Source organism: Tahibacter harae, from assembly GCF_024437735.1.
Taxonomy (GTDB): domain Bacteria; phylum Pseudomonadota; class Gammaproteobacteria; order Xanthomonadales; family Rhodanobacteraceae; genus Tahibacter; species Tahibacter harae.
Map to the genome: position 1 here is coordinate 115,344 of NZ_JANFQO010000002.1, position 57,671 is coordinate 173,014.

Below are 57,671 nucleotides of genomic sequence, written 5' to 3' on the forward strand. Positions count from 1 at the left end.
GCGCTCCTGCACGGCGTCCTGCGCGTGGTCCGCCGCGTAGGTCGCCAGGCTGTCGCGCGCCGCTTGGAGATGCCGCGCGGGTATGCCCATCTCGGCCTGGGCGGCGCGCGCAAACCAGCGGATGAAGCCGCGCCGGCCCGCGGCCTGGCCCAGGTCGAAGGCCTGCTGCAGGTCGGCGCGCAGCTTCCACACGGCGTACATCAGGCGCGTCACCGGTGCATCGGCGCGCGCGGGCAGTTCTTCGCAGGGAAGGTCGTACAGGCGCCGGTCCATCGCGAACGGATCGCGCTGCGGCTGCGCCCTGCCCTTGTCGAAATAGCGCCGGTACACCGCGCGCACCGGCGCGCAGATCGGCTCGCCGTCGGCAAAGCGGCCGTAGGCATAGGGTTTTCCGCAGTGTTCGGCGTGGCCGTTTGCGGCCAGGCGGCGCAGATACTCCGCGTACAGGGGCTTGAGTTTTCCTATCGTCGCCCGCGTATGGCGGTTCTGGTGCTTGGAGAACTGCGCCGGATGCTGCAGATCCACGCCGCTGAAGTGGACAAAGGCCAGGCGCTGCTGTCCCGCATACCAATGCGGCCCGCGCCGCGATACCGGGCGCTGCGACAGATTCCAGTACGCCAGGTTGTAGCCTTTGTCGCGCAGCACCTGCACCGCGGGAAACAGGCCAGGCACCAGGTCGATCCACTTCTGGTCGGTGAACAGGCCTGCAGCAATATCGCTGAAGGCGCCGAATTCCAGGCGCTCCGCCCACCAGGCGATCAGGCGATCGGCCTGTTCATGCGCGCCTATCGCGACGAAGCCGCAGTTGTAGGTGCCGCTGAGCAGAATATCGCGCTCGCCCGGCTGCAGGCCGTCGTCCACCGGGTCGACGAGGTGCGGCGTCAGCACCGCCAGCGCACCGCCGGCGAAAGCGGCTTCGACTTCGGCCAGCGGCGCGACCACCAGAATATCGGGATCGAGATAGACGATACCCGCATCCGGATGCAGGCGGCGCAGATGGGCGAACGCATACGGCTTGATCGCCGTATTGAACTCCATGATGGTGTAGCGGAACGCGAACGCGGCAAAATCCGGCAGCGCCAGCGCTTCGGCGGCGATGGTGGTGAACGGCGCGGCATCCAGCGCGGCGTCGCCTTCGTCGCGGTCGGCGAGGATCAGATAGCGCGGCGCCGCGGGATAGTGCTCCGCCACCGACTGCATCAAGGTGATGGCATAGGCCAGGTAGTTGCGCGAGGCGATGGTGAAGAATACGGGCAGGCCGCCGCGCTCCCGCAGCTGCGCAAGCGCTTGTGCCGCCGCTTCGTCGCGCGCCTGTTCCAGCGCCTGGGCATACTTGAGCGCTTCGTCGCGGCTCTCTTTCAGCAGGCGCGCGTATTCGACCGCACGGTCGCGGTCGCGCGCCAGCGATACGGCATAGGCGGAGGCGTTGCCGTGCTCGCGCTGCAGCAGCGCCACGGTATCGTCCTGGCGCCGCGCCTCGGCCGCCGCCTCGGCCAGCTGCGCGTCGCGCAGGTGGATTTCGGCGGCGAGGCGGGCCTGCAGCGCCGCGTGCTCGCGCTCGCGTTGCGCTGCGTTTTCGGCGGCGCGGTCGCGATCCTGTTCCAGCGACTGGGCGTAGGCGCGGGATGTGTCGCGCTCCCGCTCCAGCGCCTGGGCATAGCCCACGGATTTGTCGCGCTCCTGCTCCAGCGCCTGGGCATAGCCTACGGATATGTCGCGCTCGCGCTCCAGCGACCTGGCGTAATCGAGCGCGGCGCTGCGTTCCTGCTCCCGTGTGGCGAGGGTCTGCTGCAGCATTGCGGCATGCGCGCCTGCTTCGGCAATCCGTGCATCGCGCAGGCCGATCTCGACGGCGAACTGGCGATGCATGTCGGCGCGTTCGCTGTCGTGCTGCTGCGCAGCGGCATCGGCGCGGCGGCGCAGATCGTCGAATACGCGCTCCCGCGCGACGATGCTGGGACCGAGCAGCGCCTCGGCCGCGGCCAGCGACTGCGCGGCGCTGTCGAAGACCGCGAATTCCGACTGCGGCGCCTGCACCGCGCGGAGCAGGCCGGCGTGGACGTCGTGCCAGATTCCGGCGGCGTCATGAGCGGTTTCTTCTGTTGCGCGACTGCCGGCACCGCGGTCGAGGAAATCGTCGATCGCCGCCTCGGCCCGCGGCCAGTCCGGCCAGTCGATAGCAAGCTGCTGCCCCAGGCGCGCGAATTCCGCGCGCCAGTCGGCGAGCAGGGCATCGAACGCGACGAAGCTGCGCAGCTCGCCGCGGGTGAATTTTTCCGCCGCCAGCACGTAGCGCAGCCATACCGCCATGCCCTGCGCCGGCGGCAGCGCGTCGCCGCTGGCCAGCCGGCGCTCGCGCGCCTCCAGCGAAGCCGCGACGGCCGCAGGATGGCGGAACGGCAGCACGAAGCGCGGCACGATGTGCGCCTGGCGCAGCGCCTGCGACCACAGCGGAAGGAACAGCGCGATGCGCGGATCCTTCAGCACGAACAGGTTCGACGCCGGGTATTCGCCGGCGACCAGATCGCGGATATGCGCCGTCCATTGCTGCGCTTCCGCGCTGTCGAACCAGGCGGCCGGGAAGTTGACCGGCGAATACAGGTCCGAACCCAGTGCCGCGAGCAGGCGGTTGTGCAGTGCCTGCACCGCGCGCGATTCCCAGTGGCCGCGCTCGTTGCCGATGTCGGCGGGAATCAGCTCGCGCGCCAGCTGCGCGCCGAGCAGGTTGATGATGCGCGTCGTCGCCGACGTGCCGCTGCGATGCATGCCGGCGACAATGATCGCCGTGCGCTGCGCTCCCGTTGTCGGCGGCGGCTGGCTCATGCCTGCAGCAACGCACGGAAATAGGCGATGGTTTCCTTCAGCCCGTCGTCCAGCCCGATCCTGGGCCGCCAGTCCAGGGCCTGCGCGGCCAGCGCGATATCCGGCCGGCGCAGCCTGGGATCATCCGGCGGCAGCGGCTGCTGCACGATGCGCGAGGTGCTGCCGCTGAGCCGCCGCACGCGCTCGGCGAGTTCGCGCATGCTCAGTTCGGCGGGATTGCCCAGATTGACCGGGCCGGTGAATCCGGCCGGTGCGTCCATCGCGGCCAGCAGGCCTTCGACCAGGTCGTCGACATAGCAGAATGCGCGCGTCTGGCTGCCGTCGCCGTGCAGCGTGATGTCCTCGCCGCGCAGCGCCTGGACGATGAAATTGCTGACGACGCGGCCATCGTCGACGCCCATGCGCGGACCGTAGGTGTTGAAGATCCGCACCACCTTGATTTCCAGCGCATGCTGCCGGTGGTAGTCGAAGAACAGCGTCTCGGCGCAGCGCTTGCCTTCGGTATAGCAGCTGCGCAGGCTGATCGGATTGACCCGGCCCCAGTAGCTTTCGGGCTGCGGATGGACTTCCGGATCGCCGTAGACCTCGCTGGTCGAGGCCTGCAAGATGCGCGCGCGCCGGCGCTGGGCCAGGGCGAGCATGTTCATCGCGCCCTGCACGCAGGTCAGCGTGGTGCGCACGGGATCGCGCTGGTAATGCGCCGGCGACGCGGGACAGGCAAGATTGAAGATGCGCTCGACGTCCACGTCCAGCGGCACGGTGACGTCGTGCTGCAGCAGCGTGAAACGCGGGTGCCCCAGCAGCGCCGCGATATTGCCGCGCGTGCCAGTGTGGAAATTGTCCACGCAAAGGACGTCGTCGCCGCGCCGTATCAGGGCATCGCACACATGGGATCCGAGAAAACCGGCGCCGCCCGTCACCAGCGTTCTCTGCCCGCCAGCCCGCATCTAGAGTCTGTTCCTGGTTCTTGCCGAAGCGGCCAACATAGCAAGGCCACGGAACCCTGTCGATCCGCTAAGCTTGCGCGCCATGCGATCCCACCTTCCATGAACGCCGCCGTGCTTCAGCCGCGCCGCCCGCGCCTGCGCGCCCTGCTCGCGCCGCTGCTGCTGGCCCTGGCCTGCTTCCTGGTCTACAACGCCAACCTGCGCCAGATCGGCGCCGGCGACAGCATGCCCGCGCGCTACCTGCCGCTGCTGCTCTGGCACCAGGGCACCCTCGTCCCCGAAACCCAGGCACGTCTGTTCGCACACGGCCATCCCCTGGCGCTGCCGCGCTACCGGCCGGCGAACGACGACGGCAAGGCGGTCTATTTCGAGCCCACGGCCTATTGGCTGATCCGCACGCGCGAGCACGAGCTGGCGTCGTTCTATCCGGTGGTGACGCCGCTGCTGGTGGCGCCGCTGTACCTGCCCGCGGCGCTGTGGCTCGATGAGCACGGCTGGGAGCAGCCGCAGCTCGACCGCGTGGCGGAATGGATGGAAAAGCTGGCGGCATCGCTCCTGGCCACGCTCGCCAGCGTGCTCGTATTCCTGCTGCTGCGGCGCGAGGGCAACCGCTGGTGCCTGCCGCTGGCCCTCGCCTTTGCCTTCGGCACCAACACCTGGATGATTTCCAGCCAGGCGCTGTGGCAGCACGGCACGGGCGAGCTGCTGGTCGCCCTGGCCCTGCTGCTGGTGCGCGCCCCGGCCGGCGGCGCGCGCACCGTATTGCTCGGCGCCGTCTGCGTGCTGATGGCGGCCAACCGTCCACCGGACGCCCTGCTGGCCGCGGCCTTCGGCGGCTTCGCGCTGTGGCGCGACTGGCGCAGTCTGGCCTGGCTGGCCGCCGGCGCCGCGCTGCCGCTGGCGGCGCTGCTGTACTACAACCTGGGCTTCATGGGCGAACTCGCCGGCGGCTACGGCGTGGTGAAGCCGCCGGTGAATTTCTTCCAGAGCGACTGGTCGGGGCTGGCCGGATTGCTGGTCAGCCCGGGGCGCGGCCTGCTGGTGTTTTCGCCCTTCCTCGCCTTCGTCGTCGTGGGACTGATCCAGCGCCTGCGCACGAACGAAACGCGCGCACTGGCTGTGCTGCTGACTCTGGCCGTGGTCGGCCAGCTGCTGCTCTACGCCCAGGGCGACTGGCGCGCCGGCACAGCCTGGGGCCCGCGCTGGCTGACCGACATCCTGCCGGTGCTGGTATGGATGCTCGCCCCCGCGCCGCTGGTGCTGCGTCCTGTCGCGCGCGGCGTCCTCGCCGTGGCAATCGCGTTCTCGACGGGCGTGCAGGCGGTCGGCGCGTTCTGGTACACCCGGACCAGCGACGAACTCATCTACGCCGGCGACCCCGCTTCCATGGCCGGCGCCTGGAATCCGCACAACATTCCCTACCTCGTCGAACTGCGCCATCCGCCGGCGCCGGGCGAGTTGCTGTGCGATGCGCGCGGCACGCTGGACAAGGTCGGCCAGACGCGCCTGCCCACGGCCGATGGCCAGCTGCCCGAACTGCATCCCGGCGCAGTGCTTGAAGGCTGGGCGCTGGCCTGCCAGCGTTCGCCGGCGCAGCTGTTGCTGCTGGTCGACGGCGCCGTCGTAGGCACGACCACGCAGTTCCTGCTGCGCCCGGACGTGGACGCCGTGATGGGCACGCGCGCACCGGCAGGCTGGCAGATCAGCGCCAACCTCTGGGGCGTGGCGCCGGGCGAACAGGTGCTGCAACTGGCCGTGCGGGTGGAGCCGCGCAGCGATTTCCGCATCGTGCGCGAGCAGCGCGTAGTCGTGCGGCCGCAGCCGCCGCCGGCGGCGGCACAGGCGCAGCCGCTCCCGGCGCAAACGCTGGATACGCTGGCCGCCCGCGCCGCGGCACTGCTGCGCGAACACCAGACCGGTTACGGCGCCTGGCTCACCGCGCATACCAAGGGCCTGCGCTACGAAGCAGCGCAGCCGGAACTGAACACCTTCCTCACCGCGACGCTGGTCGACCTGCTCGCGCCGCTGGCGCCGCAGCAGGATCTGACGGTGCCGCTGCAGCGCGCCCGCGCCCACCTCGCCGCGCAGATCGAAGGCAACGGCCTGGTGCGCTACCACGGCCTGCCGGACGGCCCGGCCATAGGCACGCTGGGCTGCGCCATCACGCCGGATGCGGACGACACCGCCCTGGCCTGGCGCATCGCCGGCCCCGCTGCGGCCGATCCGCGGCTGCGGCCCATGCTCGACCTGCTCGCCGGCTATCGCGATGGGCGCGGGCTCTACCGCACCTGGCTGGCGCCGCGCAGACAGTATCGCTGCCTGGATCCCGGCAGTGATCCGAACCCGACCGATATCGCGATACAGCTGCACGTCTATCTCATGCTGCGCGAACGCGATCCGCCGGCGGCGCAGGCGCTGTGCGTCAGCCTGCAGCGTTCGTTCCGCGACGAAGATATCTGGGTCTACTACGCCAAGTCGGCGCTGCTGCCGTATCTGCGCGTGGCCGAACTGCAGCAGCGCGGCTGCGCGCTGCCGCTGCCGGCGGAGCGGCTGGCGCTTCCCGTCGCCGGACAGGCGATCTGGAGCGAGGCAGTCCACGCCCTGGTCGAAATCACCGCCGCGCCCGGGAACGCGGAGGCGAAACAGGCCGCGCAGCGCGTGCTGGCGCAACTGGGCGCCGACGATTTCGCCCTGCTGCGGAGCGCGCCGCCGCTGCTGTATCACAACGATCTCAGCGCGACGGTACGGCGCTACTACTGGTCCGAGGACGTGGGCTATGCGCTGTGGCTGCGGCTGCATCAGGCGGCCGGCGGCGAAGCCGAAGCAACGCCGCACGCTGCGCCATGAGCATGCAGAAGCTTGGCCACTGCGGGCGCATCGCCCGGCACTTCGCATCCACCCGGGCGCTGGAAGTACTGGCGCTGCAGGCTTCGCCGGTCATCGGCATCTTCCTCGGCGGCTATGTCTTCGGCCGCGACAGCGCGGCCGCGCCCGGCCTGCTGGTGCTGGGCAGCTGTGCGCTGACGGCGCATATCTTCATCTTCAACGACTGGGCCGGCCATGCCAGCGACCTGCGCGACCCGCTGCGCGCGCCGCAGGTCTTCAGTCGCCAGGGCATCAGCCGGCGCGAGGTCGCGGCCGTCGCGGCCGCCCTGCTCGCGCTGGCCCTGATCGCCTTCGCCGCTGTCGGTTCCACCGCGCTGCTTTTCGGCGCGGCAATCGCCGTGCTCGGCCTGCTCTACTCGGGCTCGCCGGTGCTGGGCAAGAGCACGCCCGTCGCGGCCTCGCTGAATCACCTGGCCGGCGGCACGCTGCATTTCCTGCTCGGCTATACGTTGTTCCATACGCTGGACGCCAGCGGCATCTGGACAGGCCTGTTCTTCGGCCTGGTATTCGCCGCCGGCCATCTCAACCAGGAAGTGCGCGACTACGACGGCGACCGCGCCAACGGCATACGCACCAACGCCGTGGCATTCGGCCGCCGCCGCACCTTCGTCGCCAGCCTGCTCACGTTCACGGCGGCCTATGCATTGCTCACGGGGCTTGCCGCCTGCGCTGTCCTGCCGCGGCTGTTGCTGTGGAGCCCGGCCGCCTGGCTGCTGCACCTGGCCTGGTCCCTGCGCGCGCTGCGGCGCGGGCTGGATTTCGAGACGGCGCGGTGGATGCAGCGGCGCTATCGCTGGCTGTTCGCGCTGATCGGCCTGGTGATGCTGGCCGGATGAACACCGCCGCCGCGCACGAAGCCGGAGCAACGATGCGGCCGAAACTGTCCGTGGTGATCCCCTGCTACAACGAGGAACGCACCATCCGCGCCCTCGTCGACGCGGTGCGCAGCGCGCCGTACGCGCCCAAGGAAATCATCATCGTCGACGACTGCTCGCAGGATGGCACGCGGCAGATCCTGCAAACGCAGATCGCGCCGCTGGTGCAGCAGATCCACTACCACGCGATCAACCAGGGCAAGGGCGCGGCGCTGCGCACCGGCATCCAGGCCGCGACCGGCGACATCGTCATCGTCCAGGATGCCGACCTGGAATACGACCCGAACGACTACCCGCGGCTGCTGGAACCGCTGCTGGCCGGCCGCGCCGACGTCGTATTCGGCTCGCGCTTCAAGGCGGCGCGGCCGCCGCGCATGCTGCGGCGGCAATGGCTGGGCAACAAGGTGCTGACCTGGTGCTCCAATCGCTTCACCGGCCTGCGGCTGACGGATATGGAAACCTGCTACAAGGTATTCCGGCGCGAGATCATCCAGGCCATACGCATCGAAGAAGACCGCTTCGGTTTCGAGCCGGAGGTCACCGCCAAGGTCGCGGCAAGCGGATGCCGCATCCATGAAGTCGGCATCTCGTATCACGGCCGCAGCTATGCGGAAGGCAAGAAGATCGGCTGGAAGGACGCTCTGCGCGCGCTGTGGTGTATTGCGAAATACAGTCCGCCGCTCAGCGAGCGCTTGCGCGGGCGCTGGAGCGCCAGGCGATAACCGCAGCGCTCGCGGGACAGCGGCAGACAGGCCATTCACGGCCGTAGCACGCTCTGCCGCGCGCATTCGCCTGCGCCATTGCACCAGCCTGCTGGCGCGCCTCCTTCACTCGCGCCACTGCACCACGCCCAGTGCGGGCGGCATCAGCGCCTGCACTTCGCTGTTCTGTTCCGCCGCTGCCCAGGCGGTGGTGCCGATTTGCGCCGCATCGGCGTAGCCGCCCAGCAGGCGGTAGCGGTCGAAGGTGTAGGCCACGCCTTCGCTGGCCATTTCGTCCGGTCCGTCGGTCAACGCGAAATGCAATTGCGGATCCGACGCGCTGCCGCTGAAACCCACCTCGGCAATCACGTCGCCGGCCTTCACGCGCGTGCCCGCGGCCACCTTGGCGCTGCCCGGACGCAGATGGCCGTAGTGCGCATGGCGTCCGTCGTCCAGCGCCAGCGACAGGCTGTTGCCCTCGCGCAGCGTGAGCGTGTCCGACCGGCGCGCGCGCTCCGGCACATCGTCGCGCACGCGGCTGACTACGCCATCGGCCACCGCGAGCACCGCCTGGCCATGGCTGTAGGCGCGCGCCGCCAGTTCCTCGCCGGGAGGTGCCTTGCGCCCGGCCGCATCCAGCTTCACCCAGTCGACCGCGTAGCGTCCCGGCGTGCGCAGGCGTCCGTCCACGGCGTAGCCCACGCGGCGGTGGCCGCGCTCCCAGCGCGCATCGTAGACGGCCGCCCAGGGACCGCCGCGCAGCGGCGGCGAAAGCACCGGCGTCCGGCCGGCGACGACGGCCGTGCTGCCGCCTTCGACAGGCTTCGCCTCGCCGGCCGCATCCACGGCGCGGTAGTGGACGCGATGACGCAGCGCCGCAGGCGGTGCGCCGGCCAGCACCAGCTCGACGAAGACCACGCCGCGGCGGCCGGAGGCAATCGCCTTGTAGGTATCGCCCTTCCACTGCACGCCGGACCGGTCCAGGCGCTGCTCCAGCGCGGCGCCCTGATACGACGCGAGCACGCGCCCGTCTGCCGCATCCAGCACCTCCACCTGCACCGGCTGCAGATCGCGCCGGGCGAAGTTGTCCAGATGCAGCTCATAGATCAGCTCGGCGCCGCCGCCGACCGCGCGCACCATCGGCGCGGCCGGCACGCGCAGATCGAAAGATTCCTCCGGCGCAGCCTGCGCAAGCGGCGCGGCCCAGAGGAAAACCAGGGACAGGAGGGTGCTGCGAACCGACATCGACAGGCTCCGAATGAAGGGATTCGTGCAGGAATCCGGACAGTTTCCGGCATCAACCGCAACGTGATTTTCGTGCGGGCAAAAACAGGTATAGCATGCGCCGGCTCGCTGCCGGCAGGCCAGCAACGCTGTTTGAAAAAGCGCAATCTCGCCTGGCAGGAGAATCGACGGAGCAGTCATGCGTGATCCGGCGCGACAGTTCCTGTTTGCATACCCAAGAACAACCGTCGGATTTCCGGAAAAAATCGCTGCCGTCGCAACACTGATCGTCGTCGCGCAGGCAGTGGCCGCTTTTGCGGCCGTGGCGGTTCTGTCCAGCGGATTCGCCTGGGTCTTCGTCATCGCAGGGCTGATCTCCTTTTTTGGCAGCCTGTGCCTGGCGATCTGGCGAAAGTCCCTGCGCTGGACGCTGGCGTTCGCCGCTTCGCTGCTCTGTTGGCTGGCAGCGTTCGCCGTGGCTCACGGCATGGCGATTTCACGGATGCATTGAGGCGGTATTGTCGTTGCGCCTTTGGCTGAGATACGGCCGGCGCGCCTCTCGCGATGGGCACAACGCCGCGCAGAAGCCGGCCTCTACCCTTTCTGCGCCTTGGTGGCGAAGACCACGTAGCCCGCCGCCGTCAGCAGCAGGAACCATCCCAGCGCCAGCCCGTGCATGCCGGAACTCACCACGGCCCGGCGCGCTTCCGGATTGTCCCGGAGGAAATCCAGCATGGTGTAGGCATACGGCACCAGGTTGGCGTGCTCCCAGGACAGGGCCGACAGCGCGGCCACCCAGGCCAGAAAGCCCATGCCGATCGGAGCCACGAAGTGGTTGAAGCGCAGGCTCAGCAGGTATTGCGCCGCGACGATGGGCAGGCAGTCGAGGTAGTACAGCGCCGTATCGGCGAAGAACTGGCGCAGCGGCGGCGCCGGCGGCACTGCCACGCCGCCGGGCAGCAGCGCCGGCAGCACGGCCGACAGCCATACGCCGAACACGAACAGCAGCAGGAACTGCGCCAGCATCAGCAGGATCACCGCGAACTTGGCGAAGAAAATCGTCGCCGTGTGCAGCGGCAGCGCATGCACTTGTTTCCAGGCGTTGTTCCGCGTTTCGATCTGCACGACCAGGCTGGTGGCCAGGATGGCCGCCATCGGCATGAAGAAGATCGCCATGGACTCCCAGGCGTTGCGCCAGTGCAGGGTCCAGAACTGCGGATCCGCATAGAGCTGCGGCAATCCCGCACGGCGCACCAGCCGCACCAGGACGATGATGGCCGGCGTAAAGAAGGCGCCGGCGATCACCAGCCAGGCCCCCAGGCTGCGGCGGCGCTTGAGCCACTCGCAACGCAATGCAGCGAGGAATACGCGGTTCATGCGGCGCGGCTCCCGATCAGGTTCATGAAGATGGATTCCAGGTCGCCGCCCTCGGCACCGATGGCATAGACCTCCACGCCCTGCTCGACCAGACGCCGGTTGAGCGCGGCGATATGCGGCGGCGGCATGGGCGGCAGCAACAACCCGTGTTCGCTGCCATGCGCGGCGATGCCGGCGTCGGCAAGCACGCGCAGGGCGTGGCTGTCGTCGGCGGTATGCAGGGCGACGCGCGCGGCGCCGTGGCGCTCGCGCCGCAGCGCCTCCAGCGTGCCCTGAAACAGCAGCCGCCCGCGGTGCACGATGCCGACATGGCTGGCCAGGCGCTCGACCTCGGCCAGCAGATGGCTGGAGACCAGGATGGTCGTGCCCTCCTCGCGGTTCAGCGCGGTCAGCAGCGCGCGGATCTCGATGATGCCGTTCGGATCCAGGCCGTTGGTGGGCTCGTCCAGGATCAGCAGCGCCGGCCGGTGCAGCAGGGCCGCGGCAATGCCCAGGCGCTGCTTCATGCCCAGCGAGAACGCCCCGGCGCGCTTGTCGCGCGCGCCTCCCAGCCCTACCCGCTCCAGCACCTCGGCGATGCGCGCCGCCGGCACGCGGTGGATGCGCTGCAGCAGGGCGAGGTTCTCCGCGGCGGTCAGGTGCTCGTACAGCGAGGGGCTTTCGATCAGCGAGCCGACCTGGCGCAGGATCTCGACCCGGTGCGTATCCAGATTGCGCCCGAAAATCGAGATCGAACCGCGTTGCTTGCGCATCAGCCCGAGCAGCAGCCGCAGCGTAGTGGTCTTGCCGGCGCCGTTGGGGCCGAGAAAGCCGTAGATGCTGGCCTGGGGCACGGCCAGGGCGATGTCGTGCAGCACGGCTTCGGCCGCCGAATAGCGGTGACACAGGTTGCTCGTTTCCAGGCACAGCATGGGGGCGATCCGTACTGGGGACGAAAGGGACACCAAAAATTGGTGTTAGACTTACATTATCACGGCAAAAATTTAAGTTAAAGATAAATTCCTGACAATTCCATGACAGACGTCCAGATCGCCCATATCCGTGCCCGCAGCGCCGCCCTGCTGCGCTTCGTCAGCCTGCTCGCTGCCGCGCTGTGGTTGACTTTCCTGCTGGAGCGTTTCGGCGCGGTCAGCCTGCGTCTGGTGGCGCAGGCCGGCGACGCCGCGGCCTGGCGCGCCTTCGCCGTGCAAGGCGTGCTGGCCATTCCCGAGCTGTTCTATCTGCTGGCCCTGGGCGGCGTGCGCCGCGCCCTGGCCGAGTTCGCCCGCGGCCAGCTCTATGTGCCCGCGGTCACGCGCATGCTCCACCGCATCGGCGTGCTGCTGGCGGCCGGCGCCTGCATCGGTGTATTCGTCGTGCCCGGACTGCAGCGCGCCCTCGGCGCTGCGCCCGGCTACTGGATTGCCTTCGACGTGTCGGCGCTGGTGCTGGGCGCGCTGGGGCTTTCGCTGACGGTCATCGCCCATGTCTTCGGCCGCGCCGCGGCGCTCGAAGCCGAACTCGACGAGATTTTCTGATGCCGATCCGGATCCGCCTCGACGAAGTACTCGCGGCCCGACAGCTCAAGGCGAAACAGATCGCCGCCCAGATCGGCGTCAGCGAGACCCACCTGTCCCTGTTCCGCTCCGGCAAGGTGCGCGGCGTGCGCTTCTCCACCCTGGCCAAGCTGTGCGCCGCACTGGACTGCCAGCCGGGCGATCTGATCGTCTACGAGTACAGCGAGGCGGATCTGGCCGAGGGCGGCGAGGAAGGCGAATAGTCCCCGGCTGCTGCCGTCGGGTCCGCGTCCGCTTCCGCAGCTCGTTGTCAATAAGCGCTCATTAGATACTTTAAGAAAAATTGCACATGCCACGCGCTGCACTCGGCCGGCCGCTGAGCCGCGTACGTGCAGCAGGCGGCATTACGCCGGTTTTCCCCGCCGCGCTGCCTGTGCTGCCCGCCGCCGGCGACCCATGCCGGCGGCATTGTGCGGCGGCGGTGCCATCGTCCACACGACGGACCACGCGGCTGCTTGATGCAGGTCAAGACCGCCGGACAGGACAGGCACTAGCGTGGGCACACCCCTCGGAGCCCCGCCATGAACGACGTGCTTGCCTATGCCAACGGCCATGACGACTGGGAGGCCGGCTTCGGCTTCGCCGCCCGCCTGGCCGCCCGGCTGGACGGCTGCCTCACAGGCCTGAACATCTTCCCCTCGCCCGCGGTGCCGGGCGGTTTCTACGGCGCCACGGAGACGTTCGCCGCGATCCTGGAAAGCGTGCGCAAGGCGGAGACCGCGGCTTATGCCGCCGGCGCCGGTTTCATCGCCTGGGCCGGCCGCCACGGCGTGCGCGCCGCTGCCTGGCAGGTGGCCGAGGGCAATGAGAGCAACGTATTGCAGCGCCTGGGCAACCGGCATGACCTGCTGGTGATGGCCCGCGACGCCCATGCGGCGGACGAGCATGTGCGGCTGGGCCAGATCCTGCTGCACAGCGGGCTGCCGCTGGTGCTGCTGCCGCCGGCCTGGACGCGGCCGCCCCGCTTCGATTGCATCGCCCTGGCGTGGAACGGCTCGGCGGAAGCCCTGCGCGCCATCCATGCCGCGCGGCCGCTGCTGCGGCGCGCACGCCGCATCGTGGTGCTGCGCGGCGAGTTGCGCGATGCGTACGCGGAGATCGGCTGGCTGCCGCCCTTCGATCTGGTGGACTACCTCGCCTGCCATGGCCTCGAAGCCGAGTTGCAGGGCATCGCCGAATCCGGCGATGCGGCCGGCCCGGCCCTGCTGGAGGCCGCGCACCTGCAGCGCGCCGACCTGCTCGTGATGGGCGGCTACGGACGCAGCCGTTTCAGCGAATGGATCCTGGGCGGCGCCACCCGTCATCTGCTCGGACATGCCAGCCTTCCGCTGTTCCTGCGCCATTGAACGCACCGGGACGCTGCGCCATCGGACGCGGCGCGACGACACATCAGGAAAGTTCCGCATGAGTGCACGCAAATCCCGGCCCGGGCGCAGCCAGTTCCGGCTCACGTTTCTCGGCGCCACCGGCACGGTGACCGGATCGCGCTACCTGGTCGAGGCCGGCGGCCGGCGCATCCTGGTCGATTGCGGCCTGTTCCAGGGCTACAAGCCGCTGCGGCTGCGCAACTGGGCGGAGTTTCCGGTGGACCCGGCCAGCATCGAGGCCGTCGTGCTCACCCATGCCCATCTGGATCATTCCGGCTACCTGCCGCGCCTGGCGGCGCAGGGCTTCACCGGGAAAATCTGGGCTACCCGCGCCACGCGCTCCCTGTGCGGCATCCTGCTGCCGGATTCCGCACGTCTGCTCGAAGAAGACGCCGGCCACGCCAACCGCAAGGGCTACAGCAAGCATCATCCGGCCGAACCGCTCTACGACGAGGCACAGGCGCAGCAGGCGCTGCGCCTGTTCCAGCCCGCCGCCTGGGAGCGCAGCTTCGAACCCGTGCCCGGCCTGCGCGCGCGGCTGCATCCGCAAGGCCATATCCTCGGCGCCGCGGCGGTCACGCTGGAACACGCCGGCGCGCGCATCACCTTCAGCGGCGACATCGGCCGCAACCATGATCCGGTGATGCGGCCGCCCGCGCCGCCGGCGCCGTCGGACTGGATCGTGGTCGAGTCGACCTACGGTAACCGCAGCCACGGCGGCGACCATCTGGAACAGGAACTGCTCAGCGTGTGCCGCCGCGTGCTGGCCCGCGGCGGCGCCATCGTGCTGCCGGCGTTCGCGGTCGGCCGCGCACAGCTGCTGTTGCTGCTCATCGCGCGCCTGCAGCAGCGCGGCGCGCTGCCGCGCGCGCCGTTGTATCTCAACAGCCCCATGGCCGCCGATGTCACCGCCCTGTACGAACGCTTCGCCGGCGAACACGCGCTGGGCCCCGAGGACTTCGCCCTGCTGCGCGAGCGCGTGCAGATCATCGGCACGGCCGACGAATCGCGCGCGCTCAACGCCCGCAGCGGCCCGCTGATCGTGGTGTCGGCCAGCGGCATGCTGACCGGCGGGCGCGTACTGCACCATGTGCGCGCCTTCGGCCCGGACCCGCGCAATGCAATCGTGCTGGCCGGCTTCCAGGCCGGCGGCACCCGCGGCGCGGCGCTGGCCGGCGGCGCGCGCAGCCTGCGCATCCACGGCGAGCAGGTCGCGATCAATGCGGAAGTGGTCGCGCTGCAGGCGGCCTCCGCCCACGCCGATTCGGACGAACTGCTGGCCTGGCTGCGCAGCGCGCCGGAACGCCCGCGCGGTGTCTTCGTCACCCACGGCGAGCCGGATGCGGCCGATGCCCTGCGTTTGCGCATCGAACACGAACTGGGCTGGCCGGCGCAGGTTCCCGAATACCGCGACAGCGTCGATCTGCTTGGCTGAGCCGGGCCGGCGTCTGCCGGTGCGCTTCCCGCCGCGAATTCTCCGGAGTTTCCGATGTCCGCCACCCATCCGCATTACCTGGATTCGGCCTCGCGCTGGTTCGGCCGGCGCTTCGCCGATCTCGACCACAGCACGCGGCGCGCCTTGAGCCACGCCGCGGAACGCCGCGCCATCGCCACCGCTCCGGCGACACAGCAGGACGTCGCCAGCTTCGGCGAGCGCATGGCCGACCGCGTCGCGCGCTTCGGCGGCTCGTGGGCCTTCATCGGCCTGTTCGCCCTGTTCCTGGCCGGCTGGAGCCTGCTCAACACCCAGCTGCCGCGCGCGCTGGCGTTCGATCCCTACCCCTACATCTTCCTCAACCTGATCCTGTCCATGCTGGCGGCGCTGCAGGCGCCGATCATCATGATGAGCCAGAACCGGCAGGCGGCCAAAGACCGCCAGATGGCCATCTACGATTACGAGGTCAACGTAAAGGCCGAGGTCGAGATCATGGCCCTGCACGACAAGCTGGACGCCCTGCGCAGCGAGCACCTGCTGGTGCTGTTGCAGCAGCAACAGGCGCAGATCGAACTGCTGACGCGCCTGGTGGCGGCACAGCCGCCGGCGCCCGCCGCGGACTGAACGCGGCGCCGGCGCGCGGTCGTTGGCGGCGGATTGATCCGCGTCAAGTCGCGCCGCGCGGTCAGGCGCATGCTGGCAGCACCTGACCTGCAACGGAGTCTCCCATGAACATCACCCGCAACAACGCCGGCGACGTGTCCGCGCAGAGCCTGACGGCCGCACCGATGAGCAGCACCTCGCCGCAGTGGACGCATACCCTGCGCAACGGCGTGCCAGTCGTGATCCGCCCGCTGGGCAAGGCGGATGCCGCACTGGAGCGCGCGTTCATCGCCGCGCTGTCGGCGCAGTCGCGCCGGTTCCGTTTCCTGGGCCAGATCGGCTGTCCCGGCGATGCGCTGATCCGCCGCCTCACCGACATCGACTATGTACACGATGTCGCTTTTGTCGCCCTTGCGGACAGCGCTGGTGCGCAGCAGGAAATCGGCGTCGCGCGCTACAGCGTCTCCGCCGATGGCAAGTCCTGCGAATGCGCGGTCGTCATCGCCGATGCGTTCCAGGGCCAGGGCCTGGGTACCCTGCTGATGAACCACCTGATCGCAATTGCGCGCAGCCGCGGCATCGGCGAGATGATCTCGCTGGATGCGGCGGAGAACTTCGCCATGCGCGACCTGGCCCAGGCACTGGGCTTCCGGCGCGAACCGGACCCCGAGGACGGCAGCCAGGTCATACACCGCCTGACGCTGTAGGCACCGCCACGCCGCGCGTCGATGAGGTTTCCGTCGCTCCGCCCGCATCCCGTCCCGCGGCGATGGTTGTACCGGACTGCCCGCACGGCGGCTTGTTGCGCATTGTGCCGGCGTGTGCGTGGCCGAAGTCCGCGGACCCGTGCAGCCGGGCGCCGTTTCCGCGGCCTCGGACATGCCTAAACCCAGCCTGTGCGCGTCTGCGCTCCCAGTCAGGATCCCCCCGCTGCTGGTTTATCTCCGTGCAGCGGCGGCCGCCGGACCGACCGGCTCACGCCGCGCGCGCGACAGCGCGACCAGCACGGTCGGCAGGGCCAATGCCGCCAGGGTCCACGCTGGCGGCGGCGGGGCGAAGCGGAAAAACGCGGCGAGCGCGGGAAGGTACAGGCCGAGGCCAAGCATCGTCAGTGCCGCCGCAGCAATAATCCAGAATGCCGCATTGTCCGCCCGCAGGGCGCCGCGCAGACCCGACTCGTTGCGGTTGAACGCCAGCAGGGCGAGATTGCCGGCGACGATGGCGGTGAAAGCCAGCGCCGCGACCGTCGCTGCATCGGCGCCGCGGCTCCAGGCCCACAGATAAACCAGGGCGGCGCCCAGCGTGGCCGCGGCGCCTTCCAGCAGGCTGGCGACCAGCAGGCGCCGCCCGATCAGGCGCTGGCCGGCCGGCCGCGGCGGCAGCGCCAGCGGATCGGAACGCGCGGGCTGGCGCTCAAACACCAGTGTGCAGGCGGGATCGATTACCAGTTCAAGGAATACGATGTGCACCGGGGACAACACCAGCGGCCCGCCCAGCAGCAGCGGCAGCACGGCCATCGCCACTACGGGCACATGCACGGCGAGGATGTAGCGCAGGGCGCGGCGGATATTGGCGTAGATCTGCCGGCCGAGGCGGATGCCGTTGACCACCGAGACGAAATTGTCGTCCAGCAGCACGATCTGCGCGGCTTCGCGCGCAACGTCGGTGCCGCGCCGGCCCATGGCAATGCCCACATGTGCCGCCTTCAGCGCCGGCCCGTCGTTCACGCCGTCGCCGGTCATCGCCACCACATGGCTCTGGCTGCGCAGGGCGCGTACCAGGCGCAGCTTCTGATCGGCGGCGATGCGCGCAAACACCTGGCAGCGGCGCAGGCAGGCCGCCAGCTGGTCGTCGTCGAAAGTGGCCAGCTGTGCGCCGGTGGTGACCTCCGCCGCCGGCAGTCCGGCGGCAGCGGCGATGCTGGCGGCCGTGGCCGGATGATCGCCGGTGATCATGACGATGCGTATGCCCGCCGCCGTCGCCGCGGCGATCGCCGCCGTCACGCCGGTGCGCAACGGGTCGACGAAGCCCAGCCAGCCGCAGAACGCGAATCGCAGCTCGCGCGGCGATTCGGGCAGCATCGCCGCTGGCGCGATCTCGGCGCGGGCGACGGCCAGCAGCCGCAGGCCCTGTGCCGCCGCGGCGGCAACCTCGGCAAACAGTGTTTCCCGCGCCGCGGCGGACAGCCGGCACAGTTCCGCGACGGCTTCCGGCGCGCCCTTGCTGGCGATGAAACGGCTGCCGTCCGGCCGCAGCCAGGCGTGACTGGCGGCGAGCAGGCTCCGATCCAGCGGATAGGCGCGCAGGTGCCGCAGCGCCTCGGCCACCGCTGCCCCCCGGGCCTCGGCAATGGCGGTCTCCATGGGGTCGACCGGCGTTTCCTCGCTGGCCCAGGCGGCGTAGCGCAGCAGATCGCCGAACAGCGCCGGCGGGCGCTGGTCCGGTCCGGCCGCGCGCCAGGCCTGCGTGGGCGTGGCGAGGGCGGCGATGCGCATGCGGTTTTGCGTCAGCGTTCCGGTCTTGTCCACGCACAGCACGCTGATGGCGCCCAGCGTCTCTATGGCCGGCGGCCGGCGCACCAGCACCTGCACCGCGGCCAGGCGCCAGGCGCCCAGAGCCAGGAACAGCGTGAGCACGACAGGAAATTCTTCCGGAATGTTGGCGATGGCCAGGGTGAGGCCGGCGAGCAGCGCGTCCAGCCAGCCGCCGCGGCCGGACCCGACATAGGCGAGCGTGACCAGGGTGCAGAAAGCCAGTCCCAGCGCCGCGAACAGGACCACCGCACGGTCAATCTCGCGCTGCATTGGCGTGCGTTCCGGCGCGATGTCGCGCAGCGCCGCACCGATACGCCCCACGCTGGTGGCGGCGCCGGTTGCGTCCACCCGCGCCAGGGCCTGGCCCGCAACGACCAGCGTGCCCGCAAACACCCGCGCTGCAGACAGCGTGCCGGCGTCCGCCGCCGCATTCGTGGTTTCCGCACTGTGTTTTTCCGCTGCTACGGATTCTCCGCTGAGCAGGGATTCATCGACCCGCAGCCCGGCACTCTCGATCAGCACGGCATCGGCGGGTACCCGGTCGCCCGGCCCGAGCAGGATCACATCCTCGGGCACCAGCTCGCGCGCATCGCAGACAGTGGCGCGGCCGTCGCGCAAAACGCGCGCCTGCGGGCTGGACAGCTCGCGCAGGGCGGCCAGGGCCCTCTGGGTCTTGCCGGCCTGATACACGGTATTGGCCACGACCAGCGCGACCGAGCCGCCCAGCACGGCCGCTTCGGCGGCGTCGCCCAGCAGCCAGTAGAGGCCCGCGGCGGTGGCCAGCAGGGCGAGCATGGGCTCGCGCAGGGCATCCACCAGCAAGGCCAGCGGCGAATGCGGCCGGTCCTGCGGCAGCACATTGGGACCGCAGCTGCGCAGGCGGCGCCGGGCCTCGGCCGTGCCGAGGCCGACAGGAGGCTGAGGCGGAATGTTCATGCGGCCACGCTAGCGGTTCGGCCTGCGGCTCGGCTTGATCTGGGTCAATGCCCGCGGCCGGGTTGACGCCGGTCAAGGCGCCGCCCGGCCGGCGGTCTATGCTGCCGTCATCCTGTACAGCGCGAGGATGATCCCATGGCCCGATCCACGATCGCAGCGACGACGCCGGCCGGCGCATTGGCGCCGCGCACGGAAATTCCCTGCTCCCCGTTTGCCGCCTTGTTTCCCGCCTGGCTGCAGCCGGCCGCGCAATGCCAGCGCGAATGGCTGCAGTTCGCCATGCGGCGCTGGCGCAAGGACATGGACACCCTGGTCCAGCTTGCCTGCTGCGGCAGCGCCGCGGAACTGGTCTGCGTGCAGTACGAAGCGGCCGCCGATGCCGCCGCGGACTACCTCGGCGATTTGCACCGGCAGCTGGCCAATCTGGAGCAGGCCGTACGGCCGCGGGCATACAGCGTCGCGGCCGTGCACGGCGGCTGAAATCCACCGGCTGAGCCGGTGCCGCCGTCACGCGGCGGCGCCGGCTCAGGTCAGGTCCAGCACCACGCGCCCATCCACGCGGCCCTGCCGCAGCCGCTCGAACACCGGGTTGATGTCCGCCAGCGGCGCGCAATGGTAATGCGCACGCACTTTCCCCTGTGCCGCCAGCGCAAGCGCCTCGGCCAGATCGTTGCGCGTGCCGACGATGGAGCCGCGCAGCGTGATGCGCTTGAGGACCACGTCGAACACGGGCGTGGCGAATTCCCCCGGCGGCAAGCCAACCAGGCTCACCGTGCCGCGCCGGCGTGCCAGTTGCAGCGCCTGGCGGAACGCCGGCAGCGACACTGCGGTGACCAGCACGCCGTGAGCGCCGCCGCCGGTGGCCTTGAGCACCTGCGCCACAGCGTCGGGGGCGGCGGCATCGACGGTCAGATCGGCTCCCAGAGCCCGCGCCAGGGCGAGTTTGTCCTCGCCGAGGTCCAGCGCGGCCACCAGCAGGCCCATGGCCTTGGCGTATTGCACCGCGATATGGCCCAGTCCTCCGATGCCGGAAATGGCGAGCCATTCGCCCGGCCGGGCCTCGGTTTCGCGGATGCCTTTGTAGGTGGTGACACCCGCGCACAGGATGGGCGCCAGCGCGTGGAAATCCGGCTGTGGCGGCAGCCGCGCGACGTAGTCCGCCGCGCCGATCGCATACTGTGCGAAGGTGCCGTTCACGCTATAGCCGCTGTTGTGCTGCGCCTCGCACAGCGTTTCCCAGCCGCCCACGCAATGCTCGCAGCGGCCGCAGGCGTCATGCAGCCAGGCCACGCCGACGGCATCGCCTTCGCGCAGGTTCTTCACGCCCTGGCCCAGCGCCGCCACTACGCCGGTGCCTTCGTGGCCGGGGATGAAGGGCAGCACCGGCCTGACCGGCCAGTCGCCGTCGGCGGCATGCAGGTCGGTATGACAGACGCCGCTGGCGCGCAGCCGTATCAGCACCTCGCCAGGTCCCGGTACCGGCACCTTCAGCGACTCGATCTGCAGCGGCTGGCCGAACTGGCGCACGACGGCGGCTTGCATCGTTGTGGACATGATCTCGCTCCGCAATGATCCGACAGGGCCACCGTAGCCAAATGCCGGCGGCGGCGCTTGATCGAAATCAATACCGGCAATCGCGCAGGGCGGATGCTGGCCGCAGCACCGCCGGCGCTGGCGCCGTCTGCACGCCGCCGGCGGCAAGGCGGTGCACAAGTCCGCACAGAGCGGAGGCTTACAGGAGGCTCATGAACGCATCGATCCGGCAAATCCCGTCGCGCTATCCGCTGTTGCTGCTGGGCGTGTTCGTCGCCGTCTGGATCGCGCTCGGCATCGCTCCCCGATACCGCCAGGACTGGCTGCTGGAAAACGTGCTGGTGCTGATCGCGGTGCCGCTGCTGATCCTGGGCCATCGGCGCCTGCGTTTTTCCGACGCCACCTGTACCTGCCTGTTCGTCTTTCTGCTGCTGCACGAGATCGGCGCGCATTACACGTATTCCGAGGTGCCCTTGCCGGCCTGGCTGGACGGCGCGCTGCAGCAGGTCATGCTCACGCCGTCGCGCAACCATTTCGACCGCCTGGTGCATTTCCTCTACGGCGTGCTGATCACGCCCCTGGCGGTGGAGCTGCTCGACGCCCGCGCGCCGCAACAGGGCATTTGGCGCTGGCTGCTGCCCTGGCTGTTCGTCGTCTCCCACGCGACCCTGTTCGAGATCGTCGAGGCCGCCGCGGCTGGCGCGTTCGGCGGCGATCTGGGCCAAGCCTACCTGGGTATGCAGGGCGATATCTGGGACTCGCAGAAAGACTCGGCCCTGGCCGCCGCCGGCGCCGCACTCAGCGTCGTTTTCCTGCGCCGGCGCGCATAGCGTCCGGCGCGTCCCCGCGACGCTCGATCACGTACGCAAGCTGGCGGCGGCGCATCCGCGCTATGCCGGGTTCGCCGACTACGGCGATGCAGGCTTGGCAACGACACCGCGGGACTGCGGCGCAAGCAGTGCAAATAGCCTTGCGCTGCCGCCGGTTGTGCCCGATGCGACGGTACGCCGTCCGGAGCCGATCGGACCGCGCAGCCGCGCCGGTCTGTCAATGCTGCAGGAACAACGGCAGCGGACAGTGCTGCAGCAGGTACCGCGTCGCGCCGCCCAGCATCCATTCGCTGAAGCGGTTGTGGCCGTAGGCGCCCATCACCAGCAGGTCCGCGCCCGCCGCTGCCGCGGCCTGGGCCAGGGACGCACCCGCATCGTCGGGATCGATGCGCTGGCGCGAAACGGCCAGCGGCACGCCCTTGCCGCGCAGATAGCCGGCGATGCCGCCGGGCGGTTCGACGCTGCCGCGGCGGCGGCCGGGTGCCGCATCGCCGAGCAGGACCACTTCATCGGCGCGCAGCAGCAGTCCCAGCGCCGAGCGGAGAGCGCGGATGCATTCGGCCGAGGCGTTCCAGGCCACGGCGATACGCCGCGGCGGCGCGAATACGGCGTCGCTGCGTACGATCAGGCAGGGGCGCCGGCTGGTCAGCACGATCTGGCCCAGCGCAGCCACGTCCATGCATTCATTGCTCTCGTCGGCCTCCAGCACGACAAGGTCGTGCCAGTCGGCGGCGGCGGCAATGGTCGCCGCGAACGGCGCCTCCGCCGATTGCCAGCGGAAGCCGTCCAGTCCGCGCGACCGGGCCCATTCGGCGAAGGCCGTGCCGCCCTCGCCCGCCGCGCGGCGCTGCTGCAGCAGATAGTCGATGGCATCGGCGATGGCGGCCGGCGAATCGAAGGCCGGGCCGCCGAGGAAAGGCTGAACCAGGTACAGGGCGGTGAGCGGCGCATCGAACTGCGCACTCAGCCAGGCGGCGTATTCAAAACTGGCGGGCCGCGCGTGGCAGCGCGTGAAGGGAAGCAGCAGGTCGCGCATGGACATCTCCATCGGAGGGATACGGTGCGTGGTCGGCACGGCGATACCGCGTCGGGCTGCCGCTGCTGCCATGCCGCGCACCCGCCGGGATCGCAGGTGCCTCGCTGCAGCGCGGCGGGCCGCGGGCCAGAAAGCGGGTACGCAGCAGCCCGGCTACCCGCGGGAACAGCATCGCCGCCGTGGTCACAGGCTAACGCCGCGCGGCGGCGCCGCGACGACGCGCCGGCAACCGTCGGTAACGGTCGGTAACAGGGCGCGATATCCGGCATGGCAACGGCAGGCCGGGCGCGCTTATGATGGCAAGGGATCCACCACCGCCGCCGCCGATGGATGCAACTATTCCACATGTCCTGTGTGTGGACGACGAGGAAGAAATCCGCACCCTGCTCGAACGCTATCTGAGCCGCCAGGGACTGCGCGTGAGCCTGGCCGCCAACGGCGCCGACATGCGCAGCGTCATCGCCCAGGGCGGCGTGGACGTGGTGCTGCTCGATCTGGGCCTGCCCGGCGATGACGGCCTCGGCCTGGTGCGCCATCTGCGCGAGCACTGGGACGGCGCGGTAATCATCGTCAGCGGCCGCGCCGATGCAGTCGACCGCATCGTCGGGCTGGAGCTGGGCGCCGACGACTACGTGACCAAGCCCTTCGACCTGCGCGAACTGCTGGCGCGCGTGCGCAGCGTGCTGCGGCGCCTGGCGGCGGCGCGCACGCCGGCTCCGGCGGCCGCAGCGTCCCGCCCGGTCGCCCGCTTCGCCGGCTTCCAGCTGGATCTCGCCGCGCGCACGCTGCACGGCCGCGACGGCGCCAGCGTGGAGCTGACCAGCGGCGAGTTCGAACTGCTGCGCGCCTTCGTCCAGCGGCCCAACGAAGTGCTGTCGCGCGACACCCTGATGAACAGCCTCTACGGCCGCGACGCCGGCCCTTACGACCGCGCCATCGACATGCAGATCGGCCGCCTGCGGCGCAAGATCGAGGCCGAACCCGAGCGTCCGGCGCTGATCAAGTCGGTGCGCGGCGCCGGCTATCTGTTCGTGCCGGCCGTGGAGCACGGTTCATGAGCCTGAGCCCCGACAGCGGCGCCGCACTCTACCGCGCCTTGTTCGAGACCGCGCCCGATGCCATGGTCGTGGTCGCCCGCGACGGGCGCATCGTGCTGGCCAATCCGCAGGCCGCGCGCCTGTTCGGCTATGCGCTGGATGAACTCATCGGGCAGCCGATGGAGCTGCTCATGCCCGAACACGTGCGCGAGCGCCATCATTCGCATCGCGCCGGCTACATGGAACGGCCGCGCGTGCGCCCCATGGGCGCGGGGCAGGAACTGGTCGGGCAGCGGCGCAACGGCGACCAGTTTGCCGTGGAGATCGCGCTCAGCCCGGTCGACAGCGGCAGGGAAATCCTGTTTGCCGCCTCGATACGGGATATTTCCGAAACCCAGCGCCAGCGCCAGGCGCTGGCGCGCGCGCGCTTTGACGCCTATACCGCCCAGATCGGCCAGGCCGCGCTGCAGACCGGCAACTTCGACAAGCTCGGCGAACGCACCGCGGCGCTGCTGCGCGAGGCGCTGGGCGCCTGCGCCGTGGGCATAGTCCTGTTCCAGTCGCCGCACGGACGCCTGCTGAGCAGCGCCACGGAAGCCGCGCAGGACGATATCGTGGAACGCGCCTGCGCCTTGTTGAACCTGGGGCCGGAGAACTGTCCGCGCGAACCCGCCGACTGGCTGCAACGCCTCGGCGCCCACGCCGACTGGCCGCGGACGGATATCGGCGGCGCGCGCATCCAGCCCATACTCGATCACGAACTTCCCCTGGGCGCGCTGATCGTGCTGAGCGCTTCGCCCTGGCGCGCCGACCGCGATATCGAACACTTCCTCGGCATCGTGGCCAACATGCTGGCCACGGCGGCGCTGCGCCATCACGCGCAGGAGCAGCTCGCCCATTCCCAGCGCCTGGAAGCCGTGGGCCAGCTGACCGGCGGCATCGCCCACGACTTCAACAATCTGCTGACGGTGATCTCCGGCAACCTGCAATTGCTGGAAGACCTGGTCGCGCAGGATCCGCTTGCCGGCGACGCGGTCACCCGCGCGCTGCGCGCCGTCGGGCGCGGCGCCGAACTCACACGCAAGCTGCTGGCTTTCGCCCGCCGCCAGCGCCTCAGCCCCGATGCGGTGGCGCCGGCCGAACTGCTGCGCGAACTGGGCCGCATGCTGGAACGCACGCTGGGCGAAACCATCCAGGTACGCATCGACTGCGCGCCGGGCCTGCCGGCGGTATTCGCCGATCCTTCCCAACTGGAAGGCGCGCTGCTGAACCTCGCCCTGAACGCCCGCGACGCCATGCCCCGCGGCGGCGTGCTCTCGATCGGCGCCGCCGAGCATGTCGTCGCCCCTGGCAGCGACGGCACCGAGCTGGCGCCCGGCCGCTATATCTGCTTCACCATCGCCGATACCGGCCTGGGCATGCCGCCGGAGGTGCTGGCGCGCGCCTTCGAGCCGTTTTTCACCACCAAGGAATCCGGCAAGGGCAGCGGCCTGGGTCTGAGCATGGCCTACGGCTTCGTCAAGCAATCCGGCGGCCATCTGATGGCGCAGAGCCAGCTCGGCTACGGCACGCAGATGGAATTGTTCCTGCCGCTGGCGCCGTCGGCCGCCGCGAATGCGTCGCCGCTGCCGGCGGCTTCGGACATGAGCGGCCACGAGACCGTGCTGGTGGTCGAGGACGAGCCCGAAGTGCGCGGCATCGCCGTGGCCTTCCTGCGCGCGCTGGGCTATCGCGTGCACGAGGCCGCCGACGCCGCCGGCGCCCTGCAGCACCTGCAAGAGGACGCGGCCATCGCCCTGCTCTTCAGCGATGTGGTGCTGGGCGGCGGTGCCAACGGCATCGAGCTGGCGCAGATGGCGCGTGCGCTGCGCCCGGCGCTGCCGGTGCTGCTGACCTCGGGCTACGAACTGGGCAGCAGCGACATGCCGCACGAGTTCCCGCTGCTGCGCAAACCCTACCGCAAGGAAGAACTGGCCGGCGCCGCGCGCGCGGCGCTGCTGCGCCAGCGCCCGCCGGACTGATCAGGCGGCCTGCTGCACCAGCTCCGCGCCGTTGGCGCAGACGGCCAGGCGCTCGGTGCAGACGATGCGGATTTCCCGGCGCTCCACCGTGATGACACCGGCGGCGGCCAGTTGCGACAGGGCGCGGGTCACGGTCTCGTGCTTGAGGGCGAGGAAACTGGCGATGTCGCTGCGGCTCATGCGCAGCACGAAATGGCTGGCGGAGAAACCCAGCGCGCGATGGCTGGCCGCCACTTCCTGCAGAAAGGCCGCGACACGCTGGTTGGCGCTCAGCGTGGCCACGGCCAGGCGCCAGTACTGGTCGCGGCGCAGTTCCTGCGCCAGGGCCTGGGTCAGCGCGGCCTGCAGCACCGGCAACGCTGCGCAGGCCTGCAGCACGGCCGGATAGGCCAGCTCGACCACTTCGCAATCTTCCAGGGCGATCACGTCGGCGGTGTAGTGGGCGCTGCCTATCGATTCCACGCCGAGCAGTTCGCCGCGCATGGGAAAGCCTGTCACCAGCTCGCGGCCGTCGGCGGCGGCGACGCTGCGGCGCAGGAAGCCGGCGTGGACGAAGAACAGGGCGCGGAACGGCTGGCCGCTGCGATAGACCGGCTTGCCGGCGCGGATGCGCCGGCGCTGCACCGTCATGTGCGCGGACAGGGCCTCGATATCCAGGGCATCCGGCACCAGGCGCAGCGCCGGTGTGCAGGGCGGAACGAAGGCGGCGGTGTTCATGGCGGCTCCTGTCGGCAGTCGGGCATCGGCGTTGGGACAAAGCCTAGCGAGCGGCCTGCGTGCCCTGAGCACACCCCGGCAACGGCGGGTAACAGTGTGTAACGACGCGGGGAATTGACCTGGCTCAACACCGCCGCCCCGGCATCGCCCGCATAGTGCGTCCATGGACTATGGGTTTCGCTATCGCAGCGGCGTGCATGCAACGCCGACCACGTTCGTCGATCCGGTCGCAGTCGAAGCCTGGGACGCCTGGTTCCGCTGGCGCGAAGGCAATGCGCTGCGCGACCTGACCATAGACGCCACCTGGTCGCGCGTCACCGGCGCGCTGTGCGCGCTGACGGCGGGCCAGCCGGCGCGGCACGAACAGCAGATCGGCGACGCCATCAGCAGCTGGCGGCTGCTGCCGGACGAACGCATTCTCGCCGGCGCCGGCACGCGCGGATTCGCCTGGCCCGCACGCGGCCTCAACGCCACCATCAACCTGGCGCGCTTCGTGTCCCTGCCGTTTACCGAACGCGCCAGCCTCCACACCGATTCGCTCGCGGCGACCGTGCTGCTGGCGCTGCGCCTGCTCGACGATATCCGCCATGCCGCCGGCTGTCCCGAGGCGCAGCCACGGCTGGGCATTATCGGCCTGGCCGACGCCCTGGCCATGCTGGGAACCGACTACACCGCCGCCAGCGGCTGCGCCGCGGCCGCCGAAACCGTGCGCCTGTTCGCCACGGCGACACTGCTCGCCAGTGCCCAGCTCGCCCAGGAACGCGGCGCCGCCAACGGTGCTGCGCAGACGGCCGCGGCCCAGCCGCGCTTGGACGGATACCTGTGCAGCACCGACGCCAACGCGATCCGCACCTCCGGACTGCGCTTCGGCCCGCTCACCGCCGCCGATTCCCAGCCGCGCCTGGCCTTGCTCGCCAACAACGTCGCCGATGCGCTGAGCCCGCTGCGCGGCGAGCGGCAGACCTACGACATCAAGGGACCGCAGGGCGAACGCCAGGTCACAGGCTCGGGTTTCGCCCTCACCCTGTGGCGCCAGCTGGGCGCGCGTTCCGGTGCGCGGGCCTTTCCCTATCCGACCGCCGCGGCCACGACGGAGGCAGACAGGGCACGCATTGCCGCCGCGGTACAGCCCTGGCTGGACTTTCCGGTGGCGGCGCAGGCGGTTGCCTCACCCTGTACTGCCGCCTGATGCGCGGCGCAGCTGCAAGGAAGATCAGGACATCCGCGCGCGCATTGCACCGGCGGGCGCCGCGATCTGCGCCGCTGCGCTGACCCGACCCGCCGCCATCGCCGCGTCCGCCCGATCCCGCCGCCACCGGATCCGCTGTTGACGCCGGCCACCGTGCATGCCCTGATACGCGGTTCCTGTCGCCGGGCGCGCCTGCGCAGTCCCGGCATTGTTTCCGATCTCCCGCGATGACCTCATGACCACAGCCCCCCTGCGCACCTTCGTACTGAGAGCCCGCGCCGCGCCCACCGACAGCCGCAAGCTGCTGGCTGGGGTCGGCCAGGAGGCGCATACCGAGATCCTGGCGCATACGCTGATGAACGCGATCTTCGTGGCGCAGTCGCACCGCGAGGACGTGGTGGTCTACCTGGTGCTGGAGAGCACGGCGGATTTCTCCCGCACCCTCCGTTTCGACGCCAATGCGATGCAGGACATCGGCGGCTTCCACGAACAGGCGCTGCTGGGCAAGGTCGCCAGGGCGCTGGACGTGTCCGTGGGCATGGGCAAGGAAGAGACGCGGCCGGTCGAGGCCGGCCTCAGCGTGCGCACCGTGAGCTTCGAGCATCTGGTGGCGGAACTGGCGCAGACGCATGCGCTGTATGTGATGGACAGGAAAGGCACGCCGATGCGCGAGCAGGCGTTCGAGGCCGCCCCCTGCTTCCTGCTGACCGATCATATCCCCATGCCGAAAAAGACCTTTCACAGCCTCGAACGCCTGGGCGCGAAGAAGATCTCGCTCGGTTCGAGAATGTTGTTCGCATCGCAATGCGTGGTGCTGATCCATCATGAACTGGACCAGCGCTAGCGCTTTCCTGCGTACCGCTTGCGGGCGGTTTCGCCGCCGGCGCGGCCGCTGCACTGAAGCGGCCGCGCCGGCGCCTGGCATCGGCTGCGACAAGCGCGCCGCGCCCCGAGGCGCGCGCTGAACCCGCAGGCGTACGCAACCGGACGCAAGCGCCCGGCACGCAAGGCTCCCGGCCACGGCCGCCGGCCCGCCGCCCCCGACGACCGGCACATTTTTATCGAAGTGGACAAGGCCATCCTGCGGCATCCGCCCCGCTGCCGAGGTGCCCATGTTCCCCGCCGCCCGCCGCTGTCGTTGGTTGCCGTATTCCGCGCTCTATGCCGTCCTTGCCTGCGCCGCGCTGTCCGTGCCGGACGGCCTCGCCGCCGCGGGTGACCCGCCCCCCGCTCCGGCGCTGCCGCTGACTCCCTGCACCCTGCCCAAGGTCGCCGCGCCGGCGCGCTGCGGCACGCTGGAGGTGGCGGAGAATCCAGCCAGGCCCGAAGGGCGCCGGCTGGCGCTGAAAATCGTCGTCATCCCGGCGCGCAGCGGCAAGAGCCTGCCGGATCCCGTGGTCTTCCTCAGCGGCGGGCCGGGCCAGGCGGCGACGCAGGACGCGGACTTCGTGAGCGAGATCCTGGCCGCTATCAACGAACACCGCGACCTGCTGCTGGTCGACCAGCGCGGCACCGGCGCTTCCGCGCCGCTGGCCTGTCCGCTGCTGGATACGGCCGACCCGGCGGCGAATCTGCGCGATATCTTTCCGCCGGCGGCGGTCCGGCGCTGCCTGCGCACGCTCACGGCCAAGGCCGATCTCGCGCAGTACTCGCTGCGCCATTTCGCCCGGGATCTGGAAGCGGTCCGTGTCGCGCTGGGTTATTCCTCGCTCAATCTGTTCGGCTTTTCCTACGGCACGCGCTCGGCGCAGATCTACCTGCGCGAATATCCCAGGTCCGCGCGCACGGCCTTCCTGGTCAGCATGGCGCCAATCGACGCGAATGTGCTGATGGAATTTTCCAGCGCGGCGGAAGCCGCATTGCAGGCCACCTTCGACGCCTGCGCCGCCGACGCAGCCTGCCACGCGGCGTTTCCGGCACTGCGCGAGGAGTTCGCTGCCTTGCTGGAGCGGCTGGACAGCGGCAGCGTCGTGGTGACGGCGCCGGGCTCCACGGAGAAAGTCACACTGAGCCGCGGGCGCTTCGCCGAGCGCCTGCGCGGGCTGCTGTATTCGACCGAGAACGCTGCCACGGTGCCCTGGGTGTTGCATCAGGCGCATGCGGGAAACTGGCAGCCGTTTGTCGACGGCCTCTTTGATTTCACGCGCATGATGGATGAGCAACTGAGCATGGGCCTGTTCTTCACCATCACCTGCAGCGAAGACGTGGCCTTCCTGCGCGAGGCCGAGATCCGCGCCCGCGTCACGCCCACCCCGTTCGGCGACGGCCGCGTGCGCAGCCAGCAGGCGGCCTGTGCGCAATGGCCGCGCTATCGCGTGCCGGCCGGCTATCACCAGCCCCTGCGCACGCCGGTGCCTACCCTGCTGGTCTCCGGCGACTTCGATCCCGCCACGCCGGCCAGACTGGCTGCGCAGGCCGCACCGGGCTATGCCAACCATGTAGAGCTGCGGCTGCGCGGCCAGGGCCACAGCGGCTGGAGCGACTGCATCGGCGAGCGCTATGGCCAGCTGCTGCGCCAGGGCTCGGTGCAGGGCATCGCCGACGACTGCCCGGCGACGCCGCGGCCAGCGTTCAAACTCCAGGCCGAAGCGGCCGCGGGCACGCCGGCGGGCTGATCTACGCGCGGCAGTCACGGACGCGCCCGCCGGCCGACCGCGGCAGACGGACGGCTTGCGGCAGCCGAGCCGGCGGATTCGCAGCATCAGGCCGAGGTTTCGCGCAGTCACGCTTCACCGGCGCAGCCGGGCCATGCGATCCGCCTGACGCGTCTGCATAGCAACACGCCGCACATTCGCGCCGGCCACGCGGCGCGCTTCTGCCGATCCGCGCGCGCCGGCGGGTGCTGTGCTCCCGTCCGCCTTGTCAGTTGTGTCCGAAGACCGAGTGCGGTGTGATACCGGCCCAGTTTGCGGAGCGCGTCATGGACGACATCTCAGCTATCGGGTTCGACCAGAGGGCGGCGCAGGCCTTGCGCGGGCCGGTTGCCGGCGCGCAGACAGGTCCTGCGCCCGGTCCCCGGGCCCCGCGCCAGGTCCGCGCGCAACCGTCATTGAACACTCCCCGCCGCGCGCGCCGCGGCCTTTGCGGCGGGCTCGTCGCTTTCGCGGCGGTGCTCTGCCTTGGTACCGCCCTGCCCGCCGCCGCGGCGCCGGACAAACCCACCGCAACGCCCGATGCCGTCGCCGCCACGGTGGCCGCACAAGCCTGCAAGGCCATGAAAAGCCGGGTCGACGCGGTTCCAGGCAGCGCGCCCTTGCTGCTGCGCAGCTACGACGAGGTCGGCGGCGCCGCGGAGATCGATCTGCCGGCCCTGCGCACGGCCGCATTCACCTACGACAACGCGCTGGCCGTCATCGCCCTGCTCGCCTGCGGGCACCGCGACCAGGCACTGCGCCTGGGCACCGCGCTGGAGCGCGCGGCGCTGCTGGATACGCGGCTGCGCAATACCTATCGCGCCGGCGCCGTGGGCGACAAAGTGCTGCCCAACGGCTGGTGGGACGCAGCGCAGAACCGCTGGGTCGAAGATGCCTACCAGTCCGGCACGGCTACGGGCAATGCCGCCTGGAGCGCACTCGCCCTGCTTGCCCTGCACGACGCAACCCGCGACGCACGCTGGCGCGACGCCGCCGGCAAGCTCGCCAGCTGGATCGTGGCCAATACCCGCGACCCGGACGCCGGCGGCGGTTTCAGCGGCGGCGTGGACGGCTTCGATGCCGCGCCGGTGAAGCTGGGCTGGAAATCCAGCGAACACGCCATCGACCTGGTCGCCGTGTTCAGCTGGCTCGCCGATGCCAGGCTGGCCGGCGACTGGCAGGGACACGCCGCGCACGCGCGCCGCTTTCTCGACCGTCAGTGGGACGAAGCCGGCGGCCGTTTCCTGATCGGCACCCAGCCCGACGGCCGCACGCCGAACTACGTCACCTCCGCGCTGGACGTGCAATGGTGGGCGCAGATGCTGCCCGGCGCGCCGAAAAACTGGCGCCGCGCCCTGCGCTACGCCGAACGGGTGCATGCGGTCGGCGCCGGCTTCGATTTCAACGACGACCGCGACGGCGAATGGCTGGAAGGCACGGCCCAGGCCGCCCTGGCCTACCGCATCGCCGGCGAACCCGCCGCGGCACAGCGCTGCCTCAGCGAAGTCGCCAGGCAGTTCAGTCCCGGCGGTTACGTCTACGCCACGCGCGAACCGCGCATCACGACCGGGCTGGCCATAGGTCCCGCCAGCACCTCGGCCGACGCCTACTACTATCGCCGGCCGCACCTGGGCGCCACCGCCTGGGCGGCGCTGGCGGCCTTGCAGCGCAATCCGTTCCGCGCGCCGCGGTGATCTTGCCCGCGCAGGCGTGAGGCCAGCCGGCCGCTCCGGCGCCCGCCCGGGCCAGGATGTTCAGCCCGGGCGGGCGCCGCGACCACCGGGTGCTGGCGCCGTCAGTCAATCTCGAACCGCTGCAATTGCACCGGCGTTGTCGTGGTCGCAGTGCTCGTGTTGTTGTTCGGCGTCGGATCGCCGGTGCCGTTGGGCGGCGCGACGCTCGCGGTATTCGCCAGCATCTGGGTGGGACCGGCCGGCGCATTGCCGTCGATCGTCACAGTGACTGTGCCGCCCGGCGGCAGCACGCTCACCGTGCCGTCGACGACGTAGCCGGCGATGTCCGAGCCCGTCACCGCCGGCGCCGTGCAGCTCGCGCCGCCGGTCGGGCTGCCGCAGGTTGCCGTCACGCCGGTGATGCCGGCCGGCAAGGCGTCGTGATACGCCGCGCCGTCCGCCGCGCTGGGCCCGGTGTTCGTGATGAGCAGCGTGTAGCTCATCGGCGCGCCGCCCGCGATGGTCGGCGGACCGGTCTTGACGATGGACAGATCGGCGAGCGCGCCGCGCGTGTCGCTGTCGCTGCCGTTCGCGCCGCCGGCCGCATCCGGATCGCTCGCGGTGGCCGTGTTGACGAGCGGATCGGCGGTCAAATCCGGCGCGAACTGCACCGGCACGCTGAACTGCAGCTGGTTCCCCGCGCCGGCGGCGATGCTCGCGCTGCTCGCGCTGAAACTGCCTCCGCCGACCGTACTCGTCACGGTGCCGCAATTGGCGCTGCCGGACGGCGTGCAGCTCACCAGCCCGGTCAGCACGACGCCGGCCGGCAAGGTGTCGGCGACGCTGACATCGGCCGCGTTGCCGCTGCCCGCATTGGTGACGGTGATGACGTAGGTCGCGGTGCCGCCCGGCGTGTAGGCCGCGCTGCCGTCGGTCTTGGTCACCTGCAACACCACGCTGCCGCCGGCGCGCACGTTGCTGTCGCTGCCGACGGCGGGGGTGGGATCCGACGGATCGGTCGCGATCGCCGTGTTCACGAGCGGATCGGCGGTCAGTCCTGCCGAGTACGCGACCGGCAGGCTGTAGGTCAGCCCGTTCGGCGGCCCGGCCGGCAGGGTTGCGCCGGCCACGCTGAAGGCGCCGCCGCCTGCGCTGCCCGTGATCGTGCCGCAGGTCGCCGTGCCGACCGGCAGACAGGCCGGCACGCCAGTCAGCGTGACGCCGGCCGGCAGGTTGTCGGTCAGGCTGACGGCGTTCGCATTGGACGGGCCCGCGTTGGTCAGCGTCAGCACATACGTCGCCGTGCCGCCCGGCACATAAGTCGCGGCACCGTCGTCCTTGGTCAGGGTGAGGCCCGCGCTCGCGAGCAGCACGTCGCTGTCGCTCGCAGCGGCGCCGTCGGCGTCGCCGGGATCGCTCGCGGCTGCCGTGTTCACCAGCGGATCGGTCGTGAGGCCAGGCGCAAAGCTGACCGGCAGGGTGATCGTCAGCGTATTGCCGGCACCGGCCGGCACGCGCGCGCCGACCGCCGAGAACGCCGAACCGCCGGCGCTGCCGCTCACCGTACCGCAGTTCGCCGCGCCGGCCGCGACGCAGCCCGGCGCGCCGCTCAAGGTCACGCCCGGCGGCAGGTTGTCGCTCACGCGGGTGTCCAGCGCGTCGCTGGGACCGTCGTTGGACACGACGACGGTATAGGTCGCACCGCCGCCCGGCGTGTAGCTGAGGCTGCCGTCGGTCTTGCTCACGCCCAGTGCGACCTGCGCGGCGCGCACGTTGCTGTCCGTCGCCGTGGCGGGTGTCGGGTCGGTCGGATCGCTGACCGTCACCGCGTTCGCCAGCGGGTCGGCGAGGAGATCCGGCGCGAACGCGACGGGCACGCTGTAGCGCAGTTCATTGCCGGGCCCCGCGGCCAGGCTCGCGCCGCTGACGCCGAAGCTCGTACCACCGGCGCCGCCGGTGATCGCGCCGCAGGCCGCGCTGCCGACCGCGATGCAGGTCGGTGTCGCCGTGAGCGTGACGCCGGCGGGCAGCGGATCGGCAAGCGTCAGCGCGTTCGCGTTCGACGGCCCGGCGTTCCTGACCACGACGAGATAGGTCGCCGTGCCGCCCGGTACGTAGCTCGCCGCGCCGTCATCCTTGGTGAGGCTGAGGCCGGACAGGGCCGCCAGCGCATCGCTGTCCTGCGCCTGGGCGCCGTCCGGATCGGCACTGTCGTCCGCCGTCGCCGTGTTGATGAGCGGATTCACGCTGAGATCCGCAGCGAAGCTCACCGGCAGCGACAGCACGAGACTGTCGCCTGCCTGCGCACCGAGTGTCGCGCCGGCAAGGCCGGCACTGCTGCCGCCGGCCGTGCCGCTGACGCTGCCGCAGGCCGCATTGCCGTTGGCCGTGCAGCTCGGCGGCGCCGACAGCGTGACGCCGGCCGGCAGGGTGTCGGCAATCGCGACGGCCGTCGCGTCGCTCGGTCCATTGTTGGTCAGCGTCAGCACGTAGGTGGCCGTCGTGCCCGGTGTGTAGTTCGCGCTGCCGTCGGTCTTGGCCAGTACGAGATCGGTCAGCGCGCTGCGCGTATCGCTGTCGCTGGCGGTGCTCGGCGACGGCGCAGCCGGATCGTTCGCCGTTGCCGTGTTCACGAGCGGGCTCGTCAGCAGATCCGCCGCGAACTGCACCGGCAGCGAGTACGTCAGGCGGTTGCCCGCGCCGGCGGCCAGCGTCGCGCCGCTGACGCTGACGGTCGAACCGCCCGCGCTGCCGCTCAGGCTGCCGCAGAAGGCGGTGCCGGCGGCCGTGCACGATGGCGAACCCGCGAGCGTGACGCCCGCCGGCAAGGTATCGGTGACGGTGACCGCGTTCGCATCCGACGGCCCGGCGTTATCGAGCACGAGCGTGTAGACCGCGCTGCCGCCCGGCGTATAGGTCGGACTGCCGTCGGTCTTGGCCAGCGTGAGGCCGGTCACGCCAAGCAGGGTGTCGCTGTCGCTCGCGCTCACCGGCGCCGCCAGATCGGGACCATTCACGCTCGCGCTGTTCACGAGCGGATTCGTGGTCATGCCCGAGGCGAACTGCACCGGCAGCGAATAGACGAGGCTGTTGCCCGCGCCGGCGGCGAGACTCGCGCCGCTGACCGAGAAGGCCGAACCGCCGGCTGCTCCCGTGACCGATCCGCAGCTCGCGCCGCCGGTCGCGGTACAGCCCGGCGCGGCAGTCAACGTGACGCCGGCCGGCAAGGTGTCGGCAAGGCTCACGCCGGTGGCGTCGCCAGGACCTGAGTTGCCGACCGTCAGCAGATACGTCGCCGTACCGCCCGGCGTGTAGATGGCCTGGCCGTCGTCCTTGCTCAGGGTCAGCGCGGTCTGCGCGAGGCGCGCGTTACTGTCGGTGGCCGCATGCGGGCTGTCCGGATCGGCGGAATCCGACGTTTCCGCGCTATTCACGAGCGGATCCGCGGCCAGGTTCGCCGCGAACGCCACCGGCAGCAGATAGCTCAGCGAATGGCCCGCGCCCGGCGCGAGGGTCGCGCCGCTCGCGCTGAAGCTGCCCGTCCCCACCGCGCCGCTGACCGTGCCGCAGCTGGCCGTGCCGGTCACGATGCAGGTCGGCGTGCCCGACAGGGTGACGCCGGCCGGCAAGGTGTCGGTGACGTTCACCGCGGCCGCGGTCGACGGGCCGGCATTGGTGACGACCAGCGCATAGGTCGCCGTGCCGCCCGGCGTATAAGTCGTCGAACCGTCGCTCTTGCTGATGGCCAGGCTCGTCGCGCGGAGAACGGGCGTGGTCGGCGGGGTTGGATCGGCGCAGGGCGTGGCGACCGTGCAGGCCGGATCGCCGCCGCCGCGGAGGCTTGCCGGATTGGTCACGCTGGACGGCGCGTCCGCAGCGACCGCGACGCTGAAACCGAACACGCTGCTGCCCGCCGCGCCGATCGCGACGCTGCTGGTGCAGGTGATCGTGTTGGACGCGGCCGTGCACGACCAGTCCGCCGCATTCGCGCCGGTCGGCGCAACCGGCCCGTTGGCAACGCTCAGGCCCGCGGGCAGCACGTCGGTCACGGTGATCGTGCCGCTGCTCGCGACGGCGCCGGTATTGGCGACGGTCAGCGTGTAGCCGCCGCTGCCCCCGGCAGTGAAATTGGCGGCATTGGCAACTTTGTCGACCGCGAGCAGCGGCGCCGCCAGCACGGTAACCGCGTTCGGCGGGCACGCATTGTTGGCGTCGCTGATCTCCGGCAGCACGTTGCCGGAATCCACACTGCAGGCGCCGCCGCTGCGCGGATTCGCCAGCGGGCCGGGCGCTGTCGCCGTCGTCGCGATCGCGAGCGAGAAACCGCCGCCCGGCGGCAGCACGACGGCGCCGGCCGCCGTGCAGGTGACGGTGCCGGCCGCGAGCGCGCAGTTGATCGTGCCGCTGGTGCCGCCCGTGGTTGTCGCCGTCGGCGCCGCCGCATAGCTCGCGCCGGCGATCGGCAGGTCGTCGACAAGCAGTACCTGGCCGCTCGAAAACGCGGCGCTGCCGGCGCTGGCGGCATTGGTCGCGGCGAGCGTCCAGTTGAACGTACCGCCAAGCGCGACTGCGCCGCCGACATCGTTGCTCTTGGCCACGCTGAGGTCGGGCGCGAGCGGCACGCTGACGCTTGCCGGCGGCGAGGCCGCGCCGCCGGCAGCGGCGGAGGCCGTGTTGGTGACGACGCGCGCAGTCACGTCGGCCGCGACCACGCTGTAGCTCGCGCTGCAGACGATGACTTCGCCCGGATCGAAGAACGCATCGAGATCGCCCACCGTCGTGAGTGCCGGACAGGTGACCGGCGTGCGGTCGTCGGCGACGGTCACCGGGCCGCTGAGCACCGCCGCGCCGGTGTTGGTCACGGTATAGCTGTAGTCGAGCGTATCGCCGGCCGCGCGGAAGAAGGCCTGCGCCGCCGTCTTGACGATGCTCAGGCCCGTAGTGCCGTAGACCGCGTTCGAATCGGGCGACGTGTACGGGGTCGCCGCATAGCTGCCGCTGGCGCGCGCGACGTTGGTGTGCTCGCCGGTGGTCGCCGCAACGGGGCCGACCACGCAGGTGACGATATGGTTGTCGTTTGCGGCGACCGCTACCGGCAGGGTCAGGCCGGTAAACGCCGTATTGCAGGCCGACACATTCAGCCTGCCGTCGGCCAGGCTGACCGGCGTCAGCGGCACATCGCCGGTGTTCTCGACCGTGAACCGGTAGTACACCGGCGCGCCCGTCGTGACGGCGATGTAGTCCGCCCACGGCCCGGCCGCGGCCGGGCCGATCTGCTTGAGCAGACCGATCGACGGATGCGGCGGGGTGACGCCGAGCGTCGCCGACGCGGTGTTGCCGTTGACCGTCTGTGCGTTGATGAGATGCGAGACGTTGCCGCTGACGTTGGCGTAGTTGCCGGGCGTGTTCGAGGTCACGGCCACGCTGACGGTGCAGCTCGCACCGCCGGCCAGGGTTCCGCCGCTCAGACTGAAGCCGCTGCCTCCGGCCGCGGCAGTGAACGAACCGCCGCAGCCGTTGACCACGCCGGGCGTCGCCGCGTTGACGAGATTCGCCGGATAGGTGTCGCTGAACGCAATACCTGCGAGCGCGGCGTTCTGGTTCGGATTCGTGATCGTGAACGTCAGGATCGCACTGCCGCCGGCGAGAATCGGATTCGGCGCGAACTGTTTCGCGATCGCCGGCGGCAGTACGCCGGTGACCGAGGCAACCGGCACGCTGCCGGTGTTCGTGCCGCCCTCGGTCGTCGAGAGGAAGCCGCCGACATTGGTCTTGGGGCCGGCCGTGGTCACGGCCGTATTGACGCTGACCGTGCACGAGCTGCCGGCCGGAATGACGCCGCCGCTGAAGTTCAGCGTGGTCGCGCCCGCGGCCGGAGCCCAGGTGCCGCCGCAGGTCGTCGCGGCCGCCGGAACCGCCGCGACCTGCACGCCGGCCGGCAGCGTATCGGCGAATGCCGCGCCGCTGAGCGCAGCCGCGTTCGTGTTCGCAAGCGTGAAGGTCAGCGTGGAGACGCCGTTGACCGCAACCGCCGCCGGCACGAACGCCTTGGCCAGGGTCGGCTGCACCGGACTGCCGCAGCCCGTGAACAGCACGTTGTCGAGGTTGATGTCGGAGCCGCTGTTGGTATTGCCGGAGTTGAAGCCGTAGATGCGGAAATAGGTGTTGCCGCCAGCGTTGAGCCCGGATGTAAAGGCGATGCTGTTGCCCGCGCCGAACGCGCTCCAGACATTCTGCGTCGACAGCGCGGTCGCATTGTTGAAGACGGAGGTGCCGGTTTCAGGGCGCGTATTCGTCGTGCCGTAGTAGACAGCCAGGCCGCGCGGGCCGTTCGGCGTCTTGAACAGCGCGTCGAACCGCAGGTAGACGGCGGAAATGCCGGTCGTATTCAGCGCGAACTCGAAGTAATCGTTGTTCGTCGTCGCCAGCGGGGTTCCTACCGCCACCGCGCCATTGGACCCCCAGGACCCGGTTCCCGCCGGCGTGATCGTGTTGTCGCCGCTGCTGAAGACCGGCACCACGCCGGCGCCGGCCGCAGCCGCGGCGGTTACATTGGAGACCGTCGGCAGCGGCGCTGTAGTGCTCATGCCGGTCGGAAAATTCCAGCTCGCCAGGGTCAGACCGCACAGCCCGGTACCCGGTGGCGGAGCGCTGTTGACGGTGAGTGTCGCCGTCGCGGTCTTGCCGGTGTCGACGCCGCCGACGAACAGCGGATTCGTCGTGTTGACGAGCGTGCCCGTCGTCGTCGGCGTGACGTCGACCTTGATCACGCAGCTGCTGTTCGCGGCGACCGCTGCATCGGCGATGGTGATGGTCGAGCCGCCGGGCGGCGCGGTGACGGTCGGCGCACCGCAGCCCGCGGTCGTGACGCCGCTGGGCGAACGCACGACCAGCCCGACCGGCAGGTTGTCCACGACGCTGTAGCCGCCGACCGGCGCTGCATTCGGGTTGCCCAGGGTAAAGCTCAGCGCCGCCACGCCGTTCAGGCTGCTCGGATTGGGGCTGAAGCTCTTGGCGATCGTGGCCGCGCCGGGATCAATGATGTTGGCGATGCGCGCGCCGACGGCGTAGTCGGCGTTGTAGTGGAAACTCGACCCGGAGAAATCGTAGAGCAGCGTGTTGAGCGTCTGCGCCGTGCCGCCGCCGCCGAGGATCCGTACCGTGTAGGTCGTGACGACGTTCGCGCCGCCGGTCTTCCCCGTCACGCCGGCGCAGGACCGGTAGTTCGGGCTGTTCGGATCGTTCTGCCAGAGGCACGCATCGGCGTAGAGCTTGTCGCTGGGCGACGTCACGTAAATCGACGTGTTCGCGGAATAGGTCGTGCTGACCGACAGGATCTGGAAGATCGTGTTGGAGAAATTGATGAAGGCTTCGAACTGTTCGTAGCCCTGGGTCGCCGTGCCGCCGGAAAGTTCGATCGTATAAGTATTGCCGACCACCAGATTGAGCGCGCCGCCCGCGGGAACGGCGGTCAGGCTGGCCGGCGTCGGGCCGTAGCGGACATTGGTGATGGCATTGCGGTTCTGCGAGATCAGGCGTTCGACGAACAGCTCGCGCGGCAGCGGCGTCGAGGCGGTACCGCTGCCGTCGGTCGCGGTGATGTGGTAGCGGCGGGTAGTGCCGTAGGCGGCAGCGGTCTGGGTTACCTCGGCTTCAAAATAGGCGTCCTGGCAGGTGCCGGCAGCGATGGAAGGTATCACCAGGCTTGATTGCGAACCCGGCCGCAGGTTGATGTTCGCGTTTGCGGAATCCCATACGAAGGCCACGGCGACGTTCGTTGTAGCCACGTTGCTGCAGATGTGCGCCCCGACGGGAAAATTCCGCGGCCCCGCCGCCGGACTGTTGCTGTCGAGTCCGATAATGTTCCACGTGATCGGCGTAGCCGTGAGCGCGGCCTGCGCCCCCGGGCAAACCCCCATCGCGAGGCCGATGGTCACGGCGACGTACTTGACGAGTGCTTTCCAACTGTCCATGAGCATTCCTCGAGACAGTGATCCTGAAGGCCGGGCACGATCAAAGGCAAGAATGCGATAAATGTACCTCGATTCCATAACGCCGTCGCGCGAACAGCGCGTTGCTTCAGGAGCCAAGGAATACGCGCGGGATACCGATGTGTCGAAAGCGGCGCCCGGTAGCGGCGGTCGCGCAGGTTTCGCCATCGACCGAAAAGACGAACCGTTCCAGTGCGGTGAATGCACTGTGCATGACTGAGCGCGCGGTCATTCCCGCTGACGCGGCAGCCTGCAACATCGCCGCAACGAAGCCGACAGGGTGGTCTTCAACGTCATACCGAGAAACTGCCTCATGGCTGACTTCCAACGCAGACGTTTGCGATCGCAGCGCGTCCGTGAAATCCGCCCCGGGACGGACCCCGTTTTTGTGCGTACGGACAGTGAGGACGGTATCGGGATTTTGCGGTACTGACAACGAGTTTCCGCGGCCGGCACTGCCCCGGCGGCAGTGCGACGGCGATGGCAGCGCGCCACCCGGCCCCGGGCTTTCCGGAATGGCAAACTCAGCCAGCGTCGCAGCCGTGCTGCCGCGGATTTCACGGATCCGCAGGCGGCCGATTCGCGCGGGTTGCGCGATGCCGCCTGGGTGCAAGTCCGGCATCGGTATGCCGGCAACGCCCGGCCGGGCCGCACAGCCGGCATTCCATGCCAGCCGCCGGCGCCTCGCCGGCTTCCCGCCCGGCCCGTCCCGGACTTCCGCCGCCAAATCGCATTGCGGCGAAAGTGGACAAATCCCCAGGCCGCCGCCGCCAGCGCAGCGGCGGCCGTCACGCGCTCCGCTCAGCCTTCCAGGCCGGTCACATCGTCCAGTTCCAGGTGCACCTGCTTGCCGTACCAGTGGCCCTCGACCAGCACCAGGTCATGCTCGGCCCAGACCGGCGCACCGAAGACGGTGACGGTGGTGCGCACGCGGGCGGTGGTCTGGCCGCGTTCCAGCACATCGACGCGGAGCGAATCGGCCACGGCGTCCAGGTCCAGGCCGTAGTTGCGCGCGGCGTCCTTGGCCGCGGCCAGCAGCGGGCCGGTGCGTTCCAGCACACCTTCCAGCGGCAGGGCCTTGAGCTGGTCGATATCGGTGATGCCGGTACGGCGCACGGCGTCGGTCAGCGTGGTCAGCGCGCGGCGCGCGGTCGCGGCGCTGAGGAAGTCGGTGGTCGCGGCCCACTGCTGCACTGCCGGCATAGCGCTGCGCAGGGACTGGCGCTGGGCCTCGGTGAGTTCGGTTTCCGGCGAATTGATCGCCACCTGCAGCGCGCCGAAGCCCATCAGCAGCATGCCGGGCAGCTGCGGGCGGGCCTTGGCCATCTCCGGCTCCAGCTTGGCCATGATCTGGTCGACCGCATCAGGTGCGGTCAGGCGCTGCATTTTCTCGGCGAAGCGGGCGCGGTCCTCGGCGCTGGTCGGCTTGTGGCGCTGGGTCTCGAAGGCGGCCCGGGCCGCCTCCCAGCGCGAGCGCGGCGTCAGCGCCTGGGCCAGACCGGATACGTCGCCCGCACGGAAAAGCTGTGCCAACTGCTTGATTTCGATGGCAGGATCCGGCGCGCTTTGGCTGGCGGCGACGGTGGCCGCGGCCGTAGCCGGCGCTGCGAGCACGGCCCCAGGCCCCGTCAGGGCGGCGGCAAGCAGGGTCAGGGAAAGCAGCCTCGTCTTCATGCGGTACTCCTCTCGTTGGGAGCTTTAGTGTGCTAGTGACCTACAACACCAATAAGTGACAAAAGTCATTGCAGCGCGCCGCGGCGTTCCAGTGCCGGGATTGCCGGAATCCGCCGGGCGCCGGACCCGGACCGGATTGCCGCCAGCGGCCGCCAGGCACGAGATATACAAATCAATAAATGCCACGGACATCGCCGCCACCGCGCCACGGCCGCCGCGGCAACGCCGCCCCCGCCGCATGGCCACATTGCTAGACTGGCCTCCCCAGGCCCGGAGCCCATGCCATGGCCAGCGCCGTCCGCTCGCTGCTGTTGCCGGCCCTGGCCCTGCTGATCGCCCTGCTCGCCCTGGGCCATTCCGCCCTGCTCTACGACGAAAGCCGTCAGGTCGAGCAGCGCGGATTGCCCGCGCCGGTGCAGGCGGTGGAGAACGGCAAGAAGATCAAGCGCAGCGGCGACCACGTCACCTTCCGCGCCGACATCACCTACGCCGCACCGGACGGCCGCATCATCACGGCCAAGGCGCCGATCTCGGCTACGGCGCTGGACGCCTTCCACGCCGGCCGGCCGCTGCAGGTGCGCTATCTGCCGGACGCGCCGGCCGTGATCCGCATTGCCGGCGAAGAGTACGAAGGCGGCAGCTGGCTGCTGGTGACACTCGGCGCGATGGCGCTGGGCTACGCGGCCTTCGGCCTGCTGCGCCTGCTCCGGCGCTGAAGTGCAAGCCGCGCGGCGGAATGCGCCGCCGCGGGCGCGCGGGCGGCATCGCCGCCGGCGCCGCGGCGGACACGGATTCCGCGTCAGGCCGCCGCGTCCTTGGCCCGGGTCAGCGCCTCGTCCGCGCGCAGGAAGACCTGCTCTATGCGTTCCGTCGCGCCGGCTGCCTCGGCACTGCCGCTCCGCACCTCGATCCCGCTGCGCGCGGTAAATTCCCCGACAATGCCACGCAAGGCCTGTTCCGTGGCCGGCGCGGCGGCACCGTGCAGCACGGCGATGAAGTCGGGACTCAGGCTGGTACGGTTGATGCTGTCGCCGCTGTGCGGTGCCAGCGCGGCCTGCAGCTGGCGCTCCAGTTCCTGCAGCTGCCGTTCCAGCGTGCGCTCGCCCAGGCGCAGCGCATGGCCGGCCAGGTCCTGTATCTGCAGGATCACGACCGAATACCGGCCGCCGGCGGCCGGAGCGGCGCCGGTTTCCGCTTTCGCCGCTTCCGCGAACAGCACGGCGCGCTCCAGCTGCTGTTCGTGCTGGCGCGCTTCGATCAGCGTCATGGTCAGCCGCGCCAGGGCCTCCAGGCCGGCGCGCTGGCGCGCGTCCAGCTCCCGCGGCTGCTTGTCCAGCACGCAGACCGTGCCTATCGCCGCGCCGCCTTCGGCCACCAGCGGCATGCCGGCATAGAAGCGCAGCGACAGGTCGCCGGTCACCAGGGGATTAGCCTGGAAGCGGCTGTCGCGGCGCGCATCCGGTACTTCCATCAGCTGCGCCGGCGCCTCGATGGCGTGATTGCAGAAGGCCTCGTCGCGGCGCGTGCCGGTGGTTTCCAGGCCGCGGCTGGCCTTGAACCATTGGCGGTCGCGGTCGACCAGGGAAACCAGGGCGATCGGCGTGTCGCACAAGGTCGAGGCCAATTCCACAATGTCGCGGTAAGCGGCTTCGGGCAGGCTGTCGACGATGCGGTAAGTGTCGAGCACGCGCTGGCGGGTAGCTTCGTCCATCGGTTCAGCCATGGGATGTCCTTGTCAGGGGAGGAGACGGCCAAAAAAACCGGCGCTATCCTCCCGCAGGCTGTGTCAACCGACTGCGATGAAACCCTGCGCCGCAGGCCCCGGGGCCGCTCCGGCCCGGCCGCGGCTCCGGCGGCGCGGCCGCTGCCCTTCCCGTGATCGGCGATCGCAAGGCCGCCGCCGCGGCTTCATTGCGCATCCGGCTGCGGAAACGACACCAGCAGCTCGCCCACCGACAGTAGCCTGCCCTGGCGCGGATAGCGCTTGTCGTCGCTGCGGAATTCGCCGTCGCCCAGCGGAATGGCGCCGTCATCGACTGCATCGCCATGGGTCAGCGTGACGGCGCGGAACACCGTGTCGCCTTCACGCGGCGCGAGCCGGCCCTGGTGCCAGTCGCGGATGCCGCCGCCGTAGTCCCAGTCCAGCCCGCTGAAGCTGACCGGCTTGCCGTTGGCCGCGACCAGCTCGGCCAGACTCATGCCCAGGTGCACGCCGTTGTCCAGGCGCCAGCGCGACTGGCTGCCGCGCACGCGGACGGTCGCGATGCCGCGCAGCGTGGTTTCGTCCTGCACGAAGATCTCGGCCCGGCGCGCCGGGTCGGTGCCGAACAGTACGATGCCGCGGGAGGTCTCGCCTTCCGCGCCGTCCAGCGTTTCCGCGCTGACATTGGCCTTGCCGAAGCGCTGGCGCAGTTCTTCCAGCGAACTGTCCGCCCGCAGCAATCCCGGCAGACGATAGGTGGCCTCGGCAGCGGGATCGGCCGGCGGCGCGTCCTGGTCGTGGATGACACCGGCCAGCGAGGCCGAGCCGGCGGCATCGGCCGCTTCCGGCGCCCGCGGCGCATCCTGTGCGGGTTTCTGCGGCGCCGCGGACACGGCTGTGCCGACCAGCAGAGCCAGCGCAATGCCGCGGCGCAGCAGGCCTGCGGCATTGCCGCGTGCGCCGCCGGCGCGGTGGGGTACGGAGTTCGGTGTCATGCGCCAGGCCCGAAAAAGAAAGCCGCATCCTCGACGCTGCCGCGCCCGCGCGCAAGACGCCGGCCGCGTCGATAGGCGCGGCAGGAAATGCTAGGGTCGCCGCATGGGCATACTCGACATCGAACGCCGCGGCGAGATCGCCGTAGTGCGGCTGAACCGGCCGGAAAAGCGCAATGCGGTCAGCTTCCAGCTGCTGCGCGAACTGCATGCCGCGGCGAAGGCGCTGCGGCGCGAACGCCGCCTGCGTGCGGTGGTGCTGTGCGGTGCGGGCGAATCGTTCTGCTCCGGCATCGATCTGGCCGACCTGGCCGATCCGCGCCAGCGTCTCTGGGCCGCCTGGCAATTGCTCAAGCCTGGCCGCAGCCTGTTCCAGCAGGCATTCCTGATCTGGCAGGAGCTGCCCGTGCCGGTGCTCGCCGCGCTGCACGGCCACTGCTTCGGCGCCGGCCTGCAGCTCGCGCTGGCCGCGGATATCCGCTACGCCACGCCGGACTGCCAGCTGTCGGTGATGGAAGCACGCTGGGGCCTGGTGCCCGACATGGGCCTGAGCCGCAGCCTGCGCGGCCTGCTGCGCGCGGACGCGGCCAAGGAACTGACCTTCACCGCACGCCTCCTGCGCGGCGAGGAAGCCCAGCCGCTGGGCCTGGTCACCCACCTCGCCGACGATCCGCTCGCCGCCGCGCTGATCCTGGCCGAGGAAATCACTGCACGCTCTCCCGATGCCGTGCTGGCCGCCAAGCGCGTGCTCGACGCCATGCAGCACAACCCGCAGCACGCCCTGCGCCTGGAAAAAACTTGGCAATTGCGCCTGCTGCGCGGACGCAACGCCGCCATCGCCCGCCAGCGCGCCAAGGCGCCGGACACGCCGTTTCTGCCGCGCGAGTTTGATTGAGCCGGGATTCGATATGCGGGATCTGAGATCCGGGAGCGAGATGCGGGAACGGAAAACTCCGCCCGCCGCGGTCGCATCCCCGATCCCGGCCTTTAAACGCTGCGCAAGCCAGCCGCATCCACATGGCCTTCTTCCCCGGCGACAAGGAAAACGGCATGAATCGGCGCTACGCGGTAGTTGGACTTTCCCTGGCACTGTGCGCTTTGAGCGCGCAGGCGCAGCAGCCGCTGCCGGTGCTGGACAAGCAACTGGCCGGGCCGCGCACCCAGGTGCTGGTGCTGGGTTCCACACACCTCTCGCAGATCAAGCAGCCTATTGCGCCCAGGCAGCTGGAACCCGTGCTCGACCGGCTCGCGGCGTTCAAGCCCGACATCATCACCGTCGAAAGCCTGGGCGGCGAGCAATGCGACCTGATGGCGCGCCATCCCACGGTGTATGCGCCGGCCGACGTGGAGCAATACTGCGTCGATACCGCGCCGGCGAAAGCCGCGACGGGTCTGGACGTGCCGACGGCCATCGCCGCGTTCCACAAGACCCTGCGCGAATGGCCGGCCAGGCCCACGCCGGCGCAGCGCCGGCAGCTGGCGGCGCAGTTCCTGGCCGCGGGCGAGCATCCCTCGGCCCTGGTGCAATGGCTGCAGCTTGCCGACGGCGAACGCCGCACCGGCGACGGCCTGGATACGGCACTGGTGGCGCGGCTGGAAAAGCTCGGCGCCAGCAACAACGAAAGCTACAGCGTGGGCGCACGGCTGGCGGCGCGTCTTGGCCTGCAGCGCGTCTACAACGTTGACGACCACACGGGCGACAACATCGCCATCGACGACATCAAAGCCTTCGGCGCCGCCGTCCAGGGCGCCTGGGATGCCGCCGCCGGCAAGGCAAGGGAAGTCCGCGCCCGCCAGGAAGAACTGACCAGGTCCGGCGACCTGCTCGCGCTGTACCGCTACATCAACCGGCCCGAAGTGCAGCGCATCGCCATCGAAAGCGACTTCGGCGCCGCGGTGAGCGAAGCGTCGCCGCAGCGCTACGGCCGCCTCTACGTCTCCGGCTGGGAGGCACGCAATCTGCGCATGGTGGCGAATATCCGCGTGGCTTTCGGCAACAAGCCCGGCGGCCGCGTGCTGTCGATCGTCGGCAGCTCGCACAAGCCCTGGTTCGACGGCCTGCTCGGCCAGATGCAGGGCGTGGATGTGGTCGATGCGGTGGAAACGCTGAAATGATGCGCGCCGCGGCGTGCATCCCCGCCGCCCCATCGCGCCGCCCGTGGCCCTGCCTCAGGGCAAGGCCCTACGGCGACCCGCGGCGGACGCATGCTGCCGGTTTCGCCGCCCGCCCGCGGCGGCGCATCAATGCAAGGGCTGCCGCTGTGCGGCCAGCGCTTCTGCCGGCGCCGGCGCCAGTCCGCGCAGCAGCCGCTGCGCCTTGTATTCGTCCTCGGGCGCCAGCGGTTCCAGCAACACCGGCTCGCCAGCGATCAGCGCGGCCACCGGCAGTCCGTCGCGGTAAAGCACGCGCTGGCCGGGAATGCGCGCAACCTTGTCGCCGGGCAGCACACTCCCGAGCAGGTTGGCCGGATCGGTCGCGGCCACGGCGATCCACTGGTCTTCCCTGCCCTCGCGGCGTACGCGGCGCAGCGCGGCGATGGCGTCGGGCAGGGCGAACTGTTCGCCGGGAATGCCGGTGATGAAACGGCCGCCGCGGATCTCGCCGCGCGCTTCCAGGCGCTGGTAGACGCGCACCAGCTCGCGCCAGGGCGGCAGCCAGGCGGCTTCGCGTTCGAGCAGGCGCCAGCAGACGACGCCATAGCGGCGCAGCAGCACGCGCGCAACGTGTTCGCGTTCTTCCGCCTGCGTCGCGTCGGCGGGCGGCGGTGTGCGCAGCGGCGCCCAGCGGCCGGCGTCCTGGATGCCGAACAGCGCCGGCTTGCGCCGGCGCTGGCGCGAACCGGTGCCATCGCGCTTGGAGGCCGGCACCAGCAGTGCGCGCAGTCCGCCGAAGCTGTCGCAGTGGGCGCGGCCGCGTACCACCAGTTCGGCCAGGGCGTCTTCCAGCTCGGTACGCAGCAGGCGCGCGCCGTCGCTGATCTCGTCGAAGAACGAGGCACCGTGGGCCGCGAGATAGTCGGCCACGCGCTGCGCGCGCGAACTCAGCTCCGGCGCATCCTCGCTGCGCGGCGCCAGGCGCGCCCACAGCGCCACATTGCGCCGCGGCAGCAGCAGTATGGGCGTGGCGCGCAGCGACGGATTGCCGCGCCCGCCTCCGTCGCCGGCGCTGGGCCGCAGCCGTGTCCACAGGGTGCGGCCGGCGGTGCAGAGTTCGTCCAGCCAGGTGATGGAATAGTCGCGCACGCGCGCCGGCAGCAGTTCCGCTTCCCAGGCCGCAGCCGGCGCCTCGAAGCCTTCGAGCTGGCCGAGCACGCTGGCCAGGGCTTCCGGGCCGCGCGCGCGTTCGCCTTCGCTCAGGCGCTGCCAGTCGAACAGGAAGCGCTGGAAATCGCGCGGCGAAACCGGTTCGATCTCGCGCCGCAGCTGCTGGATGGTGTAGCGGTGGATGCGCGCCAGCAGATGGCGTTCGCACCATTCCAGTCCGGCTGCGCCAGGGCTGAAACGGCCCTGCAGCACATAGCCCTCGTTCTGCAGGGCGAGCAGGGCCACTTCGATTTCCGCCGCCGGCAAGCCCAGCGATTGCGCCAGCGCGTCCGCCGGCGTCGGTCCCAGGCAGGTCAGGCGCGCGCGCAGCAGCTCGCGCAGCGCGGTCTCGCGCGACCATTCGGCCTGGGCGTATTCCTCCGGCACCTCGACTTCGGGCGCGCAGGCCGCGTCCGGATACAGCGTGCGCAGCAGCGGCAGCTGTTCGGTGGCGAGCCAGAACTGCGGTGCAGCCTTCGGCTCCGCCGCACCCAGCCGCGTCGCACGGCCGTCCGCGGCCAGCGCACGCAGCCATTCGTCCCAGCCGGGGTTGGCCTGTGCTTCAACGACAGTGACCAGGCCGGTGCAGACCAGGGCCTCGTGCATCTCGTCCGGATTGCGCGGCTGCGGCCAGGCTTCCGCGCGCACCAGGGCGATCGCAGCCGCATCGAGCTGGCCCAGTTCATCGGCGGATTCGGCTTCGCGGTACAGACGGCTCTGCACCGCCTGGGTGCGGCGTTCCTCCAGCGGCGCATCGTCGAGGAAGGCATAAGGCCGCGCGTTGATTACCTCGGCCGCCAGCGGCGACGGCAGCGGCAGATCGCGCGCGATCACGTCGACGGCGCCCTGCTCCAGCCGGCGCAGCAGGGCCAGCCAGCCTTCGGTGTCCATGGCTTCGTGCAGGCAGTCGTCCAGGGTCTGGGCGACCAGCGGATGATCGGGAATCTCGCGCTCGCCGACGATGTTCTCCAGGCAGGCCACCTGGTCCGGGAACACCGTGGCCAGCAGGTCCTCGGACTTCATGCGCTGCAATTGCGGCGGCACCTTGCGGCCGCCGACGAAGCGCGGCAACGCGAGCGCGGTGGTCGCGTTCCAGCGCCAGCGCACGCCGAACAGCGGCGCATCCAGCAAGGCCTGTATCAGCACATCGCGCGCGGTGGCCGAATGCAGATAGTGCGACACCTCGATCAGCGGAAAGCTGTGGCTGGTCGAGAGCGAAAGAATGATCGCGTCCTCGGTCGCGGCCGCCTGCAGCTCGAAATTGAACTGGCGGCAGAAGCGCTTGCGCAGGGCCAGGCCCCAGGCGCGGTTGAGGCGGCTGCCGTAGGGCGAATGGATCACCAGCTGGGTGCCGCCGGATTCATCGAAGAAGCGTTCCAGCACGATGCGCGACTGGGTCGGCAGCGCGCCCAGCGCGGCCACGGCCTTGCCCAGGTAATCGACGATCTGGCGCGCGGCTTCCTCGTCCAGGCCGGCTTCCTGCGTCAGCCAGCGCAGCGCGGCATCGCTGCCGCCTTCGGCCAGGGCCGCGGCCACGTCTTCGCGCAGGCGCGCCACGCCCAGGGAAAGTTCGTCGCTGCGGCCCGGCGCCTCGCCCAGCCAGAACGGGATATTCGGCGGCGCGCCTTTGGCGTCTTCCACGCGCACCCGGCCCGGTTCCACCCGCAGGATGCGGTAACTCGCGTTGCCGAGCTGGAACACATCGCCGGACAGGCTCTCGATGGCGAAGTCTTCGTTGACCGTGCCTATGGTGTGGGCTTCGGGTTCCAGGATCACGGCGTAGTCGCCGGTATCGGGAATGGTGCCGCCGGACATCAGCGCCGTCATGCGCGCGCCCTTGCGCTCGCGCAGGCGGCGGTGCACGGCATCGCGGTGCACATAGCCGGCGCGGGCGCCGCGGCGGGTGCTGTAGCCCTCGGCCAGCATGCGCACCACGGCGTTGTAGTCGGCGCGGCTGAGCTGCGCATACGGCGCGGCGCGGCGCACCAGCGCGTAGAGTTCGTCCTCGTCCCAGTCGCGGCTGGCGGTCTCGGCCACCAGCTGCTGCGCGAGCACATCCAGCGGTGCGACGGGGATGCGCAGCGCATCCAGTTCGCCGCGGCGCACGCAGTCGAGCAAGGCGGCGCATTCGACCAGTTCATCGCGCGATTGCGGGAACAGGCGCGCCTTGGGCACACCGCCGACGGCGTGCCCGGAGCGGCCCGCGCGCTGCAGGAAGGCGGCGATGGAACGCGGCGTGCCGAGCTGGCAGACCAGGTTCACATCGCCGATGTCCAGGCCCAGCTCCAGCGAGGCCGTGGCGACCAGCACGCGCAACTCGCCGCGCTTGAGGCGCTGCTCCGCCTCCAGGCGCGCCTCGCGCGCGAGGCTGCCATGGTGTGCGGCGACGGCGTCCTTGCCCAGGCGCTCGCCGAGATGACGCGCGGCGCGCTCGGCCATGCGCCGGGTGTTGACGAACACCAGGGTGGTCGCATGCGCGCGAACCAGTTCGGCGACACGGTCGTAGACCTGCTCCCACTGATCGTTGGACATCACCGCGCCCAGCGGCGTGGGCGGCAGTTCCAGCGCGAGGTCGCGCTGCTTGCCGTAGCCTATGTCGACGACGGCGCAATCGGCCGGTACGGTCGACGCATCGCCGCTGCCGCCGACCAGGAAGCGCGCCACCGCGGCGATGGGTTTCTGCGTGGCGGAAAGGCCGATGCGCACCAGCGGCTGCGCGCACAGCGCCTGCAGCCGCTCCAGCGACAGCGCCAGATGACTGCCGCGCTTGCTCGCGGCCACGGCGTGGATCTCGTCCACGATCACGCTGCGCACGCCGGACAGCAGACTGCGGCCGGATTCCGAACCCAGCAGCACGTACAGCGATTCCGGCGTGGTGACGAGGATATGCGGCGGCTTGCGGAAAACTTTCTGCCGCTCGGCGCCGGGCGTGTCGCCGGTGCGCACGGCGCTGCGGATTTCCACGTCGGGCAGGCCCAGCGCGGCCAGTTCCTCGCGGATGCCGGCCAGCGGCGCTTCCAGGTTGAGGCGTATGTCGTTGGACAGAGCCTTGAGCGGCGAGACATAGACCACCGCAGTCTCGTCCGGCAGCCCGCCCTGCGCCAGGCCGCGCCGCACCAGGTCGTCCAGCGCGGCGAGAAACGCGGTCAGGGTCTTGCCGGAACCGGTGGGCGCGGCGACCAGGGTATGGCGGCCGGCGCGGATCTGCGGCCAGGCCGCAATCTGCGCCGGCGTGGGGCCGGGAAACGTGCGCTCGAACCAGCGGGCGACGGCAGGATGGAAATGCGCCAGGGGCATGGAATCGACGGGCGGCACGGCGGCCGCGGCAAGGTATGGACGATGGCATATGGGGCTGCGCCGGTGGATTTCCATGCGCCGCGCAGCTGCTGTGCGCGGCATTCTGCCACCCGCGCGGCGGACAGGGAAAAGCCGCGCAGCGCGCCGGAACGTGTTCGGCGACGGCGGCCGCGGCGGCAGGTCTGGTGGACCGCCGCACGGACGCATGCCGGCCTGCGGCAACCGTGGCGCAAACGCCGCGCGACGCGAACGACCGTAGCTGAACGAAGCGATCGCCGCGCGATCCGCTATGGCGGTGTGCGAATCGCCGCCCGTGCCGCGCCGCCCGCGCGACCGCATGACGGCGCGGTGTGCGTCCTGCGCCGCCCGCCGCGCTGAGACCGCTGAGGCTTACTGCAAGGTCCAGTCTGCAGACTGCAAGGAACGGCCCCGTCTGCGGCGCAACGGCGCGACACCGTGCGGTGCACTGCGCCGTCGCCCTAAGCCTGCGCTGGCGCGGCCGGCGCCATGCGCAGTCCTGCAAATGTGAACATTCCGCTGCGCTGGCACATGGGTTGCTGTGTCCAGGCGCCCATGCCGCTTGGGCATCCCTCCCTTGAATCACGAGCAATCAGGAGCAGCACCATGCAGAATCCGAATCAGCGCGGACCGTATGGCCGAGGCCGCGACTTCGACCGTCCGCAGAACCTGCGCCAAGGCCGCAACGAAGACCGCTGGGACGAGGGCCGCTATGGCGGCGCCTACGGCAGCGCGGAGCGCGGCTACGACGAACAGGACTATGGCCAGGAAGCCTCGGGCTACCGCGACTCGGACGAGCGCGGCGGCTACCAGGGCTATCGCGGCGGCCAGTCCACCCGCGGTTTCGACCAGGACCGTTTTGAACGCGGCGCCTATTACGGCGGCGCGCGCGACTACGGCAGCGGCAGCCGCCAGTACCGCGACGAGGAGCCCGGCCGCGAGCTGTATTCCAGCGGATCGCGCGGCGGCCAGCCGTATGGCGGCCAGTCCTACGAGTGGCGCCAGGGCCAGGGCCGCCAGCCCGGCAACCGGCAGAACTGGCAGAGCCAGAGCGGCTACTACCGCGAACGCGACGATGACTACTACGGCAGCCGCTATCAGGCCGGCGACTACGGCAGCGACCAGGGCAGCCGCTACGGCGGCGGCTACGGCCGGCAGGACAGCGACTACAGCGGCAACCGCTACAGCAGCGAATACGGCCGCAGCCAGGGTGCCTACAGCCAGCGCGACTACGGTCAGCGTGACTACGGCGGCGGCTATGGCCAGCGCGGCTATGGCAGCAGCGGCGCCGAAGGTGTCTACGGTTACGGCAGCTCGTCCTATGGCCGTTCCGGCATGAACCAGGATCCCTACGGCCGCGAGTACGGCAACCAGGGCCGCTACCCGGGCGGCGCCGGCTATCCGGCGCAGAGCTACGGCGGCCAGGATTACCAGGGCGGCTATCAGGGCCAGAGCTATCAGGGCCAGGCCTACCAGGGCCAAGGCAGCTACAGCCAGGGCGGCTACCGCGGCCAGGACAGCGGCTACCAGGGCCAGAGCTATCGCGGCCGCGGGCCGAAGAACTACACGCGCTCGGACGAGCGCATCCGCGAAGACCTCAGCGAAAAGCTGTCCAATCACCACTACATCGACGCCAGCGACGTCAATGTCGAGGTCAAGAATGGCGTGGTCACCCTCACCGGCTCGGTGGAACAGCGCCATCTCAAGCACGAGATCGAGGACATGGCGGAGAACTGCAGCGGCGTGAAGGACGTGGAAAATCGCCTGACGGTAAGCATGCGCAACCAGTCCGGCAACAAGAGCGGCCAGCAATCCGGCCAGCAGGGCACGCAGCAGACCGGTGGCAAGAACGAAACTCTGGGCAGCGACAACGCCAGCAAGAAGCACTGACCGGTCGGCAAGCCGTCAACCACACCAGCTGCCACCCCGGCGCCCTCTCCGTTCAGGAGAGGGCGTTTTTGCGTCTGTGCCCTCCGGTGCCGGCGCCGCGCCGCAGCTGGCATCGTGCACGGCCGCCGCGGGCCGGCATGCAGGCTGCGCGGTGGCAGGCCGCCGGCACCGGCGCGCATGGCGCCGGCATACCGCCGCACCGGCACGGCCTCGCCGCCGCTCCGGCCCCGCTGCGCCGCGGTGCGGCGGCCTTTGCGCGCCAGCAGCCTCAGGAATGCCGCTTTTATATTTGTAAATTAATCGTTCCTGGCACGCGGACTGCAATCAATATCAGGCAGGGAAGCCTGCAACGGCACGGCTCGCCATTTCACAACTGTTCGAGGAAAACGTCATGCCCAACAACAATCCCCGTGGTGACAACCAGTACAAGAATCCGCCGAACAAGGGTCAGCAGCAGCAAGGCAACGACAAGCAGGCCAAGCGCGACATGCAGGACAAGCAGAGCGCCGGCGGCAACCAGCGTTCCGACAACGACAACAACAGCAGCAACCGCTGAGGTTGCGGCGGTGTAAGCGCGGCCGGCGCCGTTTGCGGCGCCGGCCATTTCTGTCCCCTGCTGCGGCAAACGGAACATTCCGCACCGCGGTGCCGGTCATGCCATGCAAGGAGAACGCGGCGGACCATGTCCTCACGCACACCGCTGAAAGCGCCGCAGCAGCCCCGCCGGGCCGCGGCGCTGCTGCTGATCGACTGGATCAGCGACTGGCGCATGGCCGGCGGCGCGCAGCTGCGGCGCCAGGCCGAACAGGTACTGCCGGCAGCCGCGCAGCTGCTCGCCGGCGCGCGCCGCCACGGCGTGCCGGTGATCTATGCCAATGACAACCGCGGCCAGTGGCGCTCGGATTTCCGCACCGTGCTGGCCGAATCCCGCGCCGCCGGAACGGCAGCGGCGGCGATCACCGACGGCCTCGCGCCCGCGCCGGAAGACTATTTCGTCCTCAAGCCCAAGCATTCGGCTTTTCATGCCACGCCGCTGGCCCTGCTGCTGCAGCATCTGCATACCGAAGTCGTGGTGCTGGCCGGCGTGGCCGGCAATCAATGCGTGCTGGCGAGCGCCATCGATGCGCATATGCGCGATCTGCGCGTGATCGTCGCGGCCGACGCCTGCGCCTCGCTCACCGCCGCGGCCAACACCGCCGCCATGACCCAATGCCGCGCCTTCGGCTGCGGCGTGCAGCGCAGTGCTTCCGTGCGCTGGCGCAGCCTCGCCCGCCGCGGCAAGACCGACTGAGGCCCCTGCCATGTTCTCGCTGTCCCAGCCCTGGTGGGAATTCATCGTCCGCGGCGCCCTGATCTATGTCGCCATCCTGTTTCTGGTGCGCCTGTCGGGCAAGCGCACGGTCGGCGAGTTCACGCCGTTCGATCTGGTGCTGGTCATCCTGATCGGCGAATCCACCCAGGGTGCGCTGACCGGCGGCGACGAATCGGTCCTGGGTGCGCCGCTGGTGGCCGCGACCCTGATCGCGCTGAACCAGCTGCTGGGCTATCTCAGCGCGCGCAGCAAGACGGTGGACCGCCTGCTCGAAGGCGAGCCGGTGCTGCTGGTGCGCGACGGCCGTGTGCTGCACAAGGCACTGCGTGCGAACAATCTGCCGATTTCCGATCTGAAGGAAGCCGTGCGCAAGCAGGGACTGCGCCATGTGGACGAGGTGGCCCTGGCTGTGCTGGAAACCAACGGCGAGATCACCGTGGTTCCCGTCCGCCACGAGGAATGAACAAGTCCCCCCGCACGGCGCACGGATTGCGCGCTATGCCGCGGCGCGAAACCGCCGCGTCCCGGCAATACTGAAAGCGCGGAGACGCGGCCAGCAACCGCCGCGCCTCAGCGATGCCGGAAGTGCGGGAGACGCGGCCTGCAACTGCCGCGCCTCTACGGGACCGGAAGTGCGGGAGACGCGGCCTGCAACTGCCGCGCCTCCCGCGAACGCCCCCTCCGGCGTTACTTGGTACGCACCAGCGCGGTACTCACCAGATTCGACCCAGGGCTGCCGCCGCTGCCGGTCGTGGTCAAGGTGGCCGTCTGGCCTGCGGCCACGGCGAAGCGGGTATAGCGCGTGCCGCCGCCGGGACCCAGCGAGTAATTCGCCATCGTGTTGTCGCTCAGCAGGTTCACAGCCAGCGGGTAGTTGGTCACCAGCGCAATGAAGACGCTGCGGTAGTTCCAGGTCGGCGCGGTGTACGCCGGCGCGGCCGCGGCGACGGCATCGTCGGTATACATGGCGACGAGGAAATCGCGCGCCCACTCGTCGGGGTCGACGCCCAGCACCGCCTGCAGATTGGCCTTCCCGCTCAGCGTGGAGTTCATCAGCGCCGACAGGATGGCCGCATCGCCGGTCGCCTTGCGATCCAGGGCATAGCGCAGGAAGAACGCCGAGATGGTGTGATGCGGCCACTGGTAATCGTGGTTTCCGGGAGCGAGCGCGTTCGTCCGCAGCGGCCCCATGCGCTCGCCGCCGAGCAGTTGCAGGAAATAGCTGCGCACACCGCCGAACATGATGTTCTCGTACATGTTGAACAGCTGCACCCGCTGGCTGGCCTGGGGCCCGGTGGTTAGCGCGGTTACAGGCAGGTTGCTGCGCACCGCCAGGCCCGCGGCCTTGAAGAAGGACAGCTCCTGCAACTGCCCGGAAAGGGCTTCGTCCAGCCAGCGTTCCTCCAGCGAGGGAGCGGCGTTGACGTATATCCGGCGCGAGGCGTTGCTGAGGTGCTGCAGCTGGTGAATGATGGCTGCCGGCGCGTTGTTGTAGACGCTCGACAGCGTCCGCACGTTGCTGTTCACGACGCCGGTCGGGTCCGGCTGCATCACGTAGATGATCTCGCCTTCATTGCTGTTCGGGCAGTTGCCCGGCGCGGACGAGAACAGGTCGCGCGGCAGGAAAGCGGCGTAGAGCAGGGTCGACGAAGCCGGCGGCGACATCGCGTTGACCGCGCTGGTGAAGAAGATCACCACGCCGTTGTTGGCGTCGACATCGGCCGGCAAGCCGAAGTTGTCGGCAAGCGCGTCCACTGCGCCGGTGTACCACAGGGCCGGCGTGCCCGTGGAGCCGGCGCTGCCGAGCGGCGTCTGGCCGGGCGGGTTCATGGCCACCACGTTGATGATGTTCTGGAAGTCGGTGGTGCTGAAACCGCCCGGGAGGGCTGGCACCCACACGCCGGAACCGGTAGTCGTCTCCTTCACCTCCTGCACCGCGTAGAGCACGGCCTGGCCCGCGTGCTGCGGCGTGGTGACGGCTTCCACACGGCCCTTGCGCCCATTCAGCGTGCTGCTGCAGCCGTCGCCGATGCCGCCGTTCAAATCGATCAGCTGGCCTACGGTCAACGGCCCCTGCGGAATCTTCTTGGCGCGGGAAATCAACTTGCTGCGGTCGATGGGTTCGCCGCCCGCGGAGGCGGGGAAAACGCCCTGGTCGTGCAGATCGGTCAGCGCCGGCTCGGCCAGCGCAAGCAAACCGGCCGCAGCGGCGGCGCTGTCGCCGCCCGGCCGCGGTGTCGGTGGGCCGGTCACCGCGACAACGTTGCTGGCGGTCACTTCCACCGCGATGTTGCCGACACTGCTGTGGTTGATCGGCAGATAGGTGAACTCCATCGCCGCGCCCGAGTTGTTCTCGATACATAGTTCGCTGTTGTCGGGCAGGCGGCCCTTGACGACTTCGCCCAGGGCCGGCGTAAGGCAGGCGGCCGCCGCCAGCACCTCGACGCTCTGCTGGGCCTGCGGCGCCGCGTTCCAATTCGCATCGCCGGGCTGGTCGGCGTTTATCAGGCAGGTGCCCTCGGCGCTGAAGCTGACCACGTCACCGGCCACGGAGCAGATGCCGTCGGCGGTCGAATCAATGGAGAACGTCACGGCCAGGCCCGAGCTGGCTGTCGCGGCGACGGTATAGCTTGCACCCACGGCGGGCGTGGCCGGCGCGGAGGTGAAGGTGATGGTCTGGCCGGCCTTGGCCACGGCCACCGTCTGGGTGGCATCGGAGGCCGCGATCCAGTCGGCGTTGCCGGGCTGCGAGGCGATGATTTCGCAAGCGCCCGCACCGATGAAACTCACCGTGCTGCCGCTGATCGCACACACGCCGGCATCGTCCGCGTGGATGGCGAAGCTCACCGGCAGGCCTGAGCTGGCCGTCGCCGCGACGGTATAGCCCGGCCCCTGGTTGACCGCAGCCGGCGGCGTCGAGGTGAAGGTGATGAACTGCAGGCCCGGTTGCACGGCGAAGGACTGCTGCGCCTGCGGCGCCGCGTTCCAGTTCGCATCGCCCGCCTGGTTGGCGTTGACGATGCAGGTGCCCACATGCAGGAACGACACAGTCGATCCGCTCAGCGCACATACACCGGCGGCCGCGGCATCGATGCTGAAGCTCACCGGCAGGCCGGAGCTGGCGACTGCACCGGCCGGATACGCCGGCCCGCCCACGGCGGCGCCCAGCGGCGCGACCGAGGTGAATGTCACGGTCTGGCTGCCCTTGCCCACCGCGAAGCTCTGCTGGATCTGCGGCGCCGCGTTGTAATTCGCATCGCCGGCCTGGTTGGCGTTGATGACGCAGGTGCCGGCGCCGAGGAAGCTGACCGTGGAACCCGCGATTGCGCAGACGCCGCCGGCACTGGCGTCGATGCTGAAGCTCGCGCTCAGGCCCGAGCTGGCCGTGGCGGCGACCGTATACGTGGCGCCGGCAACGGCGGCGCTGGCGGGAGCGGTCGACGTGAAGCTCAGGGTCTGGCTGCCCTTGCCCACCGCGAAGCTCTGCTGGATCTGCGGTGCGGCGTTGTAGTTCGCATCGCCGGCCTGGTTGGCGTTGATGACGCAGGTGCCTGCGCCC

41 protein-coding genes (2 of these 41 cut by a window edge) are annotated in these 57,671 nt (G+C 70.1%); 25 read left to right on the forward strand and 16 right to left on the reverse strand.

All coding sequences use genetic code 11. The features are described from left to right. Positions 1 to 2,823, reverse strand: the 5' portion of a protein-coding gene (locus NM961_RS02295; RefSeq protein WP_255910802.1) for a glycosyltransferase. 1,311 nt of this gene lie to the left of the window's left edge; 2,823 of the gene's 4,134 nt are visible here — the first part of the coding sequence; it begins with the start codon at positions 2,821 to 2,823; the stop codon falls past the left edge of the window. Next, positions 2,820 to 3,770: a UDP-glucuronic acid decarboxylase family protein gene (locus tag NM961_RS02300; protein ID WP_255910805.1), complete on the reverse strand. Its 951-nt coding sequence runs from the start codon at positions 3,768 to 3,770 to the stop codon at positions 2,820 to 2,822. The genes NM961_RS02295 and NM961_RS02300 overlap by 4 nt, the downstream gene beginning before the upstream one ends. A gap of 111 nt (positions 3,771 to 3,881) precedes the next feature. On the opposite strand from NM961_RS02300, the gene NM961_RS02305 reads away from it, so the two are divergent. Genes NM961_RS02305 through NM961_RS02315 form a run of 3 tightly spaced genes read left to right on the forward strand, consistent with a single transcriptional unit; the run spans position 3,882 to position 8,253 of the window. After that, the gene (locus NM961_RS02305) at positions 3,882 to 6,617 is read left to right on the forward strand and encodes a hypothetical protein (protein WP_255910808.1); all 2,736 of its coding nucleotides are present in this window, start codon (positions 3,882 to 3,884) and stop codon (positions 6,615 to 6,617) included. Continuing rightward, a complete protein-coding gene (locus NM961_RS02310) occupies positions 6,614 to 7,492 on the forward strand; it encodes a UbiA family prenyltransferase (protein WP_255910810.1) in 879 nt (292 codons plus the stop codon). Before NM961_RS02305 ends, NM961_RS02310 begins: the two co-directional genes overlap by 4 nt. A 32-nt stretch (positions 7,493 to 7,524) precedes the next feature. Further along, on the forward strand, positions 7,525 to 8,253 hold the full coding sequence (locus tag NM961_RS02315) for a glycosyltransferase family 2 protein (RefSeq protein WP_255910812.1): 729 nt from the start codon (positions 7,525 to 7,527) through the stop codon (positions 8,251 to 8,253). Between the two features lie 105 nt (positions 8,254 to 8,358). On the opposite strand, the gene NM961_RS02320 is transcribed toward NM961_RS02315, so the two are convergent. After that, a complete protein-coding gene (locus NM961_RS02320) occupies positions 8,359 to 9,477 on the reverse strand; it encodes a M23 family metallopeptidase (RefSeq protein WP_255910814.1) in 1,119 nt (372 codons plus the stop codon). 178 nt (positions 9,478 to 9,655) lie between these two features. Between NM961_RS02320 and NM961_RS02325 the strand changes: the two genes are divergently transcribed. Beyond that, complete coding sequence (locus NM961_RS02325) at positions 9,656 to 9,967, forward strand: hypothetical protein (protein ID WP_255910817.1); 312 nt, start codon at positions 9,656 to 9,658, stop codon at positions 9,965 to 9,967. Positions 9,968 to 10,050: 83 nt separating this feature from the next. Here NM961_RS02325 and NM961_RS02330 read toward each other — a convergent pair whose 3' ends face one another. After that, positions 10,051 to 10,833, reverse strand: a complete 783-nt coding sequence (locus tag NM961_RS02330; protein ID WP_255910820.1) for an ABC transporter permease — start codon at positions 10,831 to 10,833, stop codon at positions 10,051 to 10,053. Then, entirely contained in the window at positions 10,830 to 11,744 is a 915-nt protein-coding gene (locus NM961_RS02335) for an ABC transporter ATP-binding protein (RefSeq protein ID WP_255910823.1), read from the reverse strand. Before NM961_RS02335 ends, NM961_RS02330 begins: the two co-directional genes overlap by 4 nt. A gap of 102 nt (positions 11,745 to 11,846) precedes the next feature. Between NM961_RS02335 and NM961_RS02340 the strand changes: the two genes are divergently transcribed. The 6 genes from NM961_RS02340 (at position 11,847) to NM961_RS02365 (ending at position 16,501) form a co-directional block, all read left to right on the forward strand. Further along, on the forward strand, positions 11,847 to 12,350 hold the full coding sequence (locus NM961_RS02340; protein WP_255910826.1) for a DUF2975 domain-containing protein: 504 nt from the start codon (positions 11,847 to 11,849) through the stop codon (positions 12,348 to 12,350). Beyond that, positions 12,350 to 12,592 (forward strand): helix-turn-helix domain-containing protein, encoded by a 243-nt coding sequence (locus tag NM961_RS02345; protein ID WP_255910829.1) that lies wholly within the window; start codon positions 12,350 to 12,352, stop codon positions 12,590 to 12,592. Before NM961_RS02340 ends, NM961_RS02345 begins: the two co-directional genes overlap by 1 nt. A 318-nt stretch (positions 12,593 to 12,910) precedes the next feature. Beyond that, entirely contained in the window at positions 12,911 to 13,735 is an 825-nt protein-coding gene (locus NM961_RS02350) for a universal stress protein (RefSeq protein ID WP_255910832.1), read from the forward strand. A gap of 58 nt (positions 13,736 to 13,793) precedes the next feature. Continuing rightward, positions 13,794 to 15,191, forward strand: coding sequence for an MBL fold metallo-hydrolase RNA specificity domain-containing protein (locus NM961_RS02355; RefSeq protein WP_255910835.1), 1,398 nt, complete (start codon positions 13,794 to 13,796; stop codon positions 15,189 to 15,191). 54 nt (positions 15,192 to 15,245) lie between these two features. Continuing rightward, complete coding sequence (locus tag NM961_RS02360) at positions 15,246 to 15,815, forward strand: DUF1003 domain-containing protein (protein WP_255910838.1); 570 nt, start codon at positions 15,246 to 15,248, stop codon at positions 15,813 to 15,815. Between the two features lie 104 nt (positions 15,816 to 15,919). Then, positions 15,920 to 16,501 (forward strand): GNAT family N-acetyltransferase, encoded by a 582-nt coding sequence (locus NM961_RS02365; protein WP_255910841.1) that lies wholly within the window; start codon positions 15,920 to 15,922, stop codon positions 16,499 to 16,501. Positions 16,502 to 16,732: 231 nt separating this feature from the next. Here the strand turns inward: NM961_RS02365 and NM961_RS02370 are convergent, their stop codons facing one another. After that, positions 16,733 to 19,264, reverse strand: coding sequence for a cation-translocating P-type ATPase (locus tag NM961_RS02370; RefSeq protein WP_255910844.1), 2,532 nt, complete (start codon positions 19,262 to 19,264; stop codon positions 16,733 to 16,735). Positions 19,265 to 19,399: 135 nt separating this feature from the next. On the opposite strand from NM961_RS02370, the gene NM961_RS02375 reads away from it, so the two are divergent. Next, entirely contained in the window at positions 19,400 to 19,744 is a 345-nt protein-coding gene (locus tag NM961_RS02375; RefSeq protein WP_255910847.1) for a hypothetical protein, read from the forward strand. Between the two features lie 45 nt (positions 19,745 to 19,789). Here the strand turns inward: NM961_RS02375 and NM961_RS02380 are convergent, their stop codons facing one another. Continuing rightward, positions 19,790 to 20,818, reverse strand: coding sequence for a zinc-dependent alcohol dehydrogenase (locus NM961_RS02380; RefSeq protein ID WP_255910850.1), 1,029 nt, complete (start codon positions 20,816 to 20,818; stop codon positions 19,790 to 19,792). Between the two features lie 191 nt (positions 20,819 to 21,009). Between NM961_RS02380 and NM961_RS02385 the strand changes: the two genes are divergently transcribed. After that, positions 21,010 to 21,627 (forward strand): DUF2238 domain-containing protein, encoded by a 618-nt coding sequence (locus tag NM961_RS02385; protein ID WP_255910853.1) that lies wholly within the window; start codon positions 21,010 to 21,012, stop codon positions 21,625 to 21,627. A gap of 217 nt (positions 21,628 to 21,844) precedes the next feature. Here the strand turns inward: NM961_RS02385 and NM961_RS02390 are convergent, their stop codons facing one another. Next, positions 21,845 to 22,663 carry a universal stress protein gene (locus NM961_RS02390; protein ID WP_255910856.1) on the reverse strand — a complete coding sequence of 273 codons (819 nt, stop codon included), beginning with the start codon at positions 22,661 to 22,663 and terminating at the stop codon, positions 21,845 to 21,847. Between the two features lie 326 nt (positions 22,664 to 22,989). Here NM961_RS02390 and NM961_RS02395 point away from each other — a divergent pair, with 326 nt between their 5' ends. Both NM961_RS02395 and NM961_RS02400 read left to right on the forward strand, forming a co-directional pair. After that, entirely contained in the window at positions 22,990 to 23,721 is a 732-nt protein-coding gene (locus tag NM961_RS02395; protein ID WP_255910859.1) for a response regulator, read from the forward strand. Further along, positions 23,718 to 25,721, forward strand: a complete 2,004-nt coding sequence (locus NM961_RS02400; RefSeq protein ID WP_255910862.1) for a PAS domain S-box protein — start codon at positions 23,718 to 23,720, stop codon at positions 25,719 to 25,721. Before NM961_RS02395 ends, NM961_RS02400 begins: the two co-directional genes overlap by 4 nt. Here the strand turns inward: NM961_RS02400 and NM961_RS02405 are convergent, their stop codons facing one another. Then, on the reverse strand, positions 25,722 to 26,438 hold the full coding sequence (locus tag NM961_RS02405; RefSeq protein ID WP_255910865.1) for a Crp/Fnr family transcriptional regulator: 717 nt from the start codon (positions 26,436 to 26,438) through the stop codon (positions 25,722 to 25,724). A gap of 163 nt (positions 26,439 to 26,601) precedes the next feature. Between NM961_RS02405 and NM961_RS02410 the strand changes: the two genes are divergently transcribed. The 4 genes from NM961_RS02410 (at position 26,602) to NM961_RS02425 (ending at position 31,954) form a co-directional block, all read left to right on the forward strand. Then, on the forward strand, positions 26,602 to 27,627 hold the full coding sequence (locus tag NM961_RS02410; protein WP_255910868.1) for a ribonucleotide reductase barrel domain-containing protein: 1,026 nt from the start codon (positions 26,602 to 26,604) through the stop codon (positions 27,625 to 27,627). A gap of 235 nt (positions 27,628 to 27,862) precedes the next feature. Continuing rightward, on the forward strand, positions 27,863 to 28,471 hold the full coding sequence (gene trmY / locus NM961_RS02415) for a tRNA (pseudouridine(54)-N(1))-methyltransferase TrmY (RefSeq protein WP_255910871.1): 609 nt from the start codon (positions 27,863 to 27,865) through the stop codon (positions 28,469 to 28,471). Between the two features lie 268 nt (positions 28,472 to 28,739). After that, positions 28,740 to 30,242 (forward strand): alpha/beta fold hydrolase, encoded by a 1,503-nt coding sequence (locus NM961_RS02420; RefSeq protein WP_255910874.1) that lies wholly within the window; start codon positions 28,740 to 28,742, stop codon positions 30,240 to 30,242. A gap of 434 nt (positions 30,243 to 30,676) precedes the next feature. Further along, positions 30,677 to 31,954: a hypothetical protein gene (locus tag NM961_RS02425; RefSeq protein WP_255910877.1), complete on the forward strand. Its 1,278-nt coding sequence runs from the start codon at positions 30,677 to 30,679 to the stop codon at positions 31,952 to 31,954. Between the two features lie 101 nt (positions 31,955 to 32,055). Here the strand turns inward: NM961_RS02425 and NM961_RS02430 are convergent, their stop codons facing one another. From NM961_RS02430 to NM961_RS02440, 3 genes are all read right to left on the reverse strand, one after another. Beyond that, positions 32,056 to 39,906 (reverse strand): DUF7933 domain-containing protein, encoded by a 7,851-nt coding sequence (locus NM961_RS02430; protein WP_255910880.1) that lies wholly within the window; start codon positions 39,904 to 39,906, stop codon positions 32,056 to 32,058. 106 nt (positions 39,907 to 40,012) lie between these two features. Then, positions 40,013 to 40,546, reverse strand: coding sequence for a hypothetical protein (locus NM961_RS02435; RefSeq protein ID WP_255910883.1), 534 nt, complete (start codon positions 40,544 to 40,546; stop codon positions 40,013 to 40,015). A gap of 179 nt (positions 40,547 to 40,725) precedes the next feature. Further along, positions 40,726 to 41,598 (reverse strand): hypothetical protein, encoded by an 873-nt coding sequence (locus NM961_RS02440; protein ID WP_255910886.1) that lies wholly within the window; start codon positions 41,596 to 41,598, stop codon positions 40,726 to 40,728. Positions 41,599 to 41,882: 284 nt separating this feature from the next. On the opposite strand from NM961_RS02440, the gene NM961_RS02445 reads away from it, so the two are divergent. Next, the gene (locus NM961_RS02445) at positions 41,883 to 42,314 is read left to right on the forward strand and encodes a DUF3592 domain-containing protein (protein WP_255910889.1); all 432 of its coding nucleotides are present in this window, start codon (positions 41,883 to 41,885) and stop codon (positions 42,312 to 42,314) included. Positions 42,315 to 42,397: 83 nt separating this feature from the next. Here NM961_RS02445 and NM961_RS02450 read toward each other — a convergent pair whose 3' ends face one another. Then, positions 42,398 to 43,321, reverse strand: a complete 924-nt coding sequence (locus tag NM961_RS02450) for a GAF domain-containing protein (RefSeq protein WP_255910892.1) — start codon at positions 43,319 to 43,321, stop codon at positions 42,398 to 42,400. Between the two features lie 185 nt (positions 43,322 to 43,506). Next, positions 43,507 to 44,295 (reverse strand): hypothetical protein, encoded by a 789-nt coding sequence (locus tag NM961_RS02455; protein WP_255910895.1) that lies wholly within the window; start codon positions 44,293 to 44,295, stop codon positions 43,507 to 43,509. 103 nt (positions 44,296 to 44,398) lie between these two features. Between NM961_RS02455 and NM961_RS02460 the strand changes: the two genes are divergently transcribed. Next, positions 44,399 to 45,187 carry a crotonase/enoyl-CoA hydratase family protein gene (locus NM961_RS02460; RefSeq protein WP_255910897.1) on the forward strand — a complete coding sequence of 263 codons (789 nt, stop codon included), beginning with the start codon at positions 44,399 to 44,401 and terminating at the stop codon, positions 45,185 to 45,187. 155 nt (positions 45,188 to 45,342) lie between these two features. Further along, positions 45,343 to 46,407, forward strand: a complete 1,065-nt coding sequence (locus tag NM961_RS02465) for a DUF5694 domain-containing protein (RefSeq protein ID WP_255910899.1) — start codon at positions 45,343 to 45,345, stop codon at positions 46,405 to 46,407. A gap of 126 nt (positions 46,408 to 46,533) precedes the next feature. Here NM961_RS02465 and NM961_RS02470 read toward each other — a convergent pair whose 3' ends face one another. Beyond that, positions 46,534 to 50,892, reverse strand: a complete 4,359-nt coding sequence (locus NM961_RS02470; protein WP_255911312.1) for a DEAD/DEAH box helicase — start codon at positions 50,890 to 50,892, stop codon at positions 46,534 to 46,536. 624 nt (positions 50,893 to 51,516) lie between these two features. On the opposite strand from NM961_RS02470, the gene NM961_RS02475 reads away from it, so the two are divergent. From NM961_RS02475 to NM961_RS02490, 4 genes are all read left to right on the forward strand, one after another. Then, complete coding sequence (locus NM961_RS02475) at positions 51,517 to 52,800, forward strand: BON domain-containing protein (protein WP_255910901.1); 1,284 nt, start codon at positions 51,517 to 51,519, stop codon at positions 52,798 to 52,800. A gap of 391 nt (positions 52,801 to 53,191) precedes the next feature. Further along, on the forward strand, positions 53,192 to 53,356 hold the full coding sequence (locus NM961_RS02480; RefSeq protein WP_255910903.1) for a hypothetical protein: 165 nt from the start codon (positions 53,192 to 53,194) through the stop codon (positions 53,354 to 53,356). Between the two features lie 126 nt (positions 53,357 to 53,482). Further along, a complete protein-coding gene (locus NM961_RS02485) occupies positions 53,483 to 54,091 on the forward strand; it encodes a cysteine hydrolase family protein (protein WP_255910905.1) in 609 nt (202 codons plus the stop codon). A 10-nt stretch (positions 54,092 to 54,101) separates the two neighbouring features. Continuing rightward, positions 54,102 to 54,575 (forward strand): DUF421 domain-containing protein, encoded by a 474-nt coding sequence (locus NM961_RS02490; protein ID WP_255910907.1) that lies wholly within the window; start codon positions 54,102 to 54,104, stop codon positions 54,573 to 54,575. A gap of 224 nt (positions 54,576 to 54,799) precedes the next feature. On the opposite strand, the gene NM961_RS02495 is transcribed toward NM961_RS02490, so the two are convergent. Then, positions 54,800 to 57,671, reverse strand: partial view of a beta strand repeat-containing protein gene (locus tag NM961_RS02495; RefSeq protein WP_255910909.1) — the 3' portion only. 1,838 nt of this gene lie beyond the right edge of the window; 2,872 of the gene's 4,710 nt are visible here — the last part of the coding sequence; its start codon lies beyond the right edge, outside the window; the stop codon is at positions 54,800 to 54,802.

What these genes read in the sequence shown, in the direction of transcription:
- NM961_RS02440 (WP_255910886.1), bottom strand. Translation starts at nt 41,598, where the DNA reads ATGAAGACGAGGCTGCTTTCCCTGACCCTGCTTGCCGCCGCCCTGACG.
- NM961_RS02400 (WP_255910862.1), top strand. Translation starts at nt 23,718, where the DNA reads ATGAGCCTGAGCCCCGACAGCGGCGCCGCACTCTACCGCGCCTTGTTC.
- NM961_RS02320 (WP_255910814.1), bottom strand. Translation starts at nt 9,477, where the DNA reads ATGTCGGTTCGCAGCACCCTCCTGTCCCTGGTTTTCCTCTGGGCCGCG.
- NM961_RS02315 (WP_255910812.1), top strand. Translation starts at nt 7,525, where the DNA reads ATGCGGCCGAAACTGTCCGTGGTGATCCCCTGCTACAACGAGGAACGC.
- NM961_RS02390 (WP_255910856.1), bottom strand. Translation starts at nt 22,663, where the DNA reads ATGCGCGACCTGCTGCTTCCCTTCACGCGCTGCCACGCGCGGCCCGCC.
- NM961_RS02375 (WP_255910847.1), top strand. Translation starts at nt 19,400, where the DNA reads ATGGCCCGATCCACGATCGCAGCGACGACGCCGGCCGGCGCATTGGCG.
- NM961_RS02300 (WP_255910805.1), bottom strand. Translation starts at nt 3,770, where the DNA reads ATGCGGGCTGGCGGGCAGAGAACGCTGGTGACGGGCGGCGCCGGTTTT.
- trmY (WP_255910871.1), top strand. Translation starts at nt 27,863, where the DNA reads ATGACCACAGCCCCCCTGCGCACCTTCGTACTGAGAGCCCGCGCCGCG.
- NM961_RS02490 (WP_255910907.1), top strand. Translation starts at nt 54,102, where the DNA reads ATGTTCTCGCTGTCCCAGCCCTGGTGGGAATTCATCGTCCGCGGCGCC.
- NM961_RS02330 (WP_255910820.1), bottom strand. Translation starts at nt 10,833, where the DNA reads ATGAACCGCGTATTCCTCGCTGCATTGCGTTGCGAGTGGCTCAAGCGC.
- NM961_RS02365 (WP_255910841.1), top strand. Translation starts at nt 15,920, where the DNA reads ATGAACATCACCCGCAACAACGCCGGCGACGTGTCCGCGCAGAGCCTG.
- NM961_RS02450 (WP_255910892.1), bottom strand. Translation starts at nt 43,321, where the DNA reads ATGGCTGAACCGATGGACGAAGCTACCCGCCAGCGCGTGCTCGACACT.
- NM961_RS02465 (WP_255910899.1), top strand. Translation starts at nt 45,343, where the DNA reads ATGAATCGGCGCTACGCGGTAGTTGGACTTTCCCTGGCACTGTGCGCT.
- NM961_RS02410 (WP_255910868.1), top strand. Translation starts at nt 26,602, where the DNA reads ATGGACTATGGGTTTCGCTATCGCAGCGGCGTGCATGCAACGCCGACC.
- NM961_RS02455 (WP_255910895.1), bottom strand. Translation starts at nt 44,295, where the DNA reads ATGACACCGAACTCCGTACCCCACCGCGCCGGCGGCGCACGCGGCAAT.
- NM961_RS02475 (WP_255910901.1), top strand. Translation starts at nt 51,517, where the DNA reads ATGCAGAATCCGAATCAGCGCGGACCGTATGGCCGAGGCCGCGACTTC.
- NM961_RS02380 (WP_255910850.1), bottom strand. Translation starts at nt 20,818, where the DNA reads ATGTCCACAACGATGCAAGCCGCCGTCGTGCGCCAGTTCGGCCAGCCG.
- NM961_RS02350 (WP_255910832.1), top strand. Translation starts at nt 12,911, where the DNA reads ATGAACGACGTGCTTGCCTATGCCAACGGCCATGACGACTGGGAGGCC.
- NM961_RS02325 (WP_255910817.1), top strand. Translation starts at nt 9,656, where the DNA reads ATGCGTGATCCGGCGCGACAGTTCCTGTTTGCATACCCAAGAACAACC.
- NM961_RS02420 (WP_255910874.1), top strand. Translation starts at nt 28,740, where the DNA reads ATGTTCCCCGCCGCCCGCCGCTGTCGTTGGTTGCCGTATTCCGCGCTC.
- NM961_RS02435 (WP_255910883.1), bottom strand. Translation starts at nt 40,546, where the DNA reads ATGCCGGACTTGCACCCAGGCGGCATCGCGCAACCCGCGCGAATCGGC.
- NM961_RS02430 (WP_255910880.1), bottom strand. Translation starts at nt 39,906, where the DNA reads ATGGACAGTTGGAAAGCACTCGTCAAGTACGTCGCCGTGACCATCGGC.
- NM961_RS02405 (WP_255910865.1), bottom strand. Translation starts at nt 26,438, where the DNA reads ATGAACACCGCCGCCTTCGTTCCGCCCTGCACACCGGCGCTGCGCCTG.
- NM961_RS02470 (WP_255911312.1), bottom strand. Translation starts at nt 50,892, where the DNA reads ATGCCCCTGGCGCATTTCCATCCTGCCGTCGCCCGCTGGTTCGAGCGC.
- NM961_RS02480 (WP_255910903.1), top strand. Translation starts at nt 53,192, where the DNA reads ATGCCCAACAACAATCCCCGTGGTGACAACCAGTACAAGAATCCGCCG.
- NM961_RS02395 (WP_255910859.1), top strand. Translation starts at nt 22,990, where the DNA reads ATGGATGCAACTATTCCACATGTCCTGTGTGTGGACGACGAGGAAGAA.
- NM961_RS02340 (WP_255910826.1), top strand. Translation starts at nt 11,847, where the DNA reads ATGACAGACGTCCAGATCGCCCATATCCGTGCCCGCAGCGCCGCCCTG.
- NM961_RS02345 (WP_255910829.1), top strand. Translation starts at nt 12,350, where the DNA reads ATGCCGATCCGGATCCGCCTCGACGAAGTACTCGCGGCCCGACAGCTC.
- NM961_RS02460 (WP_255910897.1), top strand. Translation starts at nt 44,399, where the DNA reads ATGGGCATACTCGACATCGAACGCCGCGGCGAGATCGCCGTAGTGCGG.
- NM961_RS02355 (WP_255910835.1), top strand. Translation starts at nt 13,794, where the DNA reads ATGAGTGCACGCAAATCCCGGCCCGGGCGCAGCCAGTTCCGGCTCACG.
- NM961_RS02485 (WP_255910905.1), top strand. Translation starts at nt 53,483, where the DNA reads ATGTCCTCACGCACACCGCTGAAAGCGCCGCAGCAGCCCCGCCGGGCC.
- NM961_RS02385 (WP_255910853.1), top strand. Translation starts at nt 21,010, where the DNA reads ATGAACGCATCGATCCGGCAAATCCCGTCGCGCTATCCGCTGTTGCTG.
- NM961_RS02335 (WP_255910823.1), bottom strand. Translation starts at nt 11,744, where the DNA reads ATGCTGTGCCTGGAAACGAGCAACCTGTGTCACCGCTATTCGGCGGCC.
- NM961_RS02445 (WP_255910889.1), top strand. Translation starts at nt 41,883, where the DNA reads ATGGCCAGCGCCGTCCGCTCGCTGCTGTTGCCGGCCCTGGCCCTGCTG.
- NM961_RS02310 (WP_255910810.1), top strand. Translation starts at nt 6,614, where the DNA reads ATGAGCATGCAGAAGCTTGGCCACTGCGGGCGCATCGCCCGGCACTTC.
- NM961_RS02370 (WP_255910844.1), bottom strand. Translation starts at nt 19,264, where the DNA reads ATGAACATTCCGCCTCAGCCTCCTGTCGGCCTCGGCACGGCCGAGGCC.
- NM961_RS02360 (WP_255910838.1), top strand. Translation starts at nt 15,246, where the DNA reads ATGTCCGCCACCCATCCGCATTACCTGGATTCGGCCTCGCGCTGGTTC.